The organism is Halomonas eurihalina (assembly GCF_008274785.1).
GTDB lineage: Bacteria > Pseudomonadota > Gammaproteobacteria > Pseudomonadales > Halomonadaceae > Halomonas > Halomonas eurihalina.
Map to the genome: position 1 here is coordinate 223,574 of NZ_VTPU01000001.1, position 53,457 is coordinate 277,030.

The window sequence follows — 53,457 nt, forward strand, 5'->3', positions numbered from 1 at the left end:
CACCAAACATCGCGCCCAGGTACGGGGCTAGCAGGTAGTTGTTCGCGATGATGACTACGATCACCATCATCAGCAGCGGGCGCCACGAGCGCTGAATCCAGCTCTCACCCTGCGCCTCCGCCAGGATGATCTCCATCCGGGCCTTCATCGCAGAATCGCGAGACTCGATCAGGCGCGTCTTGATCTGTGACTTCAGACGATTGGCCTCGTCCTTGTCGGTCACGGCCTCGTCGATCACGTCGAACAGCGGGCCAGTAAGTGCACCCAGGGCTTTCTCGATCAGTCCCATCAGTAACCTCCTATCAAGGCTGCACCCAGCTTTGATAGGACAGTGAGCAGCCCGCCCAGCAGGAGCATGCCGATAGCTCCCAATGCGGCCCAGCGCCCAGAGAGCTGGCGATGTTGGTGCGATCCAGTTGCCTCGGCTACGGCATTGCGCAGCTCGACCTCGCGCAGGCGCTGAGAGTGGTCGGAGAGATGCGACTCGTGCGCCTCGAGCTTGGCGCCCTGGCTGTGCTGACGCTCCTCGATGCGAGCCATCCGCTCGTTGAGTTCTTTGATGCCGGATTCGATGCGGTCGAGCTGTGACCGATTGCTCGGCACTTGATCCATAGTCACGTCGCCCCCCTGCCCGCAGGCAGTTTGACGACTCGGTCATACCAATCGCGGTCACGCCCGGCGAGTTGGCCGCCGGCGTCCACATATACCCTCGCCAGATTCTTGAGCTCGTGCTCACGCTGCCCATAACCGGCGCCCGGCAGGCTCGCCCAGATGTTCGAACAGGCCTCGACGGCCCGGCTGAACCGGCCGGACTGGATGAGAGGCAGTGCCCGCTGCTCGCGGATCTGCTGGATGGCATAACGATCCTGGCTCTCGGGCCCGAAATCGGGCAGGCCTAGCTGGCGCTGATAGTGGCGCCAGTACCGCGACAGGATTTGGTATCGACCGGCCGCCGTTGACCAGACACCTGGGGCGTACTCGATGGCTGAGGCGTTGATCAGCGGATGATCGGCATACTCGGCAAAAAGGTGCAGGTCGCCGGGCAGCGATCCGACCAGGACGTCGTAGCCGTCATCGGACATCGCCAGCATCTCCGGACCGATCTCCGCGTGCGCGATGGTGTCGAGGAACGCGCACACGTTCCGGCCGCCGGCGGCAGCTGGTGAGATGCGAGGCATGATGACTCCGGAGCGATAAGAAGCCGTTCCCCTCAAGGCAGGGTGACAAGGGGACGAAGCACCCGAGGAACGGCTAAAACGAAAACGCCCCGCCGGAAAACCGACAGGGCGTTGATGTGAAGTGGCTTTGAGCGCATAGCGCGATCAGCCTACTAGATAAGGTATCTCCAACCGGACACTTCGTCAATATGTTGATCGCATGTTTCTTCAGCGAGCCACTCGCGCAAGCGCTTCCTCGCACGTTGAGCGGCCTTCTGGAGATCCTCGACGCTCTGGAACGGGGTCGGCACGTACTCCACCATCCCCAGGTCGCGCAACAGTAATGCCTGGCGCTCCACCATCTGGGATGCGGTCACGGCCCACTGGCTGCTGCCCAGTTTGTCAGGCCTCACCCGAGCCGCCTGCAGCATCATCGCTGCCGCCTGTCGCTTGGGCATCTGATCCAGAAGCCACCCACATACCCTGTGCCAATCACTCTCCGGCCGATACCGCTCAGCCGCCAACATGGCTTGATCGATATTGCGACCACTCCCCGGCATGGGCACAGTCCCGGTCACTGAGAATGGCTTATACCCGACGCTGTCATGACGTCGGACCAGCTTCAGCTCCAGGCAGGTATCGATGATGCGCACCACCGCAGCATCCCGAGCGAGCTCGTCATAGGCTGCCGCCTCCACGATCCGCCAAGGGTTGGCCACCTTCAGCCACTCATCACGGGTCATTCGCTTCGTCCCCTTTTCTCCATTCCGTGCCGTTCGTCAGCGCCAGCCGATCGCCCATCACCAAGGTGCGCGGCCAGCTCGCATATTCGCGCAGTACCGCCTTGGCTTCCTCGAAGCCCAGCGCCAGCGATGAGCAGTAGCCCTCATATTCCGATCCCTCGAGCCATTCGCGCTGGCTGTCGGCCAGACCGGCATTTCTCGGTGGCGTGGCCTTCAATTCGAGGTAGAGACCATGCCACCCACCTCTGGCTTGCCGGACCACCAGGTCACTCACCCCGGACTTCACGCCCTGGCGCTTCATATCCATGGCCGTCTTCTTGTGACGCGCCCCACCATTGGGTGGGTGATAGATAGCGTCGTAGAGCTCGCCCACCGGCTGCCCGCGCATCTTCTCGCCATACAGCCACCGGATCAGGGCCATCTGCTCCTGCCCTTCCCAATCGACATGCCGCCGGCGTGGCTGGGATGCCGGTGCAGGCAGCCCACCACCGGGCGGTGCGCTGCTCAAGGACTTCTGACGCCATGTGCGCTTCTTCTGCGCCGGACGTTTCCCCTGGTTCCAGCTCATGCCTCGTTCCTTCTCTTCCAGCGCCCAAAGTCCGCAACGATCCGTCGAAACATCGCTGCCGCTTGCTCATCCCGATCCAGGTCTGCACGACTTTCCACGCCACATGCCCGGCGCATGGCATCGGCCGCGTCCTCGGCGTTGTGGGTACCGTCCGGGAGCTGCTCGCGTGTCAGCCCCTTGTCACGACGGGCACGCGCGTCGAGGTAGCGGCCAAACGCAGGCAGGTTGCAGAGCATCCCGGCCTGCTGCGCAAGGCTCTGCCGATCAGTCGTCATTGTGAATGTCTCCCCGGGCATCCATGTCACTCATCACCCGCCAGACGTTGCCCAAGACGAAGGCGGCAAGAATGACGAGCCCGGCCAACACCCAGGCGATCCAAGCGATCAAACTCATTGCGTCACCTCGCTCGGCTGCTTAATGGTGCGCGGCGTCCAGCCGGTAATTTCGGATGTACGATCCCAGTTAGCACCCTCGTCGAAGTCGACGCGCTTCAAGCAACTGGCTCGGCAAGCCAGGTTGCCCGACAACAACACCCACGGCCCGCTTCCCCATGCAAGGCGTTCAGTCGCGCCGGGTGGTTGATAGAGCCGCATGACCATAGCCTCGAGGCCTTCGTACTCTGGCCGGACGCCCACCACAGCGATAACCTGATCACCCTTGCGCAGCGGCTTGCCCTGACAGTCCCGGCCCAGCACCCCGGTCAGTCGGTCGTGGATGCGCATAAAGATGTTCATACCGACACCTCCGCTCCCCTGGCATTGATCCGCTGGGCATGCACCCGGTCGGCCTGCTCGCGACCGGCATCGGTCAGCCCATAGGCGGGATGCCATACCTCGTTGATCTCCTGCTCGGCGACGATCCGCACCCAGCCACGACGCTCGAGGCGGTTCACCGTGTTGGCCACCTGGCGCCAGCCTGGCCCTTCGCCGTGGGCGGTGGTGATCCGGCGACGGATAGCGTGGATGGCCTGCCCTGGCGTTGAGCGCAGCGCCAGCAGCACCTCGTGTTCGATGTCGATCGGCTTCATGGCTGGGCCACCTCCGTGCAATCGTCGAGCAGGTCACCCCGAGGCGCGTCGTTGGCCTCCTCGGGCACATAGGCCAGGATCTGGCGGGCCGGTTTGCCGGCAGTTCCAATCACGGTCAGTTGGCCGGTATCGAGCAGTTCGCGGCAGCGACCGCAGATCGAGGACAGCGCCAGCCCGGTCAGCTCCGAAAGGCGCTGCCGAGTGCATGGGCCACCCTGCCGGATGGCATCGAGTACCTGCTGGTGCTGGCGGGCCTGCCGACCCGAGCGCCGGACATCGTCATAGCCCTCGCGGGATACTTCCCGGCCAGCGGGCTGCATCAGTGCCGTCATCACCAAGCTCCCCGTTTTTCCATGTACGCAACCCCCGCCCCCATGATGATCGCCACGGGGATAGCCAGAATCAGCGCGCCCATTCCATAGGCATGGACCAGCGCCCCTCCATTGACCCCGCCAGTCACAGAGACCAGCACTCCAAGCAATCTCATCGTCATCCCCTCCCCAGCGCGGCACGCAGGGAGCGCAGTCCCTGGTCGGCGTTCATTCGATGCGGCAGGCCGGCGTCATCCACCAGCCGGTCGGCGCGTTCCTGCCCGGCCCGCTCGGCGAGTTCGGCTTGTGAGCGGTGGCCGTCGTGCTCGAGCAACTGGCGCGGCGTCAGGTCCTCGCCGGCCATCACCCGATTGACCAGGGCTTGGTACTCGCGGACGAACCGCTTTTCGAGGCGTGGCCACTGGCTCTGCGCCGTGGTGTGCGTCAGGTCCCACCAGCCGACGGCATTGCCGGCCAACCTCACGGCCTCATGGCTCCACCGGTGCCGGCGAGGTTCATGGGCGTGGGCCAGCGCCTCGCGCCAGGCCTCACCAGTCGCCGGCATACCGAAGTCCTCCGGGGTAGGCGCCAGCATCGAGACCAGCACCGGGATCGTCGGCGGCCAGGTACTCCCCGCTCGCTTCAGTTCGCTCATCGCCCGCTCGACCACCTGCCGCGTCGGCAGTGCCGACCAGCGGGTCAGTTCCTGCGCCAGCTCCCGACGAGCCAGATTCAGCATGTCCGCACTCGGGAACGCACTCGCCCAGGTCCTCGGAAAGATCGCTTCCAGCCGGGTGAACACCTGGTTCACCAGCGCCAGCGTCTGCTCTCTCGGTGGTGTCGTCTTCTGGCCACCAGCCGTCTGCCCAGCTGGTGTCTCCCGGGTTGGCGAGCTGTTCCCGGACCGCTTCGCGTTCAGACCGGCGATCGTCGCTTCGGTAAGCTGCTGGGCGTTGTGCATGGTCAGGTCCTCCGGTAGGAGCCAGCGGCTGGCGCTGACGGTTCTCGCTCAACCACTTGGCCAGGCGCTCGTGCCACCCCTGGTGGGTGCGGCGCTGGTGTGGCTGCTCGGCGAAGTGGGTCACGAAGTCCGCCAGAGTGGCGGCATCGGGCTGGGTGTCGGCTGCCATGCCCCGGCGCTGGCACGCCATGGCCAGGGCGCCAGCATCGGGCTGCCAGTCGTAGGTCATCGGTTGCTGGCGTGACGTCGGGGTGTTGTCGACCGGTCGGCCCTGGTCGTCCTGCTGGGCTGCTCGATCGAACACGCCACGCGCGTCAGAGGGAGGGGGGTTTAGGTTCACAGTGGTAGATTCAAGGGGTGACACCGGTGTCACCCTCCCCCTGACAGGGCTGTCACCCTCCCCTGACAATTTGTCACCCTCGGAGGGTGTCAGATTGTCACCCCCTTCCACCGACTCAGCTTGGTCAGAAGTAGAGGGGGTGACAGATTGACACCCTGCCCCGACGGCCAAGCGGTACCGATTCGACTGCTGACGTCCATTGGCTGCCTGGCGCTTCTGCACGGCCAGCAGACCACGCTCCTCGAGGGCATCGATCGCACGCTGGACGCTCCGGGTTGAGCAGCCCATTTCCTCGGACATGGTCTTGATCGAGGGCCAGCACACGTGGTCCTCGTCGGCATAGTCAGCCATCAGCATCAGCGCCAGCCGTGCTGGTGCGCGAACATCCGAGGGCAGCGTCTTCATCGACTGCCGGGCCCAGTTCATTGCCGCGAGGCTCATGCCACACCCCCGGCGTTGTAGAGGGCCATGGTGTCACCCGCTACAGTGGGAGTTCTCACGCAACCCAAAGGAGCAACACCATGACCGAAACGGATCAAATGCTGAGGACTGTCCTGCTGACCCAGGCCGAGATCTTGGGTCGTCTTTCGAGAATCGAATCGGCACTGGCTGATAGCCAGACCTTTGACGACCGGATGCAGAGCCACCTTATGGGCACTGGTCGGCCCAGGCACGACATCGATCCGCGCCATGACTGCCTGGCCGAGCTTCAGTCGCTTCTCGACTCGGACTCCGGGCAAGGCCTCCTGACGGAGATCGAGGATCTCGTGGACAAGGTTCGCGGCAGGATCTGACATCACGCATCCCCCTTGAACCGTGCCCGTCGAATGGACTCGCGCTTGATTCTTCGATTCCAGCGACGGGCACCGCCGTACCAGATGATCAGCTGGTCCAGTACCCCATACCGGGCGGGTCTGGGATCGGCCCACTCGGGCTGACCCGGAGCTTCATCCACGGGAAGATAGGGTTGAACGAAAAGCGGTCCGCTACCGATCCACAATGACCACCCTGTAGGCTCATGCTTCAGGTAGTAACGGTGGGCGCTCCACTGCTCAGGTTCACGCAACGCCCTTACGACCCGCCTCGCTTCTTCGAAGAACATCACGCTGCCCCCTCGAGCTGCTCGAGCTCGTGCTGGTAGTGGTCGGCAAAGAACTGGTGCATCAGCCGGCGACCGTTGATGCGTACCTGGGCGTCGTCGTCCCACGCCTCGGTCAGCGCCAGCAGATCGGTCATTGCCTGGTGGTACCGCAGGTCACAGCAGAGGCGGGCCAGCATCGGGCCGGTCACGGCCAGCTCAGCACGCTCGCGCTGCAGGCGGTTCGTCTCGTCGATCAGGTGGTCGCGGTAGCGACCCATCGGTGTCGTTGTCATCGTCGTCATGACGTCCCCTCGCCCGCTGGCCTAGAGCCGCAGCCCAATGCGGCGGATTTCAGCCGCAGACAGCTTCCCCTCGCGCTGCATAGAGGCGAGGGTCTCGCTGTAGCGGGTCCGCCCAGTCAGTTCGGACAGCGGCAGATGACCTCTCTGCAGCCACTCGTGGACGTACTGGTTGCTCCGATTCAGCCGCTTCGCTACGGCAGGAGCGCCACCGCAATCGTTGATGACGTCTTTGAGAGATGTGGGTTGAGTCGTCATGGCCAGCCTTAATATCAGGTCTACTCCTGATTATGCTAGCCTCATTGGCCTGATATTGGCAAGACAATACCTGATTTTCGGTATTGAGAATGGATGTGAGGTGCCTACAATCAAGCTATTAGTTGATAATCGCGAGATACCCGATGCCCCGCCGCAAACCCACGGATGAAGAGAAGCGCAGGATGTGGGCCGCCATATCCAAGGCGGCGATGGACTACCATGACCACCATCAGGAGCGAGGGCTGGGCGTACTGATTGCCGACGACGCAGGCGTTAAAGCCCAGTCTGTGTCCGACTGGAAAAGCCTGAAAACGGCACCGAGCGACAAGATCCTTATACGGCTAGCATCCAAATATGGCGTTTCAGCCGCCGAGCTGGCCGGAGAGGACGCACCTACACAAGCAGGCCTCGCAACCGATGAGGCGCTGAGGCTGGCCGGAGAGCTGACCAGCACGGTCACCAAGGCCGCCTTGCCAGAGGGGAGCGTCGAACAGTTCAGTTCCGTGATGGAGAAGGCTCACGAACTGGTCTTGCAAGGCAAGGGAGAGGATGAGGCCTACGGCATACTGTTCAGATATGCTCTCTCCATACGTGAGCAAGCCCCTCCCTCTGAGTAACCCCCGCCATACATCATGCAAGCCCGCAAAACTGCGGGCTTTTTTATGTCTAGCACATCGAGGTAGCTGTATCTGAATTCTTCGGTTACTGTATATATAAACAGCATTACATGAACGCGGGGGAATCCATGGAGGAACGGTCTAGCGCCACTCCTGACACTGATGGCCATGATCAAAACACGCAGGAACGCTCGCGAGAATCTCTCGTGAACCTATGCAAGGCGTTCGACCTGCTGCGTGCTCGTAAAAAAGTTGAAGAAAATCCCGCCCGAAATTCAAGATCATAAACCTGATCTTCTCTCCACACTCCTCCCTTTATCAGTTTATCCCTTGATATTTTAGATCCGCGCTCCTAACATCAGGCCATAACCTGATTATCAAGGCGATAACACATGGACCTGACCAAGCGACAAGCTGAGATAGTGAGCCGTCTGGCTGATGGCATGACCGCCGAGGAGATAGCCATCAGCCTCTGTCGATCAGTCCTAACAGTGCGAACACAGGTAAAGCAGGCTTGCCAGCGCACCAACGCCCGCAACACTGCTCACCTGATCGCCATTGCCATATCACGCGGATGGATCGCCCCGCTCGCACTGGCGTTGATGCTCGCCGACCTGCACGGCCAGACGACACGCGCCCGTCAGCCAGTGACTACACGCCAACCCATCACATGCAGCAGCCGAGTAGGTCGTCGCGACCTGGGGAGCGTGCTGGCATGAGCACTATCACGATCCCTCTTCGCCACATGGCTTCCGCCTGGCGCGAATACGCCCAGCGCGACGGCGTAACTGATCCCGATGTCGAGTTGGTCGCGCATGAGGTCACCCCGGGCAAGCCGCGTACGGGTTATCGCCCCGCCTTCAAGGTGCCGGGCACCTACCTGTCCATCGAGATCGTATCGAGCCAGCCACACCGCACACCTGCTGGGGCCATCCGGTGGCTCACGTGGATGCTCGAGCGGCTGCACGACAACGGCAACATCACACTGCGCGACCGGGAGGCGTCATGAGCAACCTGACCGACCTGAAACGTCTCGTGCTGGGCTTCGGCGCCCTGCCTCTGGCCTGTGCCGGCCTCCTGGTTCTCGCCAACGTCCAGCAGACCGACCGCGAGATCGCCGCCGAGATGCAGCGGCAGTATTGCGCCGGCGTCGCCACCTGGCAGGCCGAGGCCCGTCGTGGCATTGCCCCGGAGATCCGCACCGGCCACCCGGACTACGAGGACATCGCCGACGAGCAGTGCCCGGGCATGTCAGCCCAGGGCCATGACCAGCGCCAGCTCGCCAGCAACTGAATCCCTGCGTTTCCCGGCCTCCGGGCCGGGCTTTTTATTCCGGAGGTTCTGCCATGCGCATGACCAAACCACAGCAACGTCTTGTCGCCGCCCTGCGTGAGCGCCAGCAGCTTGTTTATCACCTGCATGGGGGGGCTGGCGGCTGTTCGACGGCACGCCCGTCCATCACCGCACCGTCGAATCGCTGGCCGACCACGGGCTGCTGATACCCGCTGCCAACGATCTGCTTGATGACCAGCCGGCCGCGTACCGGCTACCCGTCGAATAGCTGCCTGACCAGGAGATCTTATGGACGAAAAAACGAAAGAGCGCTTGCGCCGCCTTAAGGCGATGGCTGACGACGCTTCCAGCGAGCATGAGGCGATGATCGCCGCGCGCCGACTCCACGCGCTGCTCGCAAAGCATGGCATGGATGAGTCAGAGATCGATGACAGCGATGGAGTGAGCTGGGGCGACAAGAACACGCTGCTGGTACGCGGCGAATGGTGCCAGGAGGTCATGTTCGCTATCGCCCGGCTGTATTTCTGCAAGGGGCTCACTCACGGCCAGCCGCGCTACCGACGCCAAGGAGAGGGAGCTGGCAAGCGCTTCTCCCTGGTGGGGAGAGAGCTTCACCGCGAAACGGCGATGCGCGTCATTCAGTCGGTCGTGAGATCTGTCTACGCGGAGGCGAAGCGTAGCAGCCGAGAGGTGCGCCCGAAGCACATTCACCCGATGACGTGGATTACCAGCTTTTGCGAGGGCGCGTCGTATCGCATCCGAGTGCGTGTACATGAGCTGATCGAGGCGGGACGTAAAGGCGCCCTGGAAGACGAGGATGGGGCGCAGCTACCGGTGCTTGCCTCGATGTATGACACCGCAGCTGCTGACATCAGCGCCCTACTCGCTGATACAAAAATCGGCGGCTGGCGCCCCAAAGGCCAAGTCCAGTCAGCAAGGGCGTTCAACAGTGGCGAAGCGTACGGCCATGGAGTTGCGCTGGGCTATGAGCTGGCGCAACACGCCCCCAACACCCTGACGCACGCTTCGGAGGCATAACCATGTGGTTCAAGAACCTTCAGCTGTACCGCGTCCACGCCGTGGCCGGCATCGACGGCGGCTGCATCGATGATCGCGTCGAGGCCAAGGAATCCCGTCCTCTTGGCGGCAGCGAAGCACGCCGCATCGGATGGTGCCCTCCGGCTGGCCGAGCCAGCATTCGGCGCCAGCTCTACCACCACCTGCAGGGCCAGTATCTCCTGTCCGCCCTACGCCAGGAGCGGATCTTGCCGCCTGCTGTGGTCAGTGAGGAGGTCGAGGAACGCGCCAGCGCGCAGGAGGCAGCCGAAGGCCGCAAGCTGCGCCGGCAGGAAAAGCTCACCCTCAAGGAGCAGGTCTACGAGGAACTGCTGCCCCGTGCCTTCGTCCGCACCCAGCGCATCGACCTGTGGTGGGACCACCGGCGCCAGCTCATCGGCATCAATACCAGCAGCCGCAAGCGTGCCGAGGAAGTGCTCGACCTGCTGCGCGAGACGCTGGGCAGTCTGCGCGTCACCCCGCTGGCCACCAACACCCTGCCGATGCGGGCCATGACCCACTGGATGATCGCCCCATCCAACCGCCCGGCCGACCTAATCATCGGCGACCAGGCGGAACTGAAGGCCAAGGGCGACGACGGCGTGATCCGCGCCCGCCAGGTGGATCTGGACAGCGATGAAATGTTCAAGCACCTCGAGAGTGGCCGGATGGTCAGCAAGCTCGCCCTGGGCACTGAGGGGCGCATGACGTTCGTGCTCCACGACGACCTGGCCATCAAGTCCATCCGCTTCGACGACGCCGTAATCGACGAAGCCAGCCAGGCCGACGACGAAGGCGACGCCTTGGTGCGCCTCGAGACCGACTTCCTGCTCATGGCCCAAGCCCTGGGCGCCAGCATCGACCGCCTAATCGATTGGCTGGGAGGGGAAGCGCAGCAGGGACAGGAGGTGCCGTCATGAAAGAGCGCCCGATCCTGTTCAACGACGAGATGGTCCGCGCCATCCTCGATGGCCGGAAGACGCAGACGCGCAGGGTGGTGAAGTTGCAGCCGTCCAACGGCTGGTCATTCGAGACTGCTGAAGGCGCGGCCATGAGGCTGGGCTACATCACCAGCTCACACCCGAAGAAGGGGAAGTTTGGCGCATTCATTCGCCGCGAGATTCACCCGGGCTCTGGCAAATACGAGCACGACATCATCCCATGCCCCTATGGCCAGCCCGGCGACCAGCTGTGGGTACGGGAGACGACGCTGCGCGTTGAGGAGCACGGGTTCGTTGGCCCGGTATACACCGAGTCAGAGTATGGCCGAGAGGTGCTGGGCTGGGGGCTGCGTCCCGGTCCTGACGACCCTTCTGAGGTCGAGCCCCATGAGATCCGTCGACGGCCCAGCATCCACATGCCCCGATCCATGGCGAGATTACTGCTCGAGGTCACAGCCGTGCGTGTCGAGCGCCTGCAGGACATCACCGAGGCAGATGCCAAGAAAGAGGGCTGCGACAACTCGGAAACCGAGGGCGCTCGGTACTGCGGATGGTACGAGAAGCCTCGACGCGCCTTCCGCCGCGTCTGGGAGCGGATCAACGGCAACGGCTCATGGGCAGACAACCCATGGGTCTGGGTCGTCGAGTTCCAGCGAGTCGATTCGGAGGTGCCGTCATGACCGCCGACCCGATCCTCGACCCGCGCACCGGGAAAATGATCACCGTCTATGACCTCGCTCGCCAGACCGGCTTGGCCGCCCATGTCATCTGGCACCGCTATGAGTCTCTGGGCGTGCGTTCTATGACGCTGATCGCCCCCAAGGGCACACCCATCGACATTGATGCCGAGCGGGCAGCAGCCCGGCGTATCTTCCTGCGCTCGCGCGTCGGCATCCTCTCCACCCACCGGCTCGGGGAATTTGCCCGGGGCCTGCGCCAGCAATTGGGGAGCAAGGCAGCGTGACAAGTCGTGCAACACACACCCACCGCCAGCACGGTGGCCGGTATGCCGAGCTCAACCAGTTCGACGGAGGCAGTGCCCTGGAAGGACAAAAGCTGGTGGCCTACCGCGACCTCGACAAGGACGTGACGAGCGCCACCACGCTGGACGACTGGCGCCAGCATTGGCGGTCAATCGCTGCCGACGATTGCACGGTGTGCCTGGGTACCGGGCGGGACAGCATCAAGGGCAACAAGGGGCGCCCCTGCGGTGGCTGCTACGGGCTGGGAAAGGTGAAAAGGGACAGCGAGACACCGCAGGACATGTGGGAGCTGGCCGAGGTGGCCATCGGCGTGATCCAGCGCCAGCACCAGGAGCTCGGCCGGCTACGCGAGCTAGTCGCCCTTCCCGAGGTGCAGGAGATCATCAAAGCAAAACGCGACGAGTTACCGGACTGGGTGCAGCGCGAACAGCATTGGCGAGGGTCCGGAGGGCTTGGCCATGGCGGACGTCGATATACAGGAGACTGAAATGCAAGACATCAACCAGTGGTTAGATCCCAAGTACGTGCAGATCAGTCGGAAGGAGGCAGCCCGGATCCTGGGCCGAAGCCCTACCGAGTTCGATCGCCTGCGCAAGATGGACCCGGATTGCCCAACCGGATTCAAGACGGGAACCGAGCGAGGAGCACGGGTGCTCTTCCGCCTGTCGGAGATTTACCGCTATAGTGAGATCCTGATTGAGCGTGCCCAAGCATGATGGGCGCGCCAGCAAGAAAAAATTCAGGCATACAACGCAGAAATTTTTGTATGCCTCTATGTATGCCTTTTGGGAAATCGGCTTCTAGTACGTTGATTTATATAGTCTCTTCAAGTCTCCCCATCCGCACCATTTAATTCTTATTTTTCAGTAAGTTACTGAACACTCAGACGCCAAATGGGCATGGATATGCCTGTCTTGGGCATAGCGTGGTCAAGACGTTGGTCAGCATTTGACAAGCTCGCCTTCTCTGTTGGCACTGTGTGCGCCAACAGGCCCCTGCCATAAGCAAGAAGCCCACTTCATACGAATTGCTCGGCCAAGATGCCTGGGTTCTACCGATCGATGAAATCGGCGAGAACGAAAACATCGAGGTCACGCAATGGCACAAGAGGTTCGAGCGCCGATATGGCATCGCCGAAGGGCGTGGCGCTGGGCATCGCCCAACGCCGGACCGAAAGGCAGGATTGTGCGGCGATTGAAGCCTCCCACGGCTTCAATCGCCCAGATTGATGTCATTCTCGTCTGTCGCAGCCCCTGTAGCAGCCCCTGCACCAGCACCTATAACGGCACCTTGAGAGACATCGCCCCCCGTTACAGCAGCCGCTGCACCACCCACGGCCGCGCCCACGCCTGCTCCACTTAGCGCGCGTTCGCCTGTCGTCGTGCCACAGGCAGAAAGTCCTATGGCCATAAGACCAACCAACAAACCAGTTTTCAGTACATGCATATGGCTCTCCGATAGAGGGATAGTGCACCTATAGTAGCAAGCCGAACTGTCCGCGCCCTGTGGTAAAACAGCGACACACGCTCATGCCAGTGGTGTTTGGGTCCATATGCCGCCCTCCGCCTCTTCAGACATCCAACCAAGCCCGGCAGCATCACGATCCCGTTTCGGGGAGTCGAGTCACAGCCATCCCACGAACCACCGATGATCTCACGCCTCCTGCACGCACCGAATCCAGGTTCTGCAACTCGGTCTGTCGATCTGGCAGAGCCTCGTTCGACTACTGGGTGCGAGAAGACAATTCGGGAGGACAAATTCATGCGCAACGTCATTGTCGGCGCCTTCGTGTCACTGGACGGCGTCATGCAGGCGCCCGGCGGGCCCCAGGAAGACCCGACCGGCGGATTCCACTACGGCGGCTGGGTCATGCCGCTGATAGACGAGGTATTCGGTGAAGAGGTCGACAGGCTGTTCAATCAGCCGTTCGACCTTTTGCTCGGGAGAAAGACCTACGAGATTTTCGCGGCACATTGGCCATATGCCGAGGGTGGGGCCGACGATGGCGTGGCCAAGGCTTTCAACTCGACTACCAAGTACGTTGCGACTCGCAAGGGCCTGGAACTGACGTGGACAGGCTCGGTGGCCCTGCGTGACGCGGCACTCGATGTCACCAGGCTGAAGCGGGAAGACGGGCCAGCGCTGGTCACCCAGGGCAGTACCGATCTGATCCGAACACTGCTTGCCAGCGATCTCGTCGACGAGATCAGGATGTTCACCTTTCCGGTAGTGCTCGGGGGAGGCAAGAAGCTGTTTGACAATGGCGCAAGGGCTGCAGCGTTCAAGCTGGCCTCCCACCGCGTGTCCCCCAACGGGATCGTGATGGCCCAGTACGTGCGCGACGGTGCGGTGAAAACCGAGGACTATGCCATGGATCCTCCCACGCCGGCGGAAGTCGCGCGGCGCGAGAAGATGCAACGGGAAGGTTAGCCATCCACGGCGAAGCGCTGTACGACAGCTACCAGGCTCCATGATGGGGAAAGTGTCGGCAGGCGCCCCTTTAACCTTCGGCAAGATGTCTCTCTCACTTTCATCTTGTTACCACCGAGTGTCGCCATCACGCCACAGGGCAAAGCCCCGATGCCTTGCTAGTATTCATCGGTCCTATTCCCGCTGGAGTGATCATGCATCCAATTTTCCTGCTGCCGACCGTCATCGCCCTGTCCATCCTGACGGGTTGTACCTATCAGCCAGCGCGCATCGCCTCGCTTCCCGCCATCGTCATCGACGATGATCGGTATGATCGCGCATACGACAGGGACGATGACGAGGATCGCTGGGAACGCCGGCGGGAAAGAGAGGAAGAGCGCTGGGAACGTGAGCGCGAGCGTCGCGAAGAGGCGCGCGAACGCGCAGAAGAGCGTCGAGAGCGCCGCCGGGAACGCAGGGAAGACATGCATGATGACTGGGAAGACAGGCACGATGACTGGGAAGACCGGTGGGATGACTGAGGAAATGGCCCACCAATAGCACCAGGTACCCACGCGAACCGAATGAACGGCCTCTTCCCTCGACCGGCCTTCACCCTGCCAACCGGCCCTTGACCTTCACCAGGTTCGCGAGGCTTGCGGCATGCAGGTGTTTTCGAAAATATCGAATCATATATGGATTTTAAGTCTCTTTTGTTCGGGCTGCTAAATCTATTAGCATACTAATCATTGAGAGGGAGGCCTCTCGAGACACACCGAATCAAAGGAGACTCACCATGAAAATCAAGCCGATGCTCTCAGCACTGCTCATCGCCGCTCTCCCGCTCGCCGCCCAGGCTGGCCAGGCATCAGCGCTCACCATGCAATTGAACGAGCCGCTGTCCACGGCCAGCCAGACCGAAGACCAGAAGATTCAGGGCCATGCGCCGGTAGCGGATGCCTCATCCGACATCGTGGCCGAAGGCAGCAGCGCCGCCATGACCAAGGCCCGCCTCAAGCTGCAGGCAAAACAGCAACACATGACCGATATCGCAGTGACAGGCGATCCCCTGGCTCCGGCCCACGAAGCCACCAGCTAAGAAAAGCTGACGGGACAAGTTCCTGCCCGGGAAATACCGCCCCTGAGACGCCAGGCGTCGCCCCCACCCAAGGCGGCGCCTTCAGTCTTGCATACCAAGATGCCTTACCCGATCTGATCGCCCCTGTTCAGACACGCGCCCTCCCCCAACGAGCGGGCCGCCAGCCATCGGGCCATCGAGACAACACGGCGATGACCAGGCAGGCAAAGAGCAGCCGGGCCCAGAGCACTCCGGTCAGATCCGCTCCCAGCAGCAGAATCAACAAGGTATCTTCGATCACGCTGTGGCAGAGCCCGAGAAAACAGATCGCCAGGAAACTGTCACGCCGGCTCATGACACCAGCGTCGACATCGCGAATCAGCAGGCCTGCCCCATAACTCAATCCCAGCGTGAAGCCGATCACAGTGGTATTGGCCGCCGACCGACCGATGCCCAGCACGCGCAACAGGGGCGTCAGGGCGAGATGGATCAACCGCTCGAGTCCCAGGTGCCGTAGCACTGCCAGCAGCACCATCAGGGCGAGGATGATCAGATAGACCATCGCCAAGGTTCGCAATTGCGACACGCCCCACGCCAGGACTCCCTCCGGGGCCGCTGTCGGGCGCCAGGCGATCTCCGCAGTTTCCTGTAACAATCCGCCCGTTGAGTAGATCCAGTGCAAGATGCCGCCCAGCACCAATGCACCTCCCAGGCGCAGAGCCACCGTGACCCACCAGGGCACGCCAGCGCGTTTGGCGACGGCCCCTTCCACAGGCAGAGAATGTCCCACCAGCATCAGAACGCCGAGCACCGTGACCTGTGCCACGCTCAACGACGTGTCCCCGGCGACCTCGAAGAACACCACGAGCCCCGTGAAGATATTGGTCAGGAGAGTCGCCGCCCAGACCACGCCCATGGCGTCGGGCAACCCCAGCCAGCCCATCAACGGAGACAGCATCTCGCCGAGCCACTCGATGGCGCCGAGCCACTCCAGGCCCTTGACGACCAGCAATGCCGGTATCAGTACCTTGAGCAGGGTCACATAGACGAAAAACGCATCGCGCAGCAATTTCCAGCCGGCACTGGCACAGCGACGGATATACATAGCGGACTCCATGTCAGGAAAACAGAGACCATCCTAGTCCGCAGAGTGCAGAATCTTCTGTTAAATGCCCGAACAACGACCTATATTATGTCGAACTTCTTCTTTATTACCACATATTATGTCATTGGATAATCTCGACCGCCGCATTCTCGATCGCCTGCAACGTAACGCCGACATCACCAACCAGGCCCTGGCCGACGAAGTGGGCCTCTCTCCCTCGGCCTGCCTGAAACGCGTCAAGCGACTGCGCGAAGCTGGTATCATCGAGCGCCAGGTCGCACTGTTGAGCCCTGAGGCCATGAAGCCCTGTCTGCACATGGTGGTCGAGGTCACGATGGAGCGGGATCACAAGAGGCTTTATCAACGCTTCCAGGAGCGCGCCATCGCCGCATCCGAAGTCAAGCAGTGCTATCAAGTGACGGGCGAATGCGACTTCGTGCTGATCGTCGTTGTCCCCGACATGAATGCCTATGACCGCTTCTGCGACAACGTCCTTTATGCCGACGACAACATGCGCAAGTTCCGTACCCTGCTCTCGCGCAAGCGCAGCAAGTTCGACACATCGTCTCCGATCCCCGACTGAGCGATGCTCGACCGTAGCCGAGCCTCACCATGTAAACTCTTAAAAAAATACAAGTTTACATGTAAGGTAAGAGGCACATTTGCATGGCCTGCCCGGAGACCCGATGAGCGATTCCACCAGGAATTCCCTTTCTGCCAGGACCCCATCCCCCGTCTGGCATCCCTATGCCCATCTCAAGACCCAGTCTCCCGCCCCCAAGGTGGTCGGCGGCGAGGGCCCTCGTTTCACCCTGGAAAGTGGCGAGTCGTTGCTGGATGCCACCTGCTCCTGGTGGTGCATGATCCATGGCTATCGTCATCCCCGCCTGGTGCGCGCCATCCAGCAGCAGGCCGATGAGCTTTGCCACGTGATGCTTGGCGGGCTGACCCATGAGCCCGCCGACCGTCTGGCGCGTGAACTGGTGCGCATCACCCCGGAAGGGCTCAACCATGTCTTCTATTCGGACAGCGGCTCGGTGGGCATGGAGGTCGCCATGAAGATGGCCGTGCAGTACCAGTACCTGCGCGGCCAGCCAAACAAGCATCGTATGCTATCGCTGATGAAGGCCTATCACGGCGATACCGCCGGTTGCATGGCGGTCTGCGATCCCGAGGAAGGCATGCACTCGCTATTCGCCGGTTTTCTGCCGAAGCATCACTTCGCGCCGGCCCCCACCGCCCCGTTCGACGCCGACGATGACGCCGTTCAGGCGGATCTCGACGCCCTGCGCGAGGTGCTGGAAGCGCATCATCACGAGATCGCTGCCCTGCTCATGGAGCCGTTGCTGCAGGCTGCCGGCGGTCTCAACATGACCTCACCCGCCTACCTGCGCGGGGCCCGCCGGCTTTGCGACGAATTCGATGTCCTGTTGGTCCTCGACGAAGTGGCCACCGGCTTCGGCCGCACGGGACGCATGTTCGCCGCCGAACATGCCGAGGTGACACCGGACATCATGGTGCTCTCCAAGGGACTGACCGGCGGTTATCTCGGCCATGCCGCCACCCTGGCCACCGATCGTGTGCACGACACCTTCATCGGCGACAGCGGGCTTCACGCCTTCATGCACGGCCCCACTTTCATGGGCAATCCCCTGGCCTGCCGTGTCGCCCTGGAGAGTCTGGCGATCTTCGAGGAAGACGATTACCTGGGACGCATCTCGACCCTCAATGCCATATTGCGCGCGGAACTGCTGGAAGACTCGGCGCTGCACGCTCACCCAGCCGTGGTCGATGTACGCGTGCTGGGTGCCACCGCCGCGATCGAGGTCCACGACGCCGACTCGCTCGAGGGGGCGGCGGAGTTCGCCAGACACCAGGGGGTCTGGCTGCGTGCCTTCGGCCGCTGGCTGTACACCATGCCCGCCTACATCACCTCTCCGGAAGAGATGCGCCAGATCACCGACGCAATGAAGGGTTGGTTTCGGTAGCATGGCAGCACATTCACCGAACGTGCCCCCACCATGACGTCACTCAGCAAGACTCAGTCGAGCTTCTATCGCCGCCTCTACGTGGCCCACCTGGTGGCTGCCGGTACCGACAGCGTGCCGGCCATCACCGCCGCCACGGGCATGCCAAGGCGCACCGCCCAGGATACCCTGGCAGCACTGAGCGAACTGGACATTCATTGCGAGTTCGAACCGACTCCCGGAGAGCGCCATAACATCGGCCACTACGTGATTCGCGACTGGGGCCCCATCGACCCGAGCTGGGTGGCCAATCACGCCGAGCGGCTGCGTCAGGCGCTCGGTTATCCGCCAACCTGAACGTTATCTACCGCCGCCGCAATGGCACCGGCCACTGCTGAACGCGCCTGAGGACTGTTCTTCCAGCAACTCCCCCCGACCAGTACCGATGCCTCGTTCACCACATGTTCCACATCGGCCTTGGCAAGTTGGGCCAATGACCCATAACCGAGTTGTTCGAAACGCTGGATGACCGTCGCACCGACGCCCTTAACGTCCAACAGTATTCGCCTTTCCTCGTCACTGAAGCTCATCGCCGGGCCCTTTTCACTCCATGGAGATACACAGCAGCCCCGGATCACGGCACCCGGTAGGGCCGACAGGATCTATGCTAGATGATACGAGCGACGTGGAAAACGGCTATTTCAGGCCTTGAATTGAACCGACATATCGAGAGGAGGCGTCATTCATCATGTCCCTGACACCTTCCAACATGCTCGCGCTGAATAGTCCTCTCCCCTCCTTTCGCCTGCCCGACGCGGAGGGCCCCCGACAACACGCAGAAGCCCTCGATGGGCTGCAATATCAAGAGGAAATGAGCTAGCACCATGGCTACCGACGAGTCCGACATGCTCACCCTGCGCCCGGCCATGCCGGACGATGTTCCGCTGTTGCGCCACTGGGATACCCAGCCCCATGTCGAGGCAGCCTCACCCAACGATGACTGGGCCTGGGAGACGGAGCTGCTCCGTACACCGCCCTGGCGAGATCAGTTGATCGCCGAGATCGAAGGTCGTCCCATTGGCTTTGTCCAGATTATCGATCCCGCCCTTGAAGATAGCCACTACTGGGGCAATGTCGCGTCGGGACTGCGCGCCATCGACATCTGGATCGGAGAATCCCGGGATCTCGGGCAAGGATATGGCAGTCGCATAATGCGCCGAGCGCTGGAACACTGCTTCGCCGCACCGGGGGTCACGGCAGTACTGATTGACCCTCTCGCCGTGAATCGTCGCGCCCAGCGCTTCTACGAGCGCCTGGGCTTTCGCTTCCTGGAGCAGCGGCGCTTCGGCGACGACGACTGCTTCGTCTATCGCCTGACACGCCAGCAATGGCGCAGCCGCTCGACAGGACATGCCATCCACACGTCGGAGATCACCACAATGACGACACCCCACCTCTACTTCGAGATTCAGGCCGAAGCGCCCGACCGCGCCCAGCACTTCTATCGCGAACTCTTCGGCTGGACATTCACCCGAGTCGAGGGATTGCCGGTGGACTACTGGCGTATCGAGGCCAACGGCATGCAGGGCGGCCTGCTGAAACGCCCCGCCGCCACCCCACCGGATGAATGCGGCACCAATGCCTTTACCTGCTCCTTCGAGGTCGACGACATCCACGCCAGCGCCGAGCGCATTGCCTCGCTCGGCGGCCGGGTTGCCCTGCCGATCTTCGCCGTTCCCGACACCTGCTGGCAGGGGTATTTCATCGATACCGAAGGCAATACCTTCGGGCTCATTCAGGTCGACGAGGGCTCTGACCTGACATGACGCCGGCCGCTTCTCGATCGTGCCGAACCGCAGGCCCCAGCTCAGATGCGAGCCAATATAGACATCGGCCGCGAAGAAGTGATTGCCGGCAATAAGGACAGGATAGCCCGATGCACCACGACACTGGTCACGGTTTCGGACCGCCTCCCACAGGGCCAGTCACAACAACGCCGCCACCCGCTCTAGCTCATCCTGGTTGAACACCCGGATACCGTGTTGCATCAGCAAGGCCGAGGTCACTCCTATCCCGGCCACCGTACGGCCGTCGAAGCGACCAGCGTAAATACGCTGGCTACCGCAGGAAGGACTGGCCTCGGTGAGGATGGCAAAGCGGATTCGATGACGGAGACACAGGGCCAGCGCCAGCTCGGCGCCATACCGGAAGGCCACGGAGACATCCTCGCCGTCACGGGTCATGACGCGCGCGTCCCTGGCCAGTACCTCAGTGCCTCCGCCTCCTTCGATCTCCGCCGGCGCGCGGGGCGTGGCAAGCCCGGCCTGCACCTCGGGGCATACCGTGACCAATCGCCCCTCCTCACGCCAACGCGCCAGGATGTCACTCTGCTGCGTCTTGGCCCGACCATCGTAACGAACCGGCTGGCCCAGCAGACACGCACTGATCAGCAGTTTTTCCATGGCTCTCCCATGCCTTTCCTTCGTGTCGATACCTTCGTTCTTTCGATCATGCAGGAAATGACCCGCGCCACAACTCTTCGGGAGTACCAACCAGGCGCACCTCTCCTAACGTCACGCCCCCCAGCTCGAAGGAGGTCTGCGAGCCTGGGTCATACGCAAAGCCAGCCGTGCGATAAAAGCGCAACGCCCGTTCATTGGCGGTCAGCACCCAGAGGCTGATACGAGAAGGCGAATCCTGACGTATCTCCGTCAAGGCATGTTGCCACAGATGCAGACCGACCCCACGGGACCAATAGTCCGGATCCAGGTAGAGGGTATATATCTCGATCTGATGCGGGGCGGTATCAGTGTCGCGACAAGGCCCCCAGGCGCAGAAGCCGACCACTCGCCCGTCACTCTCGGCCACCACCACTCGAGTCTCGCCATGCATCAACCTGTCCTGCCACAGGCGCTTTTGCTGCGTGACGGAAAGACTCTCCAGATAATCCCACAACAGAATATCGCGATAGGCTAGCTGCCATGCCCGGACATGCACATGGGCGATCCCAGCGGCATCATCCGGACTCGCCCGCCGCACGGTGACGGGAACTCTCTCGACCACAACATCACCTCGCTTCATGCGCCAACATGCCGTACACCACGTGCGTCACGGGACGTTCGCCGATCCATTCACACTCCCTCAGGTGCCCTTCCTCGGTGAAGCCCAGACGCTCGGCCACGGCACGGCTGCGCAGGTTGTGCTCGCCGCAGTGCAGCTCGACGCGATGCAGGCCCAGTTCATCGAATCCCAGGGTCAGCAACTCGCGCGCGCAGGCCGTGATGATGCCGTGGCCGGTAACGTCATGACTCAACCAATACCCCAGGGCGGCCATGCGTCGGCTCGCCACGATTCGGTTGAATCCGCAAGCGCCAGCCAGCTCGCCGCGCCACAGAATGGCGAAATGCATGGCGGTACCGGCCTGCCACTCCTGCATGGCAGAGTCGATGAAGGCACGGCTATCGTCGACCGTCCGAGTGGCATCCACCCAGGGCAGCCACTCGCGAAGCGTGCACCGGCTGGCATCGACGGCATCGAATAGCGACGCAGCATGGCGATGAGCCAGCGGCTCAATGGCGATCTCTCGGGTAACCTCGCGGCGTCGTGACGGCATGACAGTCATGACGTGTTTCCTCCTTGAATCACGTGAAGATCCAAGCATGACAGCTTCGCAGGCATCCCACGAGCCACCTCGCCCTGGCATTCCCGAGCACGGTCGCGACAGGGCAGCCAAGTTGTTAGAGTGCTATTTATATCACTCGACTGGATACAAGGAGATTTCGATGCAGATCGATCTGACCGGCAAGACTGCCATCGTCACCGGCTCCACCGGAGGTATCGGCTTCGCCATTGCCAAGGGCCTGGCCGACAGCGGGGCCAGCGTGGTGTTGAACGGGCGCAAGCAGGCTGCTGTGGACGACGCCCTCGAACGCCTGCGCCAGCAAGTGCCGAACGCCGATGCCCGCGGCATGGCCGCCGACCTCGGCAGTGCCGAAGGTTGTGATGCCATGCTCACCGCCGAGCCCGACACCGATATCCTGGTCAACAACGTCGGCATCTTCGGCCCCCAGGACTTCTTCGACACGCCGGACGACGAATGGCAACGCTTCTTCGACGTCAACGTGATGTCCGGGGTGCGCCTGTCGCGGGCCTATGCCGGCGGCATGGTCGAGCGCGGCTGGGGACGCATCCTGTTCCTGTCGTCGGAGTCGGCGCTGAACATCCCCGACGACATGATCCACTACGGTGTGACCAAGACCGCCTATCTGTCACTGTCGCGGGGCCTGGCCAAGCGCCTGGCCGGCACCGGCGTCACGGTCAACGCGGTACTGCCGGGGCCGACCCTCTCCGAGGGCGTTCAGGAAATGCTTGCCGAGCAACAGAGGCAGAGCGGCAAGTCGATGGAGGATACCGCGCGAGACTTCGTGATGGCCCAGCGCCCCAGTTCGATCATCCAGCGCGCCGCCAGCGTCGAGGAAGTCGCCAACATGGTCGTCTACGCCGCCTCGCCCCAGGCATCGGCCACCAGCGGCGCCGCCCTGCGAGTGGACGGCGGCGTGGTAGACAGCATTGCCTGAGAGCCTCGTTGCGTCCGGCCTCGCTCGGTTTCCCCCGGGCGAGGCCGGAGCCGTCAACTCAACGTCAAGGAAGTCCCCAGCGGCAGGCGACGCAGGCGTTGCCCGATCGCCGCGTACAGGGCATTGGCCACCGCCGGCGCGATAGGTGGCACCCCTGGCTCGCCCACCCCGGTAGGCGGTTCGCTGGACGACACGATGTGTACTTCGACCTCGGGCATCTGGTTCATCCGCAGGACCTGATAGTTGTGGAAGTTGGACTGCTGAACCACTCCTTCGTCGAGACTGATCTCGCCGGAGATGGCCGCAGCAAGACCAAAACCGATGCCACCTTCCATCTGCGCCTTGATCACGTCCGGATTCACGGCCACGCCGCAGTCCACCGCGCACACCACCCGGTCGACCGAATAGCTGCCATCCGACTTGACGGTTACCTCCGCCACCTGGGCCACGAAGGACGAGAAAGATTCATGCACGGCCACGCCGCGCCCCCGTTGCTCACCCTCGGCACCCGCGTCCAGCGGCTTCTCCCAACCGGCCTGCTCGGCTGCCAGTGTCAACACGCCACGATGGCGCGGCTTGTCGTCCAGCAATGCCAGGCGATAGGCCACCGGGTCCTGCTCGGCCGCGACCGCAGCCTCGTCGATCAGGCACTCGGTGGAAAAGGCGGTATGCGTATGTCCCACCGAGCGCCACCACTGCACCGGTACGCCAATATCACTGGGCGTGGTGAGCTCGACCTGCAGATTGGGCACGCCATAGGCCAGGTTGGCCGCGCCTTCCACCGAGGTCGCGTCCACACCCTCCTTGACCATGACGGACTCCATGGGCGTCCCCGTCATGATCGACTGTCCCACCAGGTGCTGATGCCAGGCCACGAGCTTGCCCTGCTCGTCCAGCGCCAGCCGCCCGCGATGCACGTTGAGCGGCCGGTAATAGCCGCCACGGGTATCGTCCTCGCGCATCCAGACCATCTTCACCGGCGCCTCGATACCATTCTCGCGGGCCGCCTTGGCGATGGACACGGCCTCGAGCACGAAATCGGACTGCGGGTTGGCGCGCCGACCGAAACTGCCGCCCGCGTATAGCTGGGCCAGCGAGACATTCTCCGGCGCGATGCCAAGCAGCTCGGCCACGGCCTGGCGATCCATGGTCTGCCACTGTTCGCCGTTCCAGATGTCGCAGCGGTCGTCGCCGAGTTCCACCAGGCAGTTCATCGGTTCCATGGCAGCGTGGGCCAGATAGGGGAAGACATATTCCGCCTCGACCAGAGTCGCGGGCTTCTCCAGCGCTGCGGCGGCATCGCCATGCCGGGCGGCGACCTTGCCCTCCTGGCCGGCCAGTTCCTGAAAGTGGGCCACGATCTCGTCCGTGCCCTGGGTGAAGGCCTCGCTCTCGTCCCACTCCAGCGACAATGCATCACGCCCCTGACTCGCCGCCCAGGTGTTGTCCGCCAGCACCGCCACGCCCTCGAAGCGATGTGGCCCACCGGCGAAACGCACCACCCCGACCACTCCGGGAACCTCGCGTGCCTTGCTGTCATCGACCGACGCCAAGGTAGCGCCGAACGTCGGTGGATGCGCCGGCACCGCGATCAACATGCCAGGACGGGTCATGTCCTGGGTGAAGATGGCACTGCCATCGGTCTTTGCCGGGCTGTCCTGGCGTGGCGTGTCGAGCTTGCCGATCAGGCGAAAGTCGTCGGGATCCTTGAGCGTCACGTCCTCCGGCACCGGCAACTCGGCAGCCGCTTCGACCAGCTCACCGAAACCGCTCTCGTTACCGGATGGCTCGTGGCGCAAGCGCCCCTCGCGCACATGGATCTCCTCGGCAGGCACCTGCCAGCGTTCAGCGGCGGCCGCCACCAGCATGGCACGGGCCGTCGCGCCGGCATGCCGCATCTGCTCGTAGGAATTGGTAATGGCGGTACTGCCACCGGTGCCCTGCATGCCGAACGCCAAGTTCTTGTAGCGCTCGGCATCCGCCGGAGCCCCCTCCACGGATACATCGCGCCAGTCGGCGTCGAGCTCTTCGGCCACCAGGGTGGCGAGGCCGGTGTAGGTGCCTTGTCCCATTTCCAGATGCTTGGCGACCACGACCACCGCGCCATCGGTGCCAATGCGCACGAAGGCATTGGGGGAAAAGTCATCGCCTTCACCGGCTGCGGCCTCCTCCGCCTGCACCCGGCCGCCGCGCATCAGCAGGGGCGACAGGTAGACGCCCAGTGCCAGTCCGGCAGAACCCTGCAGGAAGTGACGACGACTGATGTTGACGACCTCGGTGCGGGGCCGGGACGTCGGTTTGGGGTCGAAAATGCCCATCGTCGATCTCCTCATGCCAGGGAAGTGGCGGCTTCATGAATGGCGGCGCGAATGCGTACATAAGTCGCGCAGCGGCAGATGTTGCCGTTCATCACCGAATCGATGTCGTCGTCGCTGGGATCGGCGTTTTCACTGAGCAGTGCCACGGCCGCCATGATCTGTCCGGACTGGCAATAACCGCACTGAACGACATCGAGCTTGCGCCAGGCCGCCTGCACCGCCTCGCCGATGCGCTCGTCACCCACTGCCTCGATCGTGGTGATCTCGCGCTCCCCCACCGCCGAGACGGGCGTGACACAGGAACGCGTCGCCTCACCGTCCAGATGCACGGTACAGGCGCCGCACAACGACATGCCGCAGCCATACTTGGTACCGGTCAGGCCCACCACATCGCGCAATGCCCACAGCAAGGGCATTTCGTCAGGCACATCCAGCTCATGGGTCTGTCCATTGATCGTCAAGGTCGCCATTTGCGCGTCTCCTCATCGCGTCTTGTTATTCTCGGCGCTTGCTGCACCGAAAACTGTCAGGCGACTAGACAAGATAGCAGCTCGTGCCATTCACGCGGTCTACTTCAGGCATCCAGCCAGGGATCGTAGCGGCCAAAATCGACACTGCCCCGCGTCAGGCCATAAAAAAGCGGCGGGCAAGGCCCGCCGCAGGCGGCATCATCAGTACCGGCGGCCAGGGCACTTCCTTGGCCTGCTTCACGGCGTGGGCGAACAGGTAGGCGAGCGTCACATAACCGGAGTACATCAGGTAGTCGACGCTGGCCGCGCTACCTTCCGCTCACGTGCCCAGAAGAACATCACCTTGCTGGTCAGCTCAGGTTCGTTGCCGCAAACAATCAAAGTAGACAGTGGGCGTTGCTACGTGATCACGTCCAGGAACCGAGCCAAGTGACGCCCGGATAGGGACGTATCCACCAGTTGACCGACACACTCCCGGCTGAAGTCATCCACGATGTTCAGCACGCGGAATCGATGCCCCGAGGCCAACTGATCCGAAACGAAGTCCATCGACCAGCGCTGGTTGAGCCTGTTCGGTAGCGCCATCGGCGTCCTTGGCCACACCAGCCATTTGCACCGGCGGGTCCGAACTTAATAGGCCATCCTCGCAGTACAAGCCGGTAGGTACGCTTGCGCGTTGATCACTAGCCCCTCCTGACGCAACAGCGCATGCAGTAGCAAGTAGCCGTATCGGGGGTAGCCCGTCGCTAAAGCTTGAAGGCATGTCCGAAGCAGCGCATCGTCTCGCGGTATCGCCTGATACCGAGCCACTGGTCGTGCCAGGCCCAGTAGTCGGCAGGCCCTTCGCTGGCAGAGCCAGCCGCCTATCACCAGGTGCTTTACCGCCCGCCGCTTCGCTTCGGGCGTCACCACTTTCCCGAGACGACCTCTTTGAGCGCGGCATTGTCGAGGGCGCTTTCCGCCAACAGCTTCTTCAGTCGGGCATTCTCTGTCTCCAGCTCGCACAGGCGCTTGGCCTCCGAAACTTCCATGCCGCTGTACTTGGCCTTCCAGTGGTAGAAAGTCTGTTCGGTCACGCCGTTCTACCGGGCCAGTTCGGCGAACGATACGCCGCGCTCGCTGGCCTTGAGGATGCTGATGATCTGCTCTTCGATATATCGGTTGCACTTCATCGCAATGATCTCCTGCTATCAGAGTAAACATCGCGGAAATCTCACATTGTCGGTGGACCGGTTTCTGGCGGAATGTCAGCATATGGCTCAGGGCCTTTCCCCAAGGTTGGGCCACCGGAACCTAGAGTTTTCAGGGGGCAGAGCAAGTTCGTGGCACGCAAGTAGAATTCGTGCCACCGCTAAGATAGCGGTGGTGTCGTTCACTTTGCCGAGGATCAGACAGCCATTGGGGAGCACCGTCAAGGTGTCGATGGCTGAGGCGTTGTCCCTGCCCTTGATCAAGTCACTACCCAATGGCCAGGCATTCATGTTTCTCAACCTTGACCAGAACCAGGTCGATGATCCTTGGTGTATATTTTAAAGGGTAGAATTATCGCATCCATAGCGATAGCGCTTGAGTACCGCGAATAGTTTCTGCTCCAGCAGCCGGACTGGTAGGTCCTGTTGCTGCGCTCCGTGGGAAGGCGCTTTCCAACTGTGGGATTCAAGGCCGAAGTATTGCTGAAGTAATGGCATGGGAATATCGATGGCTCGCAGGTTAGCCATCAGCTTATTGACCGCTACTGAGACAATGGGATGGTTCCAGTAGTAACGAATTCGATCCGAATAGCTGAACCCTCTCAACCATTTCTGTGTCTGCGCATCGCCGTGGTAATAAGCTTGCCAGGCAGCGGGTTCGTCACACATCACTTGCTCGATGACGTTACGAAGATGTGAGCGGGAGCTCGGCTCGATCAGTTCCTGTTCGATCGCTGCAAGGGCGAATAGGCCTTCCCTGTAAGCGAAGGTCAACTCCGGACCGACTTTCAGAATAACAAAACCCTGGTGGACCAAGGCCGCCAACGACTCGGTCGATTGATAGTCGGTGGAGTGCGCCTCAAAGACATAGCTGGGCTCCTCAGTGCTTGCCGTGATGAGCTCTCGTGCCGCGATGGGATCAAAGGGCATGATATCCTGATCGGAAAAGTCCACCCCAGGCTGCACGACGACGGCAAGGACCCTGTCCAGAGCGGACATCAGCTCTGCGGCTTGAAAGGCATCACGATGAGTTGCCACCGTTTCCTGAAACCGCGCTGACGTCGTGACAGAAACCGCTTCCAGTCCCTCGGTCTCACCGCCGGGAATCGGAACCTCGGTGCCGATAATGTAAACCGGCGGAGACTCCGCAGAAGCAGCAGCCTCTGCCACGCGACACAGGCGCGCCGCACGCTCAGCGACCAAGCGAGCATCCAGCGGAATCTCATCGCCACCCAGAGGCATGGAGGCATCCAGGTGAATCTTGGTAAACCCGGCCTCGACGTACTCCCGCACCATGGCTTCGGCCAATTGCATGGCCTCTTCAGCAGGTTTACTGCTCCAGGGGTTGGGCCCCAGATGATCCCCTCCGAGCCAAAGCCTTTGCGTGTCGAAACCTACGATTTCGGCAATCCTTTCGACATACGCGCGGAAATCAGCTGGGCGCATAGACGTGTACCCCCCGAACTGATTGACCTGATTGGACGTGGCCTCGATCAGTACGGTACGCTTTGTATCACGGTCAAACGCCAGCGAGGCTTCGATGACTGCAGGGTGTGCTGAGCAAACGGAGCAGATTCCGGCCTGTTCAGGGGTCAGATATCTCTGCAAGTGGATATTCATGGGCGTACTTCCCTCCTGTCTGAAGGCGTAATGGGTGGGCTAGTGAATGTCGGCAGCGTGTTGTTCGATGAACTCATCCAACTCCGCCATGCTGGAGGCGCCCTCCATCGGGCCCATGCACGTCACGGCACGCGCCCCGGCGGCATTGGCGTAGCGCAGGCGCTCTTCGATCGACAGGTCATCGCCGAAAAGAGCGATATATGTAGCCCCGAAGCAGTCGCCGGCACCGGTAGGATCGCACTCTTCCACCGTGAAACCGGGAGCATCGATATGGCGGCCGGAGCGATCATGATAGCGGCCCCCCTTACTGCCGAGTTTGACGATCACCTCATTGACGCCAAGACGAAAAACCTCATCCAATGCCTGTTGCTCAGTTGCCGTACCAAGTAGTGTGACCAGCTCCCCTTCACTGGGCAGCAGAATGTCAGTGAGCTCGAGAATATAGTTCAGCGCGTCGCGCATCTCCGGCAAACCCAGCATCTCCTTGCGAATATTGGGATCGAAGGAGACGAGTCCGCCATTCGCTTTGACGCCGCGGATGGCTTTTTGGGTCGCCTCGATAACTCGGAAAGAGAACAGCGACGTTCCCATGACATGCAAGATTTGGCAGTCCGACAAGCTATCACGGGTAATCTGATTTGGCGTGATCTGGGAACAGGCCGCGTTGGTGATGTTGTAGATGAAGTCGCGTGAACTGTCCTGATGGTAGGTCACGAAGGCACTACCTGTGGTGGCATTGTTCAACACGCGAATATGCTCGATATCGACGCCGTCACGTTTCAGGCGTTCGCGATTTAACTCCCCGAATCCATCATCGCCGACACTGCCAAACATGCCGCAGCTTTTACCCAGACGACCCACTTGGTCGATGAAGATGGCGGGGGCACCGCTGGGATAGGGACCGAGAAACTGGCCCGGCGCATTGAAGGGTTGGCCGCGTTCGGCCGCGATGAATTCCACTAGCACCTCGCCGATTGTCATGATCTTGGACATGGCATCTTTCCCCTTCACTGGGCCGCGGTGGGCAACGTCTTGAACGCGCGGCCGTAGGCATCAGCGGCTTTCAGCGCATCGAGGTAGTCCTTATTCTCGTACTGGACGGGCTCGTTGAAGGTGCACTCTCCCGGCCGCATCATACGTTCGACGGCGACCATCAGATAGCTGTCGCTGATGTCCTCCACGCCAAGATCCGCCAGCGTCAGAGGCAGGTTGACGGCATGGCACAATTGATAGGTCCGTTCGATCAGATCACTCCCCTTGTCGGTCAGAAATAGCGACGCCAGGATGCCGAAGGCAACTTTCTCGCCATGCAGTAATCCGTGGGTTTCGTGCCATTCGGCAATACCCTGATGAAAACCATGAGCGGCCCCCAGTCCGCCGCTTTCAAAGCCGATCGTGCTCATCAGTGTGGCCGCCTCGACGACACGCTCGAGAGCAGGGGTCACCAGTTTCGCCTCGCAGTGCGATAGCGCCAGCGGCGCGTATTCGGTCAAGGTCTCGTAGCAGGCGTTGGCGATAACGTACGCCGTGTGGGTCGGGGCATAGCCGGTGAAGTTGCGGTGACGAGTGGCCCAGGCGGACTCGGCCTCGAACCAGGTAGCCAGGGCATCGGCAATACCCGCACTCAGAAAGCGCGAAGGGGCATTGGCAACGATCCGGGTATCGATAATGACCATATCGGGGTTATTGCGTCCGTGCAGGTCTCTGGCAACCGAGTGATCTTCGTTGTAGATCACCGCATTCTTGCTGCATGGCGCATCCGAGGCAGCAATCGTGGGAATGGCGATGATGCGCGTTCCCGGCGCATAATGAGCCGCGCCCTTGGCGGTGTCGATGGCCTTGCCACCGCCGAGACCAATCACGAGATGATGTCCACCGGCCTGGAGCTGCTCGCTCGCGGCGCGCATGGCGTGCTCGGTCGATTCGCCCTCGAAGTCGAAGAACTGAAGAGTGAGTTTACCTTGGCAGATATTCTCGATATGCGGGCGCATCCACTCACCGATACCGGGATCGAGCACGACGAGTGCCGTATCGCCCAAAGGAGCTGCCAGGGCGGGCAGTTCATGTAATGCATCTCGGCCTTGCACGTAGCGAGCGGGGAAGACGGCGCTGGTAATCATGTATGTTCCTTTATAGTGACGATGAGACCATGGAATTGAATATCACGGAGCTGAAGTGGCGGCGGTGCGAAAGCGAGCACGCTTGAACTGTAGGGTTTGTCCCTGGATCTGCTGTTGCTGGAATCCGTGCTCAATCAGGGTTTCGCTCCAGACGTCTTTGAGTTGCGCGAGTAACAGCACCTCGGTGAGGTGCTCGAGTACGCGGAGATGAGCGGCTGGAATACCCGGGCGGCGGATGATCCCAATGTTGCGGTCACTCAGGCCACATAGAGCGATGTAATCCTTGCTGGCGGGGTGGTACCCGTCCGGGTCGCCGCCCAGATCGATGAAGCTGCAATCAATGCCTCGGCATGTATTGGCCAGCGCCTCTCCCCAGCCGTACAGGACCTCTGCCGCGCTGTCGTAAATGCCCCCCGTCAGTTGAACCCCTTCCAAAGGCGTATGGTTCTGGACTGATACCAGGGCGGGTGCATCGCTGATTATGTGCAGTTCCGGTATCCCGGACAGCAGAACGGCCATGCGCTGAGCCAGCACGGATCCCGCAAGGAAAACATGGTCGCCGGGTTTCACTTGCAACGCAGCCTGATAGGCGACCGGGTAGGCCTGGCGAAAGCGTGATTCGAGCAGACTGAAAGCGTCGGTCCCGGCGGCGGGATCATCGATGCAGCGGGCGCCCCCAAAAGAGCGAATCAAGTAGCCTTGATCTTCCAGGTACTGGAGATCGGTACGAATGGTGACGGTGGTTACACCGTACTGTTCGGCCAGTTCGTTGACGTTGGCATCGCCCTTATCCCTGACATGCTCGGCAATGCTCAGCCGCCGTTTGAGTGCGTTATGAAGTGATCTTGGCATTAAGTCGTCTCTGTTGACTGTGTCGAGCAGCCGACTCGTCCGTCTCGAAAAACCGTCCTGAATCCGATATTGGAAGCCGAGGATTCCGGAGTATTGGAAGAGCGAGCGGAGTTGCGATAACGATTGCAGTAGGAGTCATGGCAAAGGAAAGAGCCTCCACGCATGGTGCGTCGTGTGCCTTGTTCGGGGCCGCGGGGGTTGCTGAGCGGAGAGGCATCGTAAAAACGAGCATCGAACCAGTCTGCGCACCACTCCCAGACATTGCCGATCATCTGATGCAAACCATAGTCGTTCGGTGCGAAGTGATTGGCAGGTGCCGTCGCATCCCAGCCATCCTCGCAGCGATTGAAATGGGGAAACTGGCCTTGCCAAATATTGCAGGGCCATGCACCGTTCTGGCCGGTGTCGAGTGTGTCGCCCCAAGGGTAGCGCATCCCCCGCCCCCCTCCCCCACGGCAGGCCCGCTCCCATTGAGCCTCGGTGGGCAACTGTCGATGGGCCCAACAACAGTACGCCATGGCATCATTCCAGCTCACATGCACCACCGGATGACTTTCGATCCCTTCGAGGGACGATAGCGGACCGGCAGGATGGCGCCAGTCGGCCCCACGGACGCTCAGCCACCACGAGGTGCCGGGAAAGGCGCCCTCCACATCGCTTGGTTCGGCTTTTAGGTGAGCGTCGAAGACCGCCGAAGCGCCATGGTGTTCGGCGTCGGTCACGTAGCCGGTGGCCGCGACGAAGGCAGCATAGTCGCGATTGGTAACCGTGGTGATATCTATTGCAAAAGCATCAAGATAGACGGCGTGTTCTGGCGTTTCTCCATCCTCGTGTGCCCCCTCGTCGAAAGCATCACCCATCCAGAATGCACCATCATCGATTCGAGCCTGGGCAATGCTGTGACGGCCGGAACCTGCTGCAACAGTCATATCGACTGTTCGTCGCTTTTCCTCCACCACCCGTGAGGGAGTGCAGCAGTCTATTTTGGAGTTCTCTTTGTGATCGTCCGAATGGCTCATTGTCGCGTTACCTATTACCCAGTTATCGATAAGGCGCTGACCAGGTGGCCGTGCGCAGGGCGCTTTCGGCTCTCCAGTGTGCGATGACTTCCTGTAGGTGCTGGCGAATGGCAGCAACGGTCTCGTCATCCCATAGGTTATACATCTCTCCCGGATCGCGCTGCATGTCGAAGAGTTGCCCTTCATCACTGTCGATGAATTCAACGAGTTTCCAGCGTTCATCTCTCACCATCGTCATCAGTTCGGTGCCACTGAAAATGAAATCATAGGCATGCTCCGAAAAGACGAAATCGCGGCCAGAAAACTGTTCGCCTCGAATCGCCGGCAGCAGCGTTTTCGCCTCCATCCATGGCGGCGGTTCGATACCGGCCAGCTCCAAGATGGTCGGACCAAAATCAATCAGCGACGTCAGTCCATCGACGCGCTGATTCCGGGCAACGCCGCGTCCCCAAACGATGGCGGGAACGTGTACACTCTCTTCGTACATCGTCCACTTCTGACTGTGCCAATGATCATTGAGACAGTCTCCATGGTCGGACGTGAAGATGATGACCGTATTGTCGAGCACACCACGTGATTCCAGTGCCGACATCAATTCGCCAACCTGGTGATCGATCATGGTGACGTTGGCGTAATAATAACGGCGCTGACGTTCGATCTGATCCATACCGGGATTATCCTGATGAACGATGGCGTCGTGATCGTCGTCAATATGATTTTTACGCAAGGTTCGAAGCGGTTTCGGCTGGCTTTCGAGCTCTTCTCGGCTCAATTCCGGTAGTGGTATTTCACGGCTTTCGTAGCGTTTCAGCGCTTCCTTTGTCGGGTCGTATGGAGGGTGTGGTCCCGGGAAGCCCACCTCGAGGAAAAAGGGTTCGTCTGCCTTTATTTTGTAGCGATCGATCCATTCATGGGCCAAATTTCCCACGAAGTTGTCGGAGTGAAGATCATCTGCAGCAGGCCATTCGAATGCGCCAAGGCGCTGCGAGTAGTCGGGGATATCCCGTTTGTAGGTCGCACGCCCAGGCTTTTCGACGCCCCTGACCCATAGGGCCTTGTCCCATTGATCTAGGAAGAAAGGCTGAGAGGGATGGTTGCGATCCTTGTTTTCCACGACATGACGCTCGTGAAAGCCCAGCGGGGTCTCATAGGGATAGGTGTGCATCTTGCCAATGTTGACGCAGCGGTAGCCGTCATCTGCTAGCTGCTCGACCCAAGAGTGGCGCCAAGGATCCTCATTGCGCAAGACGCCGCTACTGTGGGGATAGAGACCACTGAATAGCGCGGCACGAGAGGGCGCGCAGGAGGGAGCAGCGGCATAGGTGCGTGTGAAGGTGGTCCCCTCTTTAACCAATCGATCCAGGTTCGGGGTAATGACGTGATCGTGTCCCAATGCGGCAATGGTATCGAAGCGTTGCTGGTCGGTAATGATGAAAACGATATTGGGCTTGGACTCGGTTTTCATGAATGGTGCCTCGTGACTATTTGAGAATGGACGAGCGATAAGTTTCTGTCAGGAAAAGCGTGCAGATGAAGCTCATGATCGCAATTGCCGTGACATAGACAGCAGCACCCCAGTAGCTTCCTGCGATGCCTACCAGTGTCAGGGCAATGAGAGGTGTCGGAGCTCCACCGATCAGTGATGATCCTTGATACACCACACCCAGCGCGGTATAGCGAACCTTGGTGGTAAACAGTTCGGCAAAGAAGGTTCCCTGGATCGAAAACATCAACCCGGTTCCTACGGCCTGCGTCAGAATGATGGCTAGCCAGGCTATCCATACACTGTTGAGAGACAGCATGGGGAAATAGGCCAATCCCGCCATGGCACAGACGATCGTGCCACTGAGGTAGACGGGGCGACGCCCGATACGATCGGATAGCGTGCCGAAGATAGGGATGAGTCCTATCTGAATACCGGCCGATATTACGAATCCCGTCAACATCACTTCGTTAGCCAAGCCTAATTCTCGTGTGGCGTAGGCGATACCGAAGACATTGACGATATTGAAGGTAACCGCGTCGCACATACGTGCGCCTACCGCCAGAAGCAGTGCGCCGGGATGCTGGCGTAGCAGGGAAATGAAAGGTATTTGCTTGGCCCCTTTCGTGTCTTCGGAACGCTGGAAGACTTCGGTTTCGGGCAGCTTGTCGCGGATATACAGCGCCAGGACCAAGAACAGGCCTGATAGAAAGAAAGGAAGCCGCCAGGCCCAATCCATCACGGTCTCCTGTGGCAGTAACATGACCAGGGAGAAAACCCCGGTGGCGACTAGAATCCCCGCTGGCGTCCCCATCTGGTGAAAGCTCCCCATCAGTCCACGCTTTTGGCTTGGCGCATTCTCTAGCGCGACCAGGGCTCCTCCGCCAAATTCGCCACCAATGCCGAACCCCTGCACCGTGCGCAGCAGAACCAACAGGGCCGGCGCAAGCCAACCAGATGATTGATAGGTGGGGAGAAGGCCTATCAATAACGTGCACATCCCCATGATGAGCACACTGAGTAACAACATTTTCTTGCGTCCATAACGATCACCAAGATGACCAAAGACCAGCGCGCCGACCGGACGCGCAAGAAAACCGGCGGCGAAAGAACCAAACGCTCCAACCAGTCCCGCCCCTTCAGGAAAGAACAGTTGAGGAAAGACGACTGCGGCAGCGGTCCCATACAAGGAATAGTCATACCATTCTATGAATGATCCGCTAAACGCAGCGAAGCTGGCATGCTTCGATGACGTGGTATGAACAGTACCAGGAGGCGTTCTGCTGCCGCTGGTGGCTTCGGATATGGTATCCATGGCTGTGACGGTGCTCCTAGTTTTGTAATTTTTCAAATGAAAGTTTTCAAAGCGTGTCAGCTCGTGCAAGGCTGTGTCACTTAGACATTAGTCGTTAATTTATCCGTGACGGGCAATTATTTTTTTCTTTTCGAAAGCATAGTCGCGATTTTCGAGGCTTATTTAGGTTCAGCGCAGATCAGCGTGAAACCAGCAAGGCTGGTGGCGAGGGCAAGAAAGAGAAACGGCGGTAAATCTGAGTAAGCTGATATTCGCTAAAACGTCAGCCTACGGACATCGCCGTTACCATGGATACTCCCCTGCTCCCTCAAGGTGAGACGCTTACGCTGTCCGGCTTGTGGCCCAACACGAGAGCGCATCGACTGGTTGCCCGGGCGCTCGCCGGTCACCACCGCGCTGAGCTAGTGGGTGGAGCGTTTGGTCACGTTGCTGCCGATCCGGCATGTCGCGGACCGGGTTCGCTTGCATTGGCATACCGTCAAGACCATCGACAAGCAGTGCCTGCAACGAGACCTGATGGCACCGGACCCGACACACAGCGGCTAATGATGGACGAGTTAAGTTTGCACAAGGGGCACCGCTACGCCACCGTGGTCGCCTGCACTGATACCCAGCAGGTGGTCTGGGTCGGTAAAGGCCGCTCCCACGGAGCGATCCACCCGTTCTTCGAGTGGCTGGGCGAGGCACGAGAACAGATCGAGGCCATCGCCATGGACATGAATTCGGTCTTCGATCTCGAAGTGAAGGACCAATGTCTCACGCAGAGGTGGTCTACGATCTCTTCCATGTGGTGGCCAAATATGGGCGTGAGGTGGTAGACCGGGTGCGCGTCGACCAAGCCAATCAGCTGCGCAATGACAAAGCGGCCCGCAAGGCCATCAAGCGGATGGCCTACGGGTACCGCGATACGGCATGCTTCTTCCTGAATATTCGTGCCGCGTTTCCCGGCAAAGTGCGATGAACCTAAAAAAGCGGCGGGCAAGGCCCGCCGCAACACCGATCAGAGCGCCCGATCAGAGAGAGTCACAGGAAAGAGAACGTCACAGGAAAGAAAAAGCCACGGGAATCAGATTTCGAACCCACGACCAAAGTCGTCGGGAGACAGCGCCATCAGCGACTCGCCACCGGCCTGGATCATCTGGACGTGGGCGCGGGTGCGCGGCAGCAGCCGTTCATAGTAGAAACGCGCGGTGTTGACCTTGGCACGGTAGAAGGCGGCATCATCAGTACCGGCGGCCAGGGCACTCTTGGCCTGCTTCGCGGCGCGGGCGAACAGGTAGGCGAGCGTCACATAACCGGAGTACATCAGGTAGTCGACGCTGGCCGCGCCCACTTCCTCACGGTCGTTCATGGCCTTCATGCCCACGCCCATGGTCAACTCGCCCCACTCAGCATTGAGCTTGGCCAACGGACGCACGAACTCGGCCATGTCGGGATTGCCTTCTTCGGCCTGGCAGAACTTGTGGATCTCCTTGGTGAAGACCTTGAGCGTCTCACCCTGGCTCATCAACACCTTGCGACCCAGCAGGTCGAGAGCCTGGATACCGGTGGTGCCTTCATAGAGACGAGTGATACGGGCATCGCGCACCAGTTGCTCCATGCCCCATTCCTGGATGAAGCCGTGGCCGCCGAACACCTGTACGCCCTCATTGGTCGCCTCAAACCCGACCTCGGTGAGAAACGCCTTGACGATGGGCGTCAGCAGGCCGAGCAGGGTCTCGGCACGCTCGGTCTGCTCGGCATCGTCACTGCGCTCCACCACATCGACCATCTGCGCCGCATAGAGCACCAGCATGCGGCCACCCTCGGCGAAGGCCTTCTGGGTCAGCAGCATGCGGCGGACATCCGGGTGCACAATGATCGGATCGGCAGGCTTGTCTTCGGCCTTGGCGCCGGACAGTGCACGCATCTGCAGGCGATCCCGTGCATAGGCCAGAGCGTTCTGGAAGCTGGCCTCGGTGAGACCGAGCCCCTGGATGCCCACCCCGATGCGCGCGGCATTCATCATGGTGAACATGCAGGCCAGCCCCTTGTGGGGCTTGCCGACCAGAAAGCCACGGGCGCCATCGAAGTTCATCACGCAGGTGGCGTTGCCATGGATGCCCATCTTGTGCTCAAGCGAGCCGCAACTCACACCGTTGCGCGCTCCCGGATTGCCGTCGGCATCCGGCAGGAACTTCGGCACCACGAACAACGAGATACCCTTGGAACCGGCCGGAGCATCCGGCAGCTTGGCCAGCACCAGGTGCACGATATTCTCGGCCAGGTCATGGTCGCCGGCGGAGATGAAGATCTTGGTGCCGCTGAGCGTGTAGCTGTCGTCCTCGTTGGGTACCGCCCGAGTCTTGATCAGTCCCAGGTCGGTGCCGCAATGCGGCTCGGTCAGGCACATGGTGCCGGTCCACACGCCCTCGACCAGCTTGCTCAGGTAGGTGGCTTGCTGTGCTTCGGTGCCATGATGACGCAAGGCATCGGCGGCCCCATGGGACAGCCCCGGATACATGCCCCAAGCCAGATTGGTGGCACAAATCATCTCCGAGAGCACCATGGCAAGCGACGGCGGTAGCCCCTGCCCACCCTGCTCCGGGTCGGCGGCCAGGCTCGGCCAGCCACCTTCCACATAGCGGCTATACGCCTCCTTGAAGCCCTTCGGCGTCTTGACCTCACCGCCCTCCAGCAAACAACCTTCCAGGTCGCCGCTCTGGTTCAGTGGCAGCAGCTCTTCGCGTGCGAAGCGCGCCCCCTCCTCGAGGATCGCCCCAACCACATCGGGCGTTGCCTCCTCGCCACCGGGCAATCCCGCATAATGGGTCGGATAGTCGAGCATCTCGTCCATGACGAAGCGCAGATCACGCAAGGGGGCCTGGTAGTCGGGCATTGTCTCTCTCCTCGAACGCGGACGCATGAAGCGGCCGAACCGCTTGCAAACAGCCTTTCAAACAATTGTTTGAAATTACGCCCACGAGACAGGGCAGTCAAGCGTTCGTTTAAACCAAGCCACGAGATGCGAGATGCGAGATGCGAGATGCGAGATGCGAGATACGAGATACGAGATACGAGATACGAGATACGAGCGACGAGCGACGAGCGACGAGCGACGAGCGACGAGCGACGAGCGACGAGCAGATCATGTGTCTAGACTCCGCATTGTCAAGCTTCCCGCTCACTGCTCGAATCTCGTGGCTCGCAGCTCGCTCGGCATAGCCGCGTTCTTCCTGCTTCAGCTCATCCGAATCCCGCCGTCCAGGCGGATCACTTCGCCGTTGAGCATCGGGTTGGTGACGATCTGTTCGGCCAAGCGGGCGTATTCATCGGGCTTGCCGAGCCGCTTGGGGAAGGGAATGGAAGCGGATAACGACGCCACGGCGTCCTCCGGAATGTCGCTCATCATCGGTGTTTCGAACACTCCGGGAGCAATCGCCATGACACGGATCCCATGCCGCGAGAGCTCGCGGGCCGCCGGCAGGCTCATGCCGACCACGCCCGCCTTGGAGGCACTGTAGGCGCACTGCCCCACCTGACCATCGAAGGCAGCGACCGAAGCGGTGTTGATGATCACGCCCCGTTCGCCGTCCTCGCCCGGCGCATTCCTGGACATCGCCGCCGCGGCCAGGCGCATCACGTTGAAGGTGCCTACCAGGTTGATCTGCACGGTACGCGCATAGGCATCGAGATCGGCGGGGTTGCCTTCGCGATCGAGCAGCTTGGCCACGCTGACCACACCGGCGCAATGGATCACCCCGGCCAGGCCACGCTCGCCCTCTTCTCCTCCTCCCAGGGCGACGGCCGCCTCCACGGCAGCTTGCATGTCATCCTCGCGGGTGACATCCCCGCGAACCGCACGGGCCGCTTCGCCGAGCCGGGCGGCATGCGACTCGACCGCCTCGCTGAGGTCGCACAGCACCACGCGGCCGCCGGCGGCAACGATACGCTCCGCCGTGGCGGCGCCCAGCCCGGATGCGGCACCGGTGATCAGAAAGGCGTTGTCCTTCAATTGCATCGCTACATCTCCATGGTCATTGAGCGGTCGTCTCCGCCTTGTCGGCGGCATCCGCGCGCAGCTTGAAGCGTTGGATCTTGCCGCTGGGTGTCTTGGGCAGGGTGTCGACGAATTCGATCACCCTGGGAAAAGCGTGGGTTGAGAGACGCTTGCGCACCTGCTGGCGGATCTCGTCGGCGAGCGTATCGCTGGCCTCGACGCCGTCTCGCAGCACCACATAGGACTTGATGATCTCGCCGCGAATCTCGTCGGGCTGGCCCACCGCGGCCGACTCCGCCACGGCCGGATGCATGAGCACCGAGTTCTCCACATCGGTGGGCCCGACCCGATAACCGGCGGTGGTGATGATGTCGTCGTCGCGACCGGCGAACTGGAAGCTGCCATCCTCATTGCGCTGCACCACGTCACCGGTCAGATAATAGCCCCCGACGAAGGGTTCCTTCTCCTGCCAGGTATAGCCGGGGAAGAAATGTGCCGGAGAACGGGCGATGTCGACCGCCAGCACGCCGGGTTCCCCTGGCGGAAGCTCGTTGTACTCGGCATCGAGGATCGCCAGGCGATAGCCGGGCATCGGCACGCCCATGCCACCGACATGCTTGGGATGCGCCAGGGCGTGATGGTTGCAGCAGGTCATGCCGGTCTCGGTCTGGCCATAGTGGTCCATCACCGAACAGCCCAGCGCCGTTTCCACCCAGGTGACCACCTCGGTATTGAGCGGCTCGCCGGCGGAACTGGCACGCCGCAAGGAAAGCCGCTCCCGGGCGTCGTCGAACAGTCCCGATGCCTTCATCAATCGGTAGGCGGTGGGCGCGGCGGCGAAATTGGTGATGCCATGACGCTCCATGAAGCTCAGCGCACCCTCGGCACTGAAGCCGGACTCGCAGAAGTGCGTGGTCACACCCAGCAACAGCGGGCCGGCGATAGCGTAGTAAAGGCCATAGGCCCAGCCGGGATCGGCCATGTTCCAGAAACGGTCGCTGTCATCGAGACCGATGGCCAGTTCCATGTAGAGCGCGAAGGCCGGCATGGCGGCAAGCGGCACGGCAACGCCCTTGGGCTTGCCCACGGTGCCGGAGGTGAACATCTGCAGGAAGGGAGCATCCGGCGACTGCCGCGGTGCCGCTGTCTCGATGGGCGAGTGCGCCAGGGCCGAGGCCCAATCCAGGTCATCGCCATGCTCGGTATCGGGCCCACCCACGACGAGTACCGGCGGACACTGAGCCAGGCCATCGAACTTGGCGCGATTGTCGCCATCGGTGATCACCAGCCGGGTATCGGCACGCTCCAGCCGATACGCCACCGAATCGGATCCGAAGGCGGTGAACAGCGGCTGGTAGACCGCGCCGATGCGCCAGCTAGCCAGTATCGCGATCAATAGCTGTGGCGAGCGAGGCAGCATGCAGGCGATACGCTCACCCTCGCCCAGGCCGCGCTCGACGAGCCAGCCGGCGAGCTTCTCACTCTCGGTGGCCAGTTCGCCATAACTCAGCGTCGTGATCCGTCCTCGAGTGTCCTCGTGGACCAGGGCCGTCACCTCGCCGCGCCCTTCGCGCAAGTGGCGCCCGCAACAAGCCTCGAAGGCATTCAACCGGCCATCGCGATGGTCGTCGAGCCGGGCGACGACATCGTCGATGGCAAAGGTCTCGAGATAGGCATGATAGTCGGGAAGGGTCGTGGTCGTGGTCATGGGCTTGCCCCCTTGTGATTGTTGTCGGAAACCGCTCGCCATGTTTTCGTTGACGTAAGCGTCAACCTATCAAGCGCTAGGGTCAAGCTAGAGGCTCGGGCTCAGCAGGGCAAGCGCCGAAGACGCAAATGGGGCTAGACCATGGTCGACGCCATGGCCAAACAACAAGCGCCTATCAGCCGGCGGGATGGGTCAACATGGCGACGAGCTCCCCGGCGAGTTCGTCCGGCGTCCGTTCACCATCGGGGTCATACCAGCGCACGGTCCAGTTGAGCGCGCCCATCACGAAACGCGAGACCAGAAAACGATCGCCCCGGATCAGGCCGGCGGCCAGGGCATCGTCGATCACCTCTTCCCAGAGTGCCTCGTAGGCATCGCGCAGGTGGCTGAGATGGGCTCTCGCCGGCGCGTCCAGGCGTCGCCATTCGTACAGCGCCACTACATGGGCGTTGCGGTCGGTGAGCAGCGTCTCCAGATGGGCCCGGGCCATGGCGTGCAACCTCGAGGCGGGGTCGCTGTCGCAGTCATCAAGGGCTGCCCGTGCGATACCCAGCGCGTTTTCCGTGCCTTCCTCGATCACCGCGGCCAGGATCTCTTGCTTGTCGCGGAAATGGTGGAACAGGCTGCCGGACTTGATGCCCATCTCCTGGGCCAGCATGCGCACCGTGGTACGGTCGAAGCCTTCCTGAACGAAGAGCTGGGCGGCCTGGCGCGTCAGTTCCTTGCGGCGCGGAGAGTCATTCATTACATTCATCGAGATTTACACTAGCGCTTGCTTGGTTGACCCTGAGAAGATCATAGCCCCGCCGACGGGTCAACGCCGTTGACCAACGCGCCCTCACAATCACAACCATCACTGATCGGGAGATACCCCATGAGCCACGCCGACGATATCGTATTCCTCTCCGCGACCCGCACGCCCATGGGCGGGATGCTCGGCAGCCTAGCATCGCTCAGTGCACCGGAGCTCGCCGCCACTGCCATTCGTGCTGCCATCGAACGCGCCGGCATCGAGGCCTCCGCCATCGACGAGGGCATCCTGGGCTGTGTGCTACCCGCCGGTGTCAAGCAAGGGCCGGCTCGGCAGGCCATGCGTCAGGCCGGCATTCCTGACACCATCGGTGCCACCACCATCAACAAGCTGTGCGGCTCGGGCATGAAGGCCACCATGCTGGCCCATGACCTGATCCGCGCCGGCAGTGGCGAGATCCTGCTCGCCGGCGGCATGGAATCCATGTCCAACGCCCCGCATGTACTGACCCGGGCGCGCACCGGCTACCGCCTGGGGCACGGCGAGTTAAAGGACCACATGTTCCTCGATGGCCTGGAAGACGCCGAGACCGGCCAGTTGATGGGCGGCTTCGCCCAGCAGATCGCCAGCGAGCGTGGCTATTCCCGCGAGCGGCTCGATGACTTCGCCATCGCCTCGCTGGAACGCGCCATGCAGGCCACCGATGCCGGCCACCTGGATGCCGAGATGGCACCGGTCACGGTCAAGGATCGCAAGGGCGAGACCCGGGTCGAGCACGACGAGCAGCCCTTTCAGGCCCGGCTCGACAAGATTCGCGAACTGCGCCCGGCGTTCGCCAAGGAGGGCACCATCACGGCAGCCAACTCGAGCTCGATCTCCGATGGCGCCTCGGCGCTGATCCTGGCCAGCCAGGCGGCGGCGGACCGGGCCGGCGCCAAGCCCATCGCCCGCATGCTGGGCCACAGCACCCATTCGCGCCATCCAAGCGAGTTCACCATCGCTCCGGTGGGCGCCATCGACAAGCTGATGAAAAAACTCGGTTGGGGCGTCGACGACGTGGACCTGTTCGAGATCAACGAGGCCTTCGCCGTGGTCACCCTGATGGCCATGGACGACCTTGGCCTGCCCCATGACAAGGTCAACGTCTTCGGCGGTGCCTGCGCCCAGGGCCACCCCGTCGGCTCTACCGGCTCGCGGATCATCGCCACCCTGATCCACGCCCTGCGCACCAAGGGCGGCAAGCGCGGCATCGCCAGCCTGTGCATCGGCGGCGGTGAAGCCACCGCCGTGGCCGTGGAGCTGATCGACTGAGGCGCTTCGTCCGCCGCCCCTTGCTAGTGGCTAGTTTCTGGGGGCGGCCAGGCGCTCCAGCCGCAGCCGCTGGCGATCGTCGAACAATCGCCGGCTCCCCGCTGCCACCGCCACCAGGGTGCCGAACCCGGTGCCCAGGGTCAGGGTGAACATCACCAGGATCTGATACTTGACCGCCAGTGCCGGCGGGCTGCCGGCCAGTATCTGGCCGGTCATCATGCCCGGCAGGCTGACCACGCCAGCGGCGGCCATGGCATTGATGGTGGGCATCAGGCCACTGCGCATCGCTTCGCGGCGGATATCACCAACCGCTTCCTGCCAGCGCTGCCCGAGCATCAGGCGATTCTCGATCACCGCCCGCTGACGCCAGGCCGTGTCGGTCAGGCGATCCAGCGCCAGGGCCACGCCGGTCATGGTATTGCCGAGCATCATGCCCAACAGCGGGATGGCGTACTGGGGCCGGTACCAGGGATCCGGCCCGATGATCACGGTCAGGGTCAGCACGGCCACGCTGAACGAGGACACAAACATCGCCAGTGTGCCGATGCCGAACGCCCAGCCGCCTACCAGGCGACGCTTCTGGCGTGCCATCACCTCGCGCCCGGCAATCAGCAGCATGCCGAACGCCATCAGCGCCACCCAATGCAATGCCGATGCCGCGAACAGCGCCTCCAGCACCAGCCCCACCAGGGATAACTGAATCACGGTGCGCACAGCGACGATCAGCAGGCTTCTGGCCATGCCAAGCCGCGCGACGACCGTGCACCCCGCCAGCGCCACCACCAGCAGTGCCGCCAGGGCCAATTGCCACCAGGTGAGCACGATCACGTCCATGCGCTCGCCTCCTCCTCTTCCACCAATTGCCCATCGCGGATGCACCAGTGACGATCCGCCACCCGTGCGATCTGGCCCGTGTCGTGGGCCACCCAGAGCGTCGGCCAGCCTCTAGAACGGATGCGCTCGGCCAGCCAGGTCTCCACGCGCCGGATCGTGGCTTCGTCGAGATTGGCGGTGGGTTCGTCGAGCAGCAAGGCTTCAGGATCGCGGGCAACCGCACGCAATAGCGCCAGACGCTGCTTCTCCCCGGAAGAAAGCCGCGCCACCTGCCAATCGAGCACATCCGGGGTAAAGCCCAGCGCCTCCAGATCGGCCGGGGCGACTCTCGGCAGGTGATCGCCGACACGATCGGCCCACCAATGACTCTCCGCCGGCACCAGCATCACCCGGGCCCGCCATTCATGGGCCGGGGTCATCGACTGCGCCCGTTCGCCCAGCCACGCCTCCCCTTCGTGAGGATCGAGGTCCGCCAGGGCACGCAACAGGCGGCTCTTTCCCGAACCGCTGGCCCCCGAGAGGCAAAGAATCTCGCCAGGGGCGAGATTCAGATCGACGTCGCTTAGTTCACCTACGGCGAAGCGCTCGAGACTCAGAGAATGAGAGCACACAAGTGATGGCTCCTGAGCGGGGGCGACGAAAGTCGGCAATAGCATTCGTATATCAAGAAAACACGATAATGCCTCACTATCCGGCTCTCTGGACAGCACCGCCGGAAAGCCGGACACCCATTCGGGTCTCGATGACGGTAATCCCCCGACTCTCTCTTTGGATCTCTCTTCGCGGTCACCGAACCTTCATCGACACGACTTCCCCTCGACCCACCGTTGTCATGATGCCAGACCAAGCTATTGCCCGTGCTCCCGTTTCCCGACACAGGTGATTTCCATGCAGCCACTGACCCGCTCCATGATGACCGGTGCCATCGCCCTCGCCGCCCTGACCGCTGGCCAGGCCCAGGCAGAATTCCAGCTCAGCGAGCGATTTACCGACACCGACGGTGACCTGGTGGCCGACATCCCCGAAGACGAGTCCCAGTGGCTCGACCCGGATACCCTGATATTCGCTTATACACCGGTCGAGGATCCCGCCGTCTATGCCGAGGTGTGGGCCGGTTTCCTGAAGCACATGGAAGAGGTCACCGGCAAGCAGGTGCAATTCTTCCCGGTGCAGTCCAACGCCGCCCAGATCGAGGCGATGCGTGCCGGTCGCCTGCACGTGGCTGGCTTCAACACCGGCTCCAATCCGCTGGCCGTGGCCTGTGCCGGCTTTCGCCCCTTCGCCATGATGGCCGCCGAGGATGGCTCTTTCGGGTACGAAATGGAGATCATCACCTATCCGGATTCCGGCATCGACGAGGTGGAAGACATTCGCGGCAAGACCCTGACGCACACCTCCGAAACCTCCAACTCCGGCTTCAAGGCCCCCACTGCTCTGATGGCCTCGGAGTTCGGCATGACCTCCGGCGAGGACTACGAGGTCGATTTCTCCGGCAAGCACGACAACTCGGTGCTCGGCGTGGCCAACGAGGACTACGAGGTCGCCACCGTTGCCAACTCGGTGAAGAACCGCATGATCGACCGCGGCGTCATCGACGCCGATCAGCTCGAGGTGATCTACCAATCCGACACCTTTCCCACCACCGGCTATGGTACTGCCTACAACCTGGCCCCCGAACTGCAGGAAGCGATCAAGGAAGCTTTCTTCAGCTTCGACTGGGAAGGCAGTGAGCTGGCCGAGGAATTCGGCCGCAACGGAGAGGAACAGTTCATCCCCATCAGTTTCAAGGAACACTGGGCGGTGATCCGCCAGATCGACGACGCCAACGGCGTCGAATACGACTGCAGCTGAGCCTTTCCGGCCACTCGGCCGGATCATGGATGCGGGCGGCCTGCCGTCCGCATTCTCGTATTGAAGAGGATGCCGTGTGCTGAGCATCGACCGTCTATCCAAGACTTATGGCACCCAGGGCGGCGCTTCAGGCGACACCGCCCTGAACAACGTGACCTTCCAGGTGCCGCAAGGCCAGGTGCTGGGGCTGATCGGCCCTTCCGGCGCCGGCAAGTCCACCCTGATCCGCTGCATCAACCGCCTGGTAGAGCCCTCTTCCGGGACGATCCGGTTGGGCGAGACCGACCTGGCCGCCGTGCGCGGCCGCGACTTGCGCCGGGCACGGCGGCGGATCGGCATGATCTTCCAGGAATATGCCCTGGTGGAGCGTCTCACCGTGATGGAGAACGTACTCTCCGGCCGGCTCGGCTATGTGCCCTTCTGGTGCAGCTTTACCCGTCGCTTTCCGGGCCACGACATCGAAAACGCCTACCGCCTGCTGGACCGGGTCGGCCTGCTCGACCACGCCGACAAGCGCGCCGATGCCCTGTCCGGCGGTCAGCGACAACGCGTGGGTATCGCCCGCGCCCTGTCGCAGGAGCCAGAACTTCTGCTGGTGGATGAACCTACGGCCAGCCTCGACCCCCGGACCAGCCGACAGATCATGCGCCTGATCAGCGAGATTTGCCGGGAGCGTGAATTGCCGGCCATCGTCAATATCCACGACGTTCCCCTGGCACAGCAGTTCATGCACCGCATCGTCGGGTTACGTCGCGGCGAGATGGTCTTCGATGGTGCGCCCGACGATCTCGACGACGCCATGCTCACCGAAATCTATGGCGCCGAAGACTGGACCGCCATGCGCCAGGAACACGAGGACGACACAACCGCCGAGCAGGACACCCGACTGCAACTGGCGGGAGGCGCCGGATGAATCACGCCCGGCAGTACCCGCGCCACTGGCGACGGCCGCCGCAGATCATTACCGACCGTCGTTGGCGACGCATTCTGCCACTCGCGATTCTTGCCTATCTGATACTGGCACTGGGTTCGCTGGAGATCGACGGCGCCCGCTTGATCGAGGGTCTGGAACGCGGGGCACGCTTCGCTCATGGCTTTCTACAGCCGGATTTCACCAGTCGCTGGGGCGACATCCGCCAGGGCCTGATCGAAAGCCTGACCATGACACTCACCGCTACCGTGGTGGGCATTCTGGTCTCGGTACCCATCGGCATCGGCGCGGCGCGCAACCTGGTGCCACGCCCCATCTACCTGGTGTGTCGTTCGATCATCGCGGTGAGCCGTTCGCTGCAGGAGATCATCATCGCCATCTTCCTGGTGGCCATGTTCGGTTTCGGCCCCTTCGCCGGCTTCGTCACCCTGGCCTTCGCCTCCATCGGCTTTCTCGCCAAGCTGCTCGCCGACGACATCGAGGAAATCGATGCCAGCCAGGCCGAGGCCATACGCGCCACCGGCGCCAGTTGGTGGCAATTGATCCACTATGCCGTACAGCCCCAGGTGATGCCGCGCCTGCTCGGCCTGTCGCTGTATCGGCTGGACATCAATTTCCGCGAGAGCGCGGTGATCGGGATCGTCGGCGCCGGCGGCATCGGCGCCACGCTCAACACCGCCATTGACCGTTACGAGTACGACAGTGCCGGGGCCATCCTGCTGATCGTCATTGCCATCGTCATGCTGGCGGAATACGCCTCCAGCTATCTGAGGAAAACCCTGCAATGAGCAAGCTCGCCCCCCGGGTCGGCGAGCCGACCCACTACTCGCGGATCTGGACCTTCCGCACGCCCCGCGCCAGGCTGGCGCTATGGTTCGGGTGGCTGGCCCTGGTCGCCCTGTTCGTGTGGTGCTGGCAATTGATGAACGAAGGCACAATGTGGATGTTCGTCGCCGACGCTCCACGCCAGGCCGCCGACATCGGCAGTCGGCTGTTCCCGCCGAAACTGGGTTACTTGCCCGAATTGCTGGCCCCGTTGTGGGACACCCTCAACATCGCGACCCTGGGCACCCTGGGCGGCGTCATCATGGCAGTGCCGGTAGCCTTTCTGGCGGCGCGCAACACCACGCCCTCGGCCACGCTGATACGGCCCGTGGCACTACTGGTGATCGTGACCTCGCGCTCGATCAACTCGCTGATCTGGGCCCTGCTGCTGGTGGCGATCATCGGGCCGGGCTTGCTGGCCGGCATCGTCGCCATCGCCCTGCGTTCCATCGGCTTCGTCGGCAAGCTGTTGTACGAAGCCATCGAAGAGACCGATGCACGCCAGATCGAGGCCGTGGCCGCTACCGGCGCCCGCTCTTCCCAGGTCATCCATTACGGCATCGTTCCTCAGGTGCTACCCGCCTTCTGGGGCATTTCAGTGTTCCGCTGGGACATCAACATCCGCGAAAGCACCATCCTAGGCCTGGTGGGCGCCGGCGGTATCGGCATGAAGCTGCAGTCCTCCATCGACACCCTGGCCTGGTCCCAGGTGGCCACCATCCTGCTCGTCATACTGGCGACCGTGGTGGTCAGCGAAGCGATCTCGGCACGCATGCGGCGCGCCTTGATCTAGGTCCTGGCTCGGAGGTCGAGGAATAGACGCCCGGCGGCCCTAGCCAAGGCAGGGTCGACGGATCGTCAGCACAAGGCCGCGCGACGCTCGGGACGCTTGCCCATGTGAGCGAGCCGCGCCTGGAGCGCCGCAAGGCGTTCGACCTCTCCTCTCGCCCCGGCCGTCAGTACATCCGATGCCCAACCGGGCAGGTCAGGCGAGATGCCGTAATAGACCCATTGCCCTGCGCGTCGATCCACCAGCAGGCCGCACTGGCGCAACTGGGCCAGGTGACGCGATATCTTGGGCTGCGACAGCTCCAGGGAATGGGTCAACTCGCAGACGCACAATTCTCCCTCGCCCCGAATAAGCAACATCAGCATCAATCGGGTCTCGTCGGCCAGGCACTTGAAGACGTGCAGAGGTTCCAGTGTGTTCAAGAGCGTCGCCCTCCTCGATGGCTTTCAACCGGCCTGCTGCTGGCTCGGCAACGCCAGGGCCATCAAGGCGCTGGCTGCCACTAGCGCCGCCGACACCCATAGGCAGGCGGAAAGGCCATACACCTGATACAGCCAGCCGGACAGCACCGTTCCCGCAAGCCGCCCCATGGCGTTGGCCATATAGTAGAAGCCCACGTCCATGGAGACGCCGTCGGAACGGGCGAAATGCACGATGAGATAGCTGTGCCAACTAGAGTTGATGGCGAACAGCACGCCGAAGGCCAAAAGGCCCGCCACCAGCCAGCCCACCTCGGCCAGCGACAACAGGGCCAGCAATGCCGGCAGCCCGGCCAGCGCGAGGGCCCAGAACGCCGTGACGACGCGCGGGCCGCCCTTGATCAAGCCGGTGAGTCGCGGAGCCTGGGTCTGCACGCCGCCATAGCCGATCACCCAGATGGCCAGCAGGCCGCCTACCGTCCAGTGACTCCAGCCATGCTGGTCATACAGGAACACCGGCAACGCCACCACGAACCATACGTCCCGGGCCGCGAAGAGGCAGAAGCGCGCCGCCGAAAGTACATTGATGGCCCGCGACTTGGAGAACACCTCGGTGAATTTCGGCTTGTGCTTGCCGCGGCCCAGGTCGGCCTTGAGCCTGACCAGCGACAATCCCAGCACGATGGCCAGCATCACCGCCATGGCGATGACGGCACCACGGAAGCCGATCCACGTCAGCAGTGCCCCACCCAGGAAGAAACCGGCGCCCTTGAGCGCGTTCTTGGAACCGGTGAGGATCGCCACCCAATGATAGAGAGCGCTGCCGGCATTGGCACTGTCCTTGGGCACCAGCACCTTGACCGCGCTCTTGGCGCTCATCTTATTGAGATCCTTGGCGATCCCCGAGAGCGCCTGGGCGGCCATCACCCAGGGCACGCTCAAGGCGGCGGACGGCACCATCAGCATGCCCAGTGCCACGAGCTGCAGGCCGAGCCCGACGTTCATGGTGCGATTGAGCCCCAGGCGCGCGCCCAGCCAGCCTCCAACCAGGTTGGTGACCACACCGAAGGCCTCGTAGAAGAGAAACAGCAGGGCCACTTCCAGAGGCGAATATCCCAACTGGTGAAAGTGCAGCACCACCAGCATGCGCAGGGCCCCGTCGGTCAGGGTGAAGGCCCAGTAATTGCCGGTGATCAGCAGGTATTGCCGAATCTCAAAGGGCAGTGCCTTGAAACGTGCACCGAGCGATTCAGTCACTTGCCACCTGCTCACCGCCGACCTTCAGCGCCAGCTCGGCGGTTCGGTTGGCATAGCCCCACTCGTTGTCGTACCAGGCGTAAAGTTTGAGCTGGGTGCCGTTCACCACCATGGTCGAGAGCGCATCGATGATCGAGCTGCGCGGGTCGGTACGATAGTCGATGGACACCAGCGGGCGTTCCTCGTAGCCCAGGATACCGGTCAGCTCGCCCTCGGCGGCGACCTTCAGGGCGGCATTGACCTCATCCACCGTGACCTCGCGCTCGAGCTCGAAGACCATATCGGTCAGCGAGGCATTGGCCAGCGGCACACGTACGGCGTGGCCGTTCAGCTTGCCCTCGAGTTCCGGGAAGATCGCGGTGATCGCCTTGGCCGAACCGGTGGTGGTGGGGATCAGGCTCATGCCGCAGGCCCGCGCCCGCCGCAGATCCTTGTGGGGAGCATCGAGAATGGTCTGGGTATTGGTGATGTCGTGCACCGTGGTCATCGAGCCGTGACGGATGCCGAAGCCCTCCTGGATAACCTTGACCACCGGTGCCAGGCAATTGGTGGTACAGCTCGCGGCGGTGACAATGCGATGTACGTCAGGATCATAACGATCTTCATTGACGCCCATCACCACATTGAGCACATCATCGTCCTTGAGCGGCGCGCTCACGACGACACGCGCCACGCCCTGCTCGAAATACGGCGCCAATTGCGCGCTTTGCTTGGCAGTGCCAGAGGCCTCGATCACCACCTCGCATGCGGACCAATCGCTTGCGCCATAGTCTCGCCCGCCGCTGTAGGCGATGCGTCGACCATCCACGACCAGGGCGTCATCCTCGGCCTGGATCCCTCGCCCCGGCGCCCAGTGGCCATGCACCGAGTCGAATTCCAGCAGATGGGCAAAGGTCGCAGCGTCGCCGCCCGGATCGTTGATACGGACGATCTCGGCCTCACCGGCCTCGATGCGGGGCCAGAGGCTGCGCAGGGTCAGGCGACCGATGCGCCCGAAACCATTGATACCGATGCGTAGCGTCATGGAGGTTGGTCCTCTAATGTGGTGGCGGTCGTCTCCGATCAACGCCGATCGTCGTGAGCCTTGAGTTGCAACCATAGCGAGAGCCGCTGGCGAATTTCCTGCAGCGCCTGCTCATAGGCGTTATCGCGCTGGATGTGGCGAGGGTCGCGGATATCCCAGTAGAGATGTTCATCACGGCTGCCTTGCCAGTCGCGGCACGCCTGCTGCGCCTTGTCGCAGAGCACGATCACCGTATCGAAGTGCTGACCGGCGACGTCATCCAGCGATTTGCTGGCCAGGCCCGAAGTCTCGATGTTCTGCTTGCGCAATGCCTCGAGGGTCATTTCGTGGGGCCGGTCCGGCTCGGTACCAGCACTGAAGGCCTCGAAACGATCGCCGGCCAGGTGCCTCAGCAGGGCTTCGCCCATCAGCGAACGGGCGGAATTGGCATTGCACAGAAAAAGGACGCGCAGTTTGGCCATCTCGGGGCTCCAAAGGATATATGGAATTTCATATATAACGCGTGAGGATGTCAATCGCATGACAGCCAGAACGACAACGGGGAAGCGATCTCTCGCTTACCCGTTTCCGATGCCTTACGCGACGGCTCCTTCAGAGCGTATTTCGGGCCATGGAAGGCCAGGCCCTGCACGCGAAGCAGGAGGCGGGAGCGCCCAAGGGAGGTTCACAGCGCCCTCGCGATGGCCCGACACTTCGGGGCTTGTCGCCGGAAAAGCTCACCTCCAGCCAGTGGATTGTGAAGCGAACCCTTAACCGTAACGCCCGGTGATGTAATCCTCGGCCTTCTTGGTGGCCGGGTTGGAGAACATCGTCTTGGTGTCGTTGTACTCGACGATTTCGCCCAGATGGAAAAACGCCGTGTAGTCGGCCACCCGGGCGGCCTGCTGCATGTTGTGAGTCACGGTGATGATGGTGAACTGCTGCTTCAGCTTGTCCATCAGATCCTCGATGGTCGCCGTGGAGATCGGGTCCAGGGCCGACGTCGGCTCGTCCATCAGGATGACATCGGGACGCACGGCGATGGCCCGGGCAATGCACAAGCGCTGCTGCTGACCGCCGGACAGCGAGGTGCCTGGCTCCTGCAGCTTGTCCTTGACCTCTTCCCACAGACCGGCATCGCGCAGGGCGCGCTCGACCAGCTCATCGGAATCGGCCTTGCGGCTGACCAGATCGTGCATGCGCGGCGCATAGGCGACGTTTTCATAGATCGACTTGGGAAAGGGATTGGGCTTCTGGAAGACCATTCCCACCCGGCGACGCAGTGCGACCTCGTCCATCTTGGCCTCATTGACGTCACGGCCGTCCATTTCCACCAGCCCCTTGATGCGCACGCTGGGGATCAGATCGTTCATGCGATTGAGGCAGCGCAGAAAGGTCGACTTGCCGCAACCGGAAGGGCCGATCAATGCCGTGACGTTCTTCTGGTAGACATCAATGTCGAGACTCTTGAGCGCCTGAGTCGTGCCATACCAGAGATCGAGTCCGCGCACGCGAATGCTCAGCTCATGGTTAGCGTCTTCATTACGTGTCACCGGCTCTCCGGCAGTGTGACCGGTCATGGGCGTAATACTCCGCTCGGCAACTTGAATATTCATGACGATGGATTCCTGTGTCGTGCCGCGAGATTACCAGCGACGTTCGAATTTCTTGCGCAGAATGACAGCCGAGGCATTCAGGAAGATCAGGATTGCCAGCAACACCAGAATGCCCCCGGCAGTCTTCTCCACGAAGGCCTTGTCCGGCTCCCCCGCCCAGGTGAAAACCTGTGCCGGCAACACGGTGGCAGCTTCGGCAAAGGAGGCCGAGACGTCGGGAATGAAGGCCACCATGCCGACGATGATCAGTGGCGCCGTTTCCCCCATGGCCTGAGCCAGCCCGATGATGGAGCCGGTCATGATCCCCGGCATGGCCAGCGGCAACACATGGTCGCGCACCACCTGCCACTGCGAGCAGCCCACGCCGAAGGCGGCGTGGCGGATGGAATCCGGCACGCTGCGCAATGCTGTACGGGTGGCGATGATAATCACCGGCAGGGTCATCAGCGCCAGCGTCATACCGCCGACCAGCGGCGATGAGCGCGGCACCCCGAAGAAGTTGATGAAGATAGCCAGCCCCAACAGACCGAACAGGATCGACGGAATCGCTGCCAGATTATTGATATTGATCTCGATGATCTGGGTCAAGCGGTTGTCCGGGGCGAACTCTTCCAGGTAGACCGCCGTCATGACCCCGATGGGAAAAGCGATGGCCAGGGTCACCAGCATGGTCAACACCGTCCCCACGGCGGCGGAGAGAATACCCGAGGCCTCGGGCATCTTGGAATCGCCGGTAGTAAAGAAGGTGGTATTGAACTTCAGTTCCGCCCGGCCCTGTTCCACCAGTGCGTCCACGGTAGCCTTCTGGGACTCGCTGAGCTTGTGGCGATGCCCCTTGAGATATTGATCGACCTGGCTGTCTGCCAGTACCCAGCGGGTCTCGGTGGTGCCCAGCAACTCGGGGTTGTCACGTATCTGGCCGGGAATCAGTCGCTCAAAGGTGCGACTCACCAAGCGCGATACCTCAGGGTCCAGGGCGGCACGCCCCATGCGCTGGGCATCCTCGTTGTAGTCGATCTCCACC

The 53,457-nt window shown here is 61.9% G+C and carries 67 protein-coding genes and 4 pseudogenes (2 of these 71 only partly in view); 27 read left to right on the forward strand and 44 right to left on the reverse strand.

The genetic code is table 11. The features are described 5' to 3' along the window. The 12 genes and pseudogenes from FZZ93_RS18265 to FZZ93_RS18680 form a co-directional block, all read right to left on the reverse strand. On the reverse strand, nt 1-289 hold the 5' portion of the coding sequence (locus FZZ93_RS18265) for a 3TM-type holin (protein WP_187774423.1). It extends 149 nt beyond the left edge of the window; only the first 289 of its 438 coding nucleotides appear in the window; its start codon is at nt 287-289; the stop codon falls past the left edge of the window. Continuing rightward, a complete protein-coding gene (locus FZZ93_RS18270) occupies nt 289-618 on the reverse strand; it encodes a hypothetical protein (RefSeq protein ID WP_187774424.1) in 330 nt (109 codons plus the stop codon). Before FZZ93_RS18270 ends, FZZ93_RS18265 begins: the two co-directional genes overlap by 1 nt. After that, a complete protein-coding gene (locus tag FZZ93_RS01155) occupies nt 615-1,178 on the reverse strand; it encodes a glycoside hydrolase family 24 protein (protein WP_149320495.1) in 564 nt (187 codons plus the stop codon). The genes FZZ93_RS18270 and FZZ93_RS01155 overlap by 4 nt, the downstream gene beginning before the upstream one ends. Nucleotides 1,179-1,330: 152 nt before the next feature. After that, nucleotides 1,331-1,900, reverse strand: a complete 570-nt coding sequence (locus FZZ93_RS01160; protein ID WP_149320496.1) for a hypothetical protein — start codon at nt 1,898-1,900, stop codon at nt 1,331-1,333. After that, complete coding sequence (locus FZZ93_RS01165) at nt 1,890-2,468, reverse strand: VRR-NUC domain-containing protein (protein ID WP_149320497.1); 579 nt, start codon at nt 2,466-2,468, stop codon at nt 1,890-1,892. The genes FZZ93_RS01160 and FZZ93_RS01165 overlap by 11 nt, the downstream gene beginning before the upstream one ends. Next, nucleotides 2,465-2,743: a hypothetical protein gene (locus FZZ93_RS01170; RefSeq protein ID WP_149320498.1), complete on the reverse strand. Its 279-nt coding sequence runs from the start codon at nt 2,741-2,743 to the stop codon at nt 2,465-2,467. Before FZZ93_RS01170 ends, FZZ93_RS01165 begins: the two co-directional genes overlap by 4 nt. Continuing rightward, a complete protein-coding gene (locus FZZ93_RS18595; protein WP_281290344.1) occupies nt 2,733-2,861 on the reverse strand; it encodes a hypothetical protein in 129 nt (42 codons plus the stop codon). The genes FZZ93_RS01170 and FZZ93_RS18595 overlap by 11 nt, the downstream gene beginning before the upstream one ends. Further along, nucleotides 2,858-3,202 carry a hypothetical protein gene (locus FZZ93_RS01175; RefSeq protein ID WP_149320499.1) on the reverse strand — a complete coding sequence of 115 codons (345 nt, stop codon included), beginning with the start codon at nt 3,200-3,202 and terminating at the stop codon, nt 2,858-2,860. The genes FZZ93_RS18595 and FZZ93_RS01175 overlap by 4 nt, the downstream gene beginning before the upstream one ends. Further along, on the reverse strand, nt 3,199-3,495 hold the full coding sequence (locus FZZ93_RS01180) for a hypothetical protein (protein ID WP_149320500.1): 297 nt from the start codon (nt 3,493-3,495) through the stop codon (nt 3,199-3,201). Before FZZ93_RS01180 ends, FZZ93_RS01175 begins: the two co-directional genes overlap by 4 nt. Next, on the reverse strand, nt 3,492-3,827 hold the full coding sequence (locus tag FZZ93_RS01185; protein ID WP_149320501.1) for a hypothetical protein: 336 nt from the start codon (nt 3,825-3,827) through the stop codon (nt 3,492-3,494). The genes FZZ93_RS01180 and FZZ93_RS01185 overlap by 4 nt, the downstream gene beginning before the upstream one ends. Before the next feature lie 157 nt (nt 3,828-3,984). Further along, nucleotides 3,985-4,767: a replication protein P gene (locus FZZ93_RS18465; protein WP_407650222.1), complete on the reverse strand. Its 783-nt coding sequence runs from the start codon at nt 4,765-4,767 to the stop codon at nt 3,985-3,987. Between the two features lie 85 nt (nt 4,768-4,852). Continuing rightward, nucleotides 4,853-4,996: pseudogene (locus FZZ93_RS18680) on the reverse strand (DnaT-like ssDNA-binding domain-containing protein); the annotation flags it as partial. A gap of 258 nt (nt 4,997-5,254) precedes the next feature. On the opposite strand from FZZ93_RS18680, the gene FZZ93_RS18600 reads away from it, so the two are divergent. Next, entirely contained in the window at nt 5,255-5,386 is a 132-nt protein-coding gene (locus FZZ93_RS18600; protein ID WP_281290345.1) for a hypothetical protein, read from the forward strand. Nucleotides 5,387-5,392: 6 nt separating this feature from the next. Here the strand turns inward: FZZ93_RS18600 and FZZ93_RS18685 are convergent. Further along, a pseudogene (locus tag FZZ93_RS18685) lies at nt 5,393-5,548 on the reverse strand (hypothetical protein); the annotation flags it as partial. Nucleotides 5,549-5,628: 80 nt separating this feature from the next. Here FZZ93_RS18685 and FZZ93_RS01200 point away from each other — a divergent pair. Next, nucleotides 5,629-5,901, forward strand: coding sequence for a hypothetical protein (locus FZZ93_RS01200; RefSeq protein ID WP_149320504.1), 273 nt, complete (start codon nt 5,629-5,631; stop codon nt 5,899-5,901). A 307-nt stretch (nt 5,902-6,208) separates the two neighbouring features. Here FZZ93_RS01200 and FZZ93_RS01205 read toward each other — a convergent pair whose 3' ends face one another. After that, entirely contained in the window at nt 6,209-6,490 is a 282-nt protein-coding gene (locus FZZ93_RS01205) for a hypothetical protein (RefSeq protein WP_149320505.1), read from the reverse strand. Nucleotides 6,491-6,888: 398 nt separating this feature from the next. On the opposite strand from FZZ93_RS01205, the gene FZZ93_RS01210 reads away from it, so the two are divergent. The 14 genes from FZZ93_RS01210 to FZZ93_RS01275 all read left to right on the forward strand — a co-directional run bounded on the left by FZZ93_RS01210 (nt 6,889) and on the right by FZZ93_RS01275 (nt 15,143). Next, entirely contained in the window at nt 6,889-7,362 is a 474-nt protein-coding gene (locus FZZ93_RS01210; protein ID WP_149320506.1) for a helix-turn-helix domain-containing protein, read from the forward strand. A gap of 392 nt (nt 7,363-7,754) precedes the next feature. Beyond that, on the forward strand, nt 7,755-8,081 hold the full coding sequence (locus FZZ93_RS01215) for a response regulator transcription factor (protein WP_149320507.1): 327 nt from the start codon (nt 7,755-7,757) through the stop codon (nt 8,079-8,081). Then, complete coding sequence (locus tag FZZ93_RS01220; RefSeq protein ID WP_149320508.1) at nt 8,078-8,371, forward strand: hypothetical protein; 294 nt, start codon at nt 8,078-8,080, stop codon at nt 8,369-8,371. The genes FZZ93_RS01215 and FZZ93_RS01220 overlap by 4 nt, the downstream gene beginning before the upstream one ends. Further along, nucleotides 8,368-8,655, forward strand: coding sequence for a hypothetical protein (locus tag FZZ93_RS01225; RefSeq protein ID WP_149320509.1), 288 nt, complete (start codon nt 8,368-8,370; stop codon nt 8,653-8,655). The genes FZZ93_RS01220 and FZZ93_RS01225 overlap by 4 nt, the downstream gene beginning before the upstream one ends. Nucleotides 8,656-8,708: 53 nt before the next feature. Continuing rightward, complete coding sequence (locus FZZ93_RS18275) at nt 8,709-8,861, forward strand: hypothetical protein (RefSeq protein WP_187774425.1); 153 nt, start codon at nt 8,709-8,711, stop codon at nt 8,859-8,861. Nucleotides 8,862-8,943: 82 nt separating this feature from the next. Next, a complete protein-coding gene (locus FZZ93_RS01230; RefSeq protein WP_149320510.1) occupies nt 8,944-9,693 on the forward strand; it encodes a DUF2786 domain-containing protein in 750 nt (249 codons plus the stop codon). Between the two features lie 2 nt (nt 9,694-9,695). After that, a complete protein-coding gene (locus tag FZZ93_RS01235) occupies nt 9,696-10,631 on the forward strand; it encodes a recombination-associated protein RdgC (protein ID WP_149320511.1) in 936 nt (311 codons plus the stop codon). Further along, complete coding sequence (locus FZZ93_RS01240) at nt 10,628-11,332, forward strand: ASCH domain-containing protein (protein WP_149320512.1); 705 nt, start codon at nt 10,628-10,630, stop codon at nt 11,330-11,332. Before FZZ93_RS01235 ends, FZZ93_RS01240 begins: the two co-directional genes overlap by 4 nt. After that, nucleotides 11,329-11,616, forward strand: coding sequence for a hypothetical protein (locus FZZ93_RS01245; protein ID WP_149320513.1), 288 nt, complete (start codon nt 11,329-11,331; stop codon nt 11,614-11,616). The genes FZZ93_RS01240 and FZZ93_RS01245 overlap by 4 nt, the downstream gene beginning before the upstream one ends. Then, complete coding sequence (locus tag FZZ93_RS01250; protein ID WP_149320514.1) at nt 11,613-12,122, forward strand: hypothetical protein; 510 nt, start codon at nt 11,613-11,615, stop codon at nt 12,120-12,122. The genes FZZ93_RS01245 and FZZ93_RS01250 overlap by 4 nt, the downstream gene beginning before the upstream one ends. A gap of 1 nt (nt 12,123) precedes the next feature. Then, the gene (locus FZZ93_RS01255) at nt 12,124-12,351 is read left to right on the forward strand and encodes a hypothetical protein (protein ID WP_149320515.1); all 228 of its coding nucleotides are present in this window, start codon (nt 12,124-12,126) and stop codon (nt 12,349-12,351) included. A 1,045-nt stretch (nt 12,352-13,396) separates the two neighbouring features. Beyond that, nucleotides 13,397-14,065, forward strand: coding sequence for a dihydrofolate reductase family protein (locus tag FZZ93_RS01265; RefSeq protein ID WP_149320517.1), 669 nt, complete (start codon nt 13,397-13,399; stop codon nt 14,063-14,065). A gap of 194 nt (nt 14,066-14,259) precedes the next feature. Continuing rightward, a complete protein-coding gene (locus tag FZZ93_RS01270) occupies nt 14,260-14,586 on the forward strand; it encodes a hypothetical protein (RefSeq protein WP_149320518.1) in 327 nt (108 codons plus the stop codon). Nucleotides 14,587-14,840: 254 nt separating this feature from the next. Then, the gene (locus FZZ93_RS01275) at nt 14,841-15,143 is read left to right on the forward strand and encodes a hypothetical protein (RefSeq protein WP_149320519.1); all 303 of its coding nucleotides are present in this window, start codon (nt 14,841-14,843) and stop codon (nt 15,141-15,143) included. A gap of 127 nt (nt 15,144-15,270) precedes the next feature. Here FZZ93_RS01275 and FZZ93_RS01280 read toward each other — a convergent pair whose 3' ends face one another. Continuing rightward, a complete protein-coding gene (locus tag FZZ93_RS01280; protein WP_149320520.1) occupies nt 15,271-16,227 on the reverse strand; it encodes a nucleoside recognition domain-containing protein in 957 nt (318 codons plus the stop codon). Nucleotides 16,228-16,345: 118 nt separating this feature from the next. On the opposite strand from FZZ93_RS01280, the gene FZZ93_RS01285 reads away from it, so the two are divergent. The 3 genes from FZZ93_RS01285 (at nt 16,346) to FZZ93_RS01295 (ending at nt 18,551) form a co-directional block, all read left to right on the forward strand. After that, nucleotides 16,346-16,810, forward strand: a complete 465-nt coding sequence (locus tag FZZ93_RS01285) for an Lrp/AsnC family transcriptional regulator (RefSeq protein ID WP_149320521.1) — start codon at nt 16,346-16,348, stop codon at nt 16,808-16,810. Between the two features lie 103 nt (nt 16,811-16,913). Then, complete coding sequence (gene bioA, locus FZZ93_RS01290; protein ID WP_149320522.1) at nt 16,914-18,215, forward strand: adenosylmethionine--8-amino-7-oxononanoate transaminase; 1,302 nt, start codon at nt 16,914-16,916, stop codon at nt 18,213-18,215. A 33-nt stretch (nt 18,216-18,248) separates the two neighbouring features. Continuing rightward, entirely contained in the window at nt 18,249-18,551 is a 303-nt protein-coding gene (locus FZZ93_RS01295) for a winged helix-turn-helix domain-containing protein (RefSeq protein WP_149320523.1), read from the forward strand. Here FZZ93_RS01295 and FZZ93_RS01300 read toward each other — a convergent pair. Then, nucleotides 18,536-18,784 (reverse strand): helix-hairpin-helix domain-containing protein, encoded by a 249-nt coding sequence (locus tag FZZ93_RS01300; RefSeq protein WP_149320524.1) that lies wholly within the window; start codon nt 18,782-18,784, stop codon nt 18,536-18,538. The two genes, FZZ93_RS01295 and FZZ93_RS01300, sit on opposite strands and share 16 nt — an antisense overlap. Nucleotides 18,785-19,078: 294 nt before the next feature. Here FZZ93_RS01300 and FZZ93_RS18480 point away from each other — a divergent pair, with 294 nt between their 5' ends. Then, on the forward strand, nt 19,079-20,020 hold the full coding sequence (locus tag FZZ93_RS18480) for a GNAT family N-acetyltransferase (RefSeq protein ID WP_246146054.1): 942 nt from the start codon (nt 19,079-19,081) through the stop codon (nt 20,018-20,020). A gap of 159 nt (nt 20,021-20,179) precedes the next feature. Here FZZ93_RS18480 and FZZ93_RS01325 read toward each other — a convergent pair whose 3' ends face one another. From FZZ93_RS01325 to FZZ93_RS01335, 3 genes are read right to left on the reverse strand one after another with little or no spacing between them, the layout of a single operon-like run. Next, entirely contained in the window at nt 20,180-20,656 is a 477-nt protein-coding gene (locus FZZ93_RS01325; protein WP_149320525.1) for a 2-thiouracil desulfurase family protein, read from the reverse strand. A gap of 46 nt (nt 20,657-20,702) precedes the next feature. Next, nucleotides 20,703-21,275, reverse strand: coding sequence for a GNAT family N-acetyltransferase (locus FZZ93_RS01330; protein WP_223111747.1), 573 nt, complete (start codon nt 21,273-21,275; stop codon nt 20,703-20,705). Continuing rightward, nucleotides 21,262-21,816, reverse strand: a complete 555-nt coding sequence (locus tag FZZ93_RS01335) for a GNAT family N-acetyltransferase (RefSeq protein WP_187774426.1) — start codon at nt 21,814-21,816, stop codon at nt 21,262-21,264. Before FZZ93_RS01335 ends, FZZ93_RS01330 begins: the two co-directional genes overlap by 14 nt. A gap of 160 nt (nt 21,817-21,976) precedes the next feature. Between FZZ93_RS01335 and FZZ93_RS01340 the strand changes: the two genes are divergently transcribed. Beyond that, a complete protein-coding gene (locus FZZ93_RS01340; protein WP_149320527.1) occupies nt 21,977-22,771 on the forward strand; it encodes an SDR family NAD(P)-dependent oxidoreductase in 795 nt (264 codons plus the stop codon). A gap of 53 nt (nt 22,772-22,824) precedes the next feature. Here FZZ93_RS01340 and FZZ93_RS01345 read toward each other — a convergent pair whose 3' ends face one another. The 13 genes and pseudogenes from FZZ93_RS01345 to FZZ93_RS01395 all read right to left on the reverse strand — a co-directional run bounded on the left by FZZ93_RS01345 (nt 22,825) and on the right by FZZ93_RS01395 (nt 35,158). Then, nucleotides 22,825-25,089, reverse strand: a complete 2,265-nt coding sequence (locus FZZ93_RS01345; protein WP_149320528.1) for a xanthine dehydrogenase family protein molybdopterin-binding subunit — start codon at nt 25,087-25,089, stop codon at nt 22,825-22,827. A gap of 11 nt (nt 25,090-25,100) precedes the next feature. Beyond that, complete coding sequence (locus FZZ93_RS01350) at nt 25,101-25,559, reverse strand: (2Fe-2S)-binding protein (protein WP_149320529.1); 459 nt, start codon at nt 25,557-25,559, stop codon at nt 25,101-25,103. 154 nt (nt 25,560-25,713) lie between these two features. After that, nucleotides 25,714-25,845: a hypothetical protein gene (locus FZZ93_RS18605; protein ID WP_281290346.1), complete on the reverse strand. Its 132-nt coding sequence runs from the start codon at nt 25,843-25,845 to the stop codon at nt 25,714-25,716. 113 nt (nt 25,846-25,958) lie between these two features. Further along, nucleotides 25,959-26,144 carry a DDE-type integrase/transposase/recombinase gene (locus FZZ93_RS01355; protein WP_149320530.1) on the reverse strand — a complete coding sequence of 62 codons (186 nt, stop codon included), beginning with the start codon at nt 26,142-26,144 and terminating at the stop codon, nt 25,959-25,961. Nucleotides 26,145-26,464: 320 nt separating this feature from the next. After that, on the reverse strand, nt 26,465-26,635 hold the full coding sequence (locus tag FZZ93_RS01360) for a transposase (protein WP_149320531.1): 171 nt from the start codon (nt 26,633-26,635) through the stop codon (nt 26,465-26,467). A gap of 270 nt (nt 26,636-26,905) precedes the next feature. Further along, nucleotides 26,906-27,036 (reverse strand): annotated as a pseudogene (locus FZZ93_RS18485) (IS30 family transposase); the annotation flags it as partial. Between the two features lie 52 nt (nt 27,037-27,088). Next, complete coding sequence (locus tag FZZ93_RS01365; protein WP_149320532.1) at nt 27,089-28,369, reverse strand: class II D-tagatose-bisphosphate aldolase, non-catalytic subunit; 1,281 nt, start codon at nt 28,367-28,369, stop codon at nt 27,089-27,091. Nucleotides 28,370-28,408: 39 nt separating this feature from the next. Further along, nucleotides 28,409-29,362, reverse strand: coding sequence for a sugar kinase (locus FZZ93_RS01370; protein WP_149320533.1), 954 nt, complete (start codon nt 29,360-29,362; stop codon nt 28,409-28,411). Nucleotides 29,363-29,376: 14 nt separating this feature from the next. After that, nucleotides 29,377-30,489, reverse strand: coding sequence for a glycerol dehydrogenase (locus FZZ93_RS01375; RefSeq protein WP_149320534.1), 1,113 nt, complete (start codon nt 30,487-30,489; stop codon nt 29,377-29,379). Nucleotides 30,490-30,531: 42 nt separating this feature from the next. Continuing rightward, on the reverse strand, nt 30,532-31,341 hold the full coding sequence (locus tag FZZ93_RS01380; protein ID WP_149320535.1) for a DeoR family transcriptional regulator: 810 nt from the start codon (nt 31,339-31,341) through the stop codon (nt 30,532-30,534). Continuing rightward, complete coding sequence (locus FZZ93_RS01385; RefSeq protein ID WP_223111748.1) at nt 31,341-32,360, reverse strand: formylglycine-generating enzyme family protein; 1,020 nt, start codon at nt 32,358-32,360, stop codon at nt 31,341-31,343. Before FZZ93_RS01385 ends, FZZ93_RS01380 begins: the two co-directional genes overlap by 1 nt. Before the next feature lie 22 nt (nt 32,361-32,382). Continuing rightward, nucleotides 32,383-33,825, reverse strand: coding sequence for a sulfatase family protein (locus tag FZZ93_RS01390; protein WP_149320536.1), 1,443 nt, complete (start codon nt 33,823-33,825; stop codon nt 32,383-32,385). Nucleotides 33,826-33,841: 16 nt separating this feature from the next. Next, the gene (locus tag FZZ93_RS01395) at nt 33,842-35,158 is read right to left on the reverse strand and encodes an MFS transporter (protein WP_149320537.1); all 1,317 of its coding nucleotides are present in this window, start codon (nt 35,156-35,158) and stop codon (nt 33,842-33,844) included. Between the two features lie 468 nt (nt 35,159-35,626). Here FZZ93_RS01395 and FZZ93_RS18690 point away from each other — a divergent pair. Then, nucleotides 35,627-36,041 (forward strand): annotated as a pseudogene (locus FZZ93_RS18690) (ISL3 family transposase); the annotation flags it as partial. A gap of 183 nt (nt 36,042-36,224) precedes the next feature. Here the strand turns inward: FZZ93_RS18690 and FZZ93_RS01405 are convergent. The 4 genes from FZZ93_RS01405 to FZZ93_RS01420 form a co-directional block, all read right to left on the reverse strand. Then, complete coding sequence (locus tag FZZ93_RS01405; RefSeq protein ID WP_149320538.1) at nt 36,225-38,036, reverse strand: acyl-CoA dehydrogenase C-terminal domain-containing protein; 1,812 nt, start codon at nt 38,034-38,036, stop codon at nt 36,225-36,227. A 342-nt stretch (nt 38,037-38,378) separates the two neighbouring features. Further along, nucleotides 38,379-39,158 (reverse strand): SDR family NAD(P)-dependent oxidoreductase, encoded by a 780-nt coding sequence (locus tag FZZ93_RS01410; protein WP_149320539.1) that lies wholly within the window; start codon nt 39,156-39,158, stop codon nt 38,379-38,381. A 16-nt stretch (nt 39,159-39,174) separates the two neighbouring features. Further along, nucleotides 39,175-40,845 (reverse strand): AMP-binding protein, encoded by a 1,671-nt coding sequence (locus FZZ93_RS01415; RefSeq protein ID WP_149320540.1) that lies wholly within the window; start codon nt 40,843-40,845, stop codon nt 39,175-39,177. 175 nt (nt 40,846-41,020) lie between these two features. After that, the gene (locus tag FZZ93_RS01420; protein WP_041601962.1) at nt 41,021-41,590 is read right to left on the reverse strand and encodes a TetR/AcrR family transcriptional regulator; all 570 of its coding nucleotides are present in this window, start codon (nt 41,588-41,590) and stop codon (nt 41,021-41,023) included. A 129-nt stretch (nt 41,591-41,719) separates the two neighbouring features. On the opposite strand from FZZ93_RS01420, the gene FZZ93_RS01425 reads away from it, so the two are divergent. Further along, entirely contained in the window at nt 41,720-42,907 is a 1,188-nt protein-coding gene (locus FZZ93_RS01425; RefSeq protein ID WP_149320541.1) for an acetyl-CoA C-acyltransferase, read from the forward strand. A 30-nt stretch (nt 42,908-42,937) separates the two neighbouring features. On the opposite strand, the gene FZZ93_RS01430 is transcribed toward FZZ93_RS01425, so the two are convergent. Both FZZ93_RS01430 and FZZ93_RS01435 read right to left on the reverse strand, forming a co-directional pair. Beyond that, on the reverse strand, nt 42,938-43,741 hold the full coding sequence (locus FZZ93_RS01430) for an ABC transporter permease (protein WP_149320542.1): 804 nt from the start codon (nt 43,739-43,741) through the stop codon (nt 42,938-42,940). Next, nucleotides 43,732-44,352 carry an ABC transporter ATP-binding protein gene (locus FZZ93_RS01435; RefSeq protein WP_149320543.1) on the reverse strand — a complete coding sequence of 207 codons (621 nt, stop codon included), beginning with the start codon at nt 44,350-44,352 and terminating at the stop codon, nt 43,732-43,734. The genes FZZ93_RS01430 and FZZ93_RS01435 overlap by 10 nt, the downstream gene beginning before the upstream one ends. Before the next feature lie 277 nt (nt 44,353-44,629). Here FZZ93_RS01435 and phnD point away from each other — a divergent pair, with 277 nt between their 5' ends. The 4 genes from phnD (at nt 44,630) to phnE (FZZ93_RS01455) (ending at nt 48,141) form a co-directional block, all read left to right on the forward strand. Then, nucleotides 44,630-45,592, forward strand: coding sequence for a phosphate/phosphite/phosphonate ABC transporter substrate-binding protein (gene phnD, locus FZZ93_RS01440; protein WP_149320544.1), 963 nt, complete (start codon nt 44,630-44,632; stop codon nt 45,590-45,592). A gap of 76 nt (nt 45,593-45,668) precedes the next feature. After that, complete coding sequence (gene phnC / locus FZZ93_RS01445; RefSeq protein WP_149320545.1) at nt 45,669-46,505, forward strand: phosphonate ABC transporter ATP-binding protein; 837 nt, start codon at nt 45,669-45,671, stop codon at nt 46,503-46,505. After that, nucleotides 46,502-47,311 (forward strand): phosphonate ABC transporter, permease protein PhnE, encoded by an 810-nt coding sequence (phnE, locus tag FZZ93_RS01450; protein ID WP_149320546.1) that lies wholly within the window; start codon nt 46,502-46,504, stop codon nt 47,309-47,311. Before phnC ends, phnE (FZZ93_RS01450) begins: the two co-directional genes overlap by 4 nt. After that, nucleotides 47,308-48,141, forward strand: a complete 834-nt coding sequence (gene phnE / locus FZZ93_RS01455) for a phosphonate ABC transporter, permease protein PhnE (RefSeq protein WP_149320547.1) — start codon at nt 47,308-47,310, stop codon at nt 48,139-48,141. Before phnE (FZZ93_RS01450) ends, phnE (FZZ93_RS01455) begins: the two co-directional genes overlap by 4 nt. Nucleotides 48,142-48,206: 65 nt before the next feature. Here phnE (FZZ93_RS01455) and FZZ93_RS01460 read toward each other — a convergent pair whose 3' ends face one another. From FZZ93_RS01460 to pstA, 6 genes are all read right to left on the reverse strand, one after another. After that, a complete protein-coding gene (locus FZZ93_RS01460) occupies nt 48,207-48,551 on the reverse strand; it encodes a metalloregulator ArsR/SmtB family transcription factor (protein WP_281290351.1) in 345 nt (114 codons plus the stop codon). A gap of 33 nt (nt 48,552-48,584) precedes the next feature. Continuing rightward, the gene (gene arsJ, locus FZZ93_RS01465) at nt 48,585-49,814 is read right to left on the reverse strand and encodes an organoarsenical effux MFS transporter ArsJ (RefSeq protein WP_149320549.1); all 1,230 of its coding nucleotides are present in this window, start codon (nt 49,812-49,814) and stop codon (nt 48,585-48,587) included. Then, a complete protein-coding gene (locus FZZ93_RS01470) occupies nt 49,807-50,838 on the reverse strand; it encodes an ArsJ-associated glyceraldehyde-3-phosphate dehydrogenase (protein ID WP_149320550.1) in 1,032 nt (343 codons plus the stop codon). Before FZZ93_RS01470 ends, arsJ begins: the two co-directional genes overlap by 8 nt. 38 nt (nt 50,839-50,876) lie before the next feature. Then, nucleotides 50,877-51,299, reverse strand: coding sequence for an arsenate reductase ArsC (locus FZZ93_RS01475; RefSeq protein ID WP_149320551.1), 423 nt, complete (start codon nt 51,297-51,299; stop codon nt 50,877-50,879). Between the two features lie 288 nt (nt 51,300-51,587). Further along, a complete protein-coding gene (pstB, locus tag FZZ93_RS01480; protein WP_407650229.1) occupies nt 51,588-52,397 on the reverse strand; it encodes a phosphate ABC transporter ATP-binding protein PstB in 810 nt (269 codons plus the stop codon). Nucleotides 52,398-52,463: 66 nt separating this feature from the next. Next, nucleotides 52,464-53,457, reverse strand: the 3' portion of a protein-coding gene (gene pstA / locus FZZ93_RS01485) for a phosphate ABC transporter permease PstA (protein ID WP_149320552.1). 173 nt of this gene lie beyond the right edge of the window; the window shows 994 of its 1,167 coding nt (coding positions 174-1,167); the start codon falls outside the window, past its right edge; its stop codon occupies nt 52,464-52,466.

Bases quoted from the DNA above. Each gene is read 5' to 3' on its own strand.
- FZZ93_RS01155 (WP_149320495.1), bottom strand. From the start codon at position 1,178: ATGCCTCGCATCTCACCAGCTGCCGCCGGCGGCCGGAACGTGTGCGCG.
- FZZ93_RS01160 (WP_149320496.1), bottom strand. From the start codon at position 1,900: ATGACCCGTGATGAGTGGCTGAAGGTGGCCAACCCTTGGCGGATCGTG.
- FZZ93_RS01165 (WP_149320497.1), bottom strand. From the start codon at position 2,468: ATGAGCTGGAACCAGGGGAAACGTCCGGCGCAGAAGAAGCGCACATGG.
- FZZ93_RS01170 (WP_149320498.1), bottom strand. From the start codon at position 2,743: ATGACGACTGATCGGCAGAGCCTTGCGCAGCAGGCCGGGATGCTCTGC.
- FZZ93_RS18595 (WP_281290344.1), bottom strand. From the start codon at position 2,861: ATGAGTTTGATCGCTTGGATCGCCTGGGTGTTGGCCGGGCTCGTCATT.
- FZZ93_RS01175 (WP_149320499.1), bottom strand. From the start codon at position 3,202: ATGAACATCTTTATGCGCATCCACGACCGACTGACCGGGGTGCTGGGC.
- FZZ93_RS01180 (WP_149320500.1), bottom strand. From the start codon at position 3,495: ATGAAGCCGATCGACATCGAACACGAGGTGCTGCTGGCGCTGCGCTCA.
- FZZ93_RS01185 (WP_149320501.1), bottom strand. From the start codon at position 3,827: ATGACGGCACTGATGCAGCCCGCTGGCCGGGAAGTATCCCGCGAGGGC.
- FZZ93_RS18465 (WP_407650222.1), bottom strand. From the start codon at position 4,767: ATGCACAACGCCCAGCAGCTTACCGAAGCGACGATCGCCGGTCTGAAC.
- FZZ93_RS01200 (WP_149320504.1), top strand. From the start codon at position 5,629: ATGACCGAAACGGATCAAATGCTGAGGACTGTCCTGCTGACCCAGGCC.
- FZZ93_RS01205 (WP_149320505.1), bottom strand. From the start codon at position 6,490: ATGACGACGATGACAACGACACCGATGGGTCGCTACCGCGACCACCTG.
- FZZ93_RS01210 (WP_149320506.1), top strand. From the start codon at position 6,889: ATGCCCCGCCGCAAACCCACGGATGAAGAGAAGCGCAGGATGTGGGCC.
- FZZ93_RS01215 (WP_149320507.1), top strand. From the start codon at position 7,755: ATGGACCTGACCAAGCGACAAGCTGAGATAGTGAGCCGTCTGGCTGAT.
- FZZ93_RS01220 (WP_149320508.1), top strand. From the start codon at position 8,078: ATGAGCACTATCACGATCCCTCTTCGCCACATGGCTTCCGCCTGGCGC.
- FZZ93_RS01225 (WP_149320509.1), top strand. From the start codon at position 8,368: ATGAGCAACCTGACCGACCTGAAACGTCTCGTGCTGGGCTTCGGCGCC.
- FZZ93_RS18275 (WP_187774425.1), top strand. From the start codon at position 8,709: ATGCGCATGACCAAACCACAGCAACGTCTTGTCGCCGCCCTGCGTGAG.
- FZZ93_RS01230 (WP_149320510.1), top strand. From the start codon at position 8,944: ATGGACGAAAAAACGAAAGAGCGCTTGCGCCGCCTTAAGGCGATGGCT.
- FZZ93_RS01235 (WP_149320511.1), top strand. From the start codon at position 9,696: ATGTGGTTCAAGAACCTTCAGCTGTACCGCGTCCACGCCGTGGCCGGC.
- FZZ93_RS01240 (WP_149320512.1), top strand. From the start codon at position 10,628: ATGAAAGAGCGCCCGATCCTGTTCAACGACGAGATGGTCCGCGCCATC.
- FZZ93_RS01245 (WP_149320513.1), top strand. From the start codon at position 11,329: ATGACCGCCGACCCGATCCTCGACCCGCGCACCGGGAAAATGATCACC.
- FZZ93_RS01255 (WP_149320515.1), top strand. From the start codon at position 12,124: ATGCAAGACATCAACCAGTGGTTAGATCCCAAGTACGTGCAGATCAGT.
- FZZ93_RS01265 (WP_149320517.1), top strand. From the start codon at position 13,397: ATGCGCAACGTCATTGTCGGCGCCTTCGTGTCACTGGACGGCGTCATG.
- FZZ93_RS01270 (WP_149320518.1), top strand. From the start codon at position 14,260: ATGCATCCAATTTTCCTGCTGCCGACCGTCATCGCCCTGTCCATCCTG.
- FZZ93_RS01275 (WP_149320519.1), top strand. From the start codon at position 14,841: ATGAAAATCAAGCCGATGCTCTCAGCACTGCTCATCGCCGCTCTCCCG.
- FZZ93_RS01280 (WP_149320520.1), bottom strand. From the start codon at position 16,227: ATGTATATCCGTCGCTGTGCCAGTGCCGGCTGGAAATTGCTGCGCGAT.
- FZZ93_RS01285 (WP_149320521.1), top strand. From the start codon at position 16,346: ATGTCATTGGATAATCTCGACCGCCGCATTCTCGATCGCCTGCAACGT.
- bioA (WP_149320522.1), top strand. From the start codon at position 16,914: ATGAGCGATTCCACCAGGAATTCCCTTTCTGCCAGGACCCCATCCCCC.
- FZZ93_RS01295 (WP_149320523.1), top strand. From the start codon at position 18,249: ATGACGTCACTCAGCAAGACTCAGTCGAGCTTCTATCGCCGCCTCTAC.
- FZZ93_RS01300 (WP_149320524.1), bottom strand. From the start codon at position 18,784: ATGAGCTTCAGTGACGAGGAAAGGCGAATACTGTTGGACGTTAAGGGC.
- FZZ93_RS18480 (WP_246146054.1), top strand. From the start codon at position 19,079: ATGGCTACCGACGAGTCCGACATGCTCACCCTGCGCCCGGCCATGCCG.
- FZZ93_RS01325 (WP_149320525.1), bottom strand. From the start codon at position 20,656: ATGGAAAAACTGCTGATCAGTGCGTGTCTGCTGGGCCAGCCGGTTCGT.
- FZZ93_RS01330 (WP_223111747.1), bottom strand. From the start codon at position 21,275: ATGAAGCGAGGTGATGTTGTGGTCGAGAGAGTTCCCGTCACCGTGCGG.
- FZZ93_RS01335 (WP_187774426.1), bottom strand. From the start codon at position 21,816: ATGACTGTCATGCCGTCACGACGCCGCGAGGTTACCCGAGAGATCGCC.
- FZZ93_RS01340 (WP_149320527.1), top strand. From the start codon at position 21,977: ATGCAGATCGATCTGACCGGCAAGACTGCCATCGTCACCGGCTCCACC.
- FZZ93_RS01345 (WP_149320528.1), bottom strand. From the start codon at position 25,089: ATGGGCATTTTCGACCCCAAACCGACGTCCCGGCCCCGCACCGAGGTC.
- FZZ93_RS01350 (WP_149320529.1), bottom strand. From the start codon at position 25,559: ATGGCGACCTTGACGATCAATGGACAGACCCATGAGCTGGATGTGCCT.
- FZZ93_RS18605 (WP_281290346.1), bottom strand. From the start codon at position 25,845: ATGTACTCCGGTTATGTGACGCTCGCCTACCTGTTCGCCCACGCCGTG.
- FZZ93_RS01355 (WP_149320530.1), bottom strand. From the start codon at position 26,144: ATGGCGCTACCGAACAGGCTCAACCAGCGCTGGTCGATGGACTTCGTT.
- FZZ93_RS01365 (WP_149320532.1), bottom strand. From the start codon at position 28,369: ATGAATATCCACTTGCAGAGATATCTGACCCCTGAACAGGCCGGAATC.
- FZZ93_RS01370 (WP_149320533.1), bottom strand. From the start codon at position 29,362: ATGTCCAAGATCATGACAATCGGCGAGGTGCTAGTGGAATTCATCGCG.
- FZZ93_RS01375 (WP_149320534.1), bottom strand. From the start codon at position 30,489: ATGATTACCAGCGCCGTCTTCCCCGCTCGCTACGTGCAAGGCCGAGAT.
- FZZ93_RS01380 (WP_149320535.1), bottom strand. From the start codon at position 31,341: ATGCCAAGATCACTTCATAACGCACTCAAACGGCGGCTGAGCATTGCC.
- FZZ93_RS01385 (WP_223111748.1), bottom strand. From the start codon at position 32,360: ATGAGCCATTCGGACGATCACAAAGAGAACTCCAAAATAGACTGCTGC.
- FZZ93_RS01390 (WP_149320536.1), bottom strand. From the start codon at position 33,825: ATGAAAACCGAGTCCAAGCCCAATATCGTTTTCATCATTACCGACCAG.
- FZZ93_RS01395 (WP_149320537.1), bottom strand. From the start codon at position 35,158: ATGGATACCATATCCGAAGCCACCAGCGGCAGCAGAACGCCTCCTGGT.
- FZZ93_RS01405 (WP_149320538.1), bottom strand. From the start codon at position 38,036: ATGCCCGACTACCAGGCCCCCTTGCGTGATCTGCGCTTCGTCATGGAC.
- FZZ93_RS01410 (WP_149320539.1), bottom strand. From the start codon at position 39,158: ATGCAATTGAAGGACAACGCCTTTCTGATCACCGGTGCCGCATCCGGG.
- FZZ93_RS01415 (WP_149320540.1), bottom strand. From the start codon at position 40,845: ATGACCACGACCACGACCCTTCCCGACTATCATGCCTATCTCGAGACC.
- FZZ93_RS01420 (WP_041601962.1), bottom strand. From the start codon at position 41,590: ATGAATGACTCTCCGCGCCGCAAGGAACTGACGCGCCAGGCCGCCCAG.
- FZZ93_RS01425 (WP_149320541.1), top strand. From the start codon at position 41,720: ATGAGCCACGCCGACGATATCGTATTCCTCTCCGCGACCCGCACGCCC.
- FZZ93_RS01430 (WP_149320542.1), bottom strand. From the start codon at position 43,741: ATGGACGTGATCGTGCTCACCTGGTGGCAATTGGCCCTGGCGGCACTG.
- phnD (WP_149320544.1), top strand. From the start codon at position 44,630: ATGCAGCCACTGACCCGCTCCATGATGACCGGTGCCATCGCCCTCGCC.
- phnE (WP_149320546.1), top strand. From the start codon at position 46,502: ATGAATCACGCCCGGCAGTACCCGCGCCACTGGCGACGGCCGCCGCAG.
- phnE (WP_149320547.1), top strand. From the start codon at position 47,308: ATGAGCAAGCTCGCCCCCCGGGTCGGCGAGCCGACCCACTACTCGCGG.
- FZZ93_RS01470 (WP_149320550.1), bottom strand. From the start codon at position 50,838: ATGACGCTACGCATCGGTATCAATGGTTTCGGGCGCATCGGTCGCCTG.
- FZZ93_RS01475 (WP_149320551.1), bottom strand. From the start codon at position 51,299: ATGGCCAAACTGCGCGTCCTTTTTCTGTGCAATGCCAATTCCGCCCGT.
- pstB (WP_407650229.1), bottom strand. From the start codon at position 52,397: ATGACCGGTCACACTGCCGGAGAGCCGGTGACACGTAATGAAGACGCT.